Consider the following 57671-nt stretch of genomic DNA (forward strand, 5'->3'; position numbering starts at 1 on the left):
TGCAAGAAGTTAATTAATTTACATTTATTTTCATTATAAAAAGTGAATTAAAGAAATAAAAAGAACTTAGTTCTTTTTATTTCTTTTTTTGACTAGAATTGTGTTATAAGGAAGGATAGACTTATAATTACAATAAGTTAATAATCAAATGGGGGCTTTAATATGGATATAATTGATAAACAAATAGTAGAAAGTATTCTTAATGAACATAATAAGTTTTTTATTTCAGGAGAAACAAGGAATATAGAATATAGAATATCTGCACTTAAGAAGCTTAAAAGTGTAATAAAAAAATATGAGAAAGAGATAATAAACGCATTGTATAGGGATTTAGGAAAAAGTGAATTTGAAGCTTATGGTACCGAGATTGGTTTCGTTTTGGATAGTATAGGTAATTTTACAAAACATTTAAAGAAGTGGGCTAAGACCAAAAGAGTGAAGACACCTATACATCAGTTTCCATCTAAGGGGTATATTATGTATGAACCCTATGGAACAGTTCTTATTATAGGACCATTTAATTATCCTTTTCAGCTTTTAATTGAACCATTAGTAGGGGCTATAGCTGCTGGAAATTGTGCTGTTTTAAAACCATCTGAAAATACACCTACTGTTTCAGGTTTAGTAAAAAAAATAATTGAAGAAACTTTTGAAAAAAACTATATACGAGTTATTGAAGGGGAAAAAGAAACTACTTCTGCCCTCATTAATTCATCATTTGATTACATATTCTTTACAGGTAGCGTGTCAGTTGGGAGAATAGTGATGAGGGCAGCTGCGGAAAATCTCGTCCCTATAACACTTGAACTAGGTGGAAAAAGTCCAGTAATAGTAGATAAAACTGCAAATTTAGAAATAGCAGCTAAGAGGATATTATGGGGCAAACTTGTAAATTCAGGACAAACTTGTATAGCTCCAGATTATATATTTGTGCACAAAGATATAAAAGAAAATTTTATAGAAAAGTTAAAAAGCACAGCTATAAGTTTTTATGGTGAGGATGCTTCTAAAAGCATTGACTACGGCAGAATTGTTAGCAGTAGTCAGTTTGAAAGATTAGCTTCAATAATTGAGAAAGATAAGAATAAAATTATTTATGGTGGACATTCAAATGAAGGTGCTTTGTACATTGAACCAACAATTATTGATAATGTAGATTTTCAGGATGCAGTTATGCAAGATGAGATATTTGGGCCAATTATGCCAATACTAGAATATGAGAACTTAGAAGAAGTTATTGAAATGATAAATAATAGACCTAAGCCATTAGCGTTATATGTTTTCACGGAAGATAAAAAAGTGGAGACCTCTGTCTTGGATAGAATTTCTTTTGGTGGAGGGTGCGTGAATGATACTATATCTCACGTTGCAGGTTCAAATATGCCTTTTGGCGGAGTTGGAAATTCTGGAATGGGTGCGTATCATGGAAGAGATAGTTTTGAAACTTTCTCTCATAGAAAAAGTATATTAAAGAAAAGCACTTCTATAGATATAAAACTTATTTTCCCTCCGTATGGAAATAGAATAAAACTTATAAAAAAAATATTAAAATAATGTAGATTAGATAAATATAAGATATAATGTATATAAGATATATTAAAATAAGTAAAAAAAAATAAATAAGAGGTGATTTTATGAGTAAGAAAAAAAAGGTTATTCTATCTTCTATAATTATAATTATCTTGGCATGCTTATTTTTTGTAGGTAATATAGCGCAAGTAATTATTAATATTGAGTGGTTTAATACAATGGGTTACCTTTCAGTATACTTCACAAAAATACTTACGGTGTTAAAGCTTATGGTACCTGTGTTTATCCTTAGTTATATTGGTATATTATTATACTATAAGGGTATAAAAAAGAGCATTGCACATATGAAAAAAGTAGTAGAGGTAAATACAAAAAAAGATGTTATTGAAAATAAGATTTTTACAGCAAGTAATTTATTTGTTTCACTCCTATTTTCTTTTGCTTTTTCATCCACATATTGGTATATGCTTCTTCAATTCATAAATGCAGTTAGTTTTAATGTGAAAGACCCTATTTTTAATTTGGATGTGTCTTTTTATATTTTTAAACTTCCTTTAATTCAATCATTATATAGTTTTATAATGACATTATTAGTACTTTTAATTATTATAAAAGTAATGGTATTCTTTGTATTTAAAACAAAAAGTACATTTAGCGCAGGTAAAAGAGCAAATCCTTTTGAAGACATTAAATCAACATTTAAGGAACTTAGTGTATTTGCAGGAAAACAAATTGCAATAATAGCCTCACTAATAGCATTTTTTCTTTCGCTTGGATATTTATTAAATTCATTTAATTTGGTGTATAGCCCTAGTGGAGTTGCATATGGTGCAAGCTACACAGATATTCATGTAACACTACTATTTTATAAAATACTGATTGTGACTTGCATTGTTGCTGCAGTTGTAATATTTATAAATGTTTTAAAATCAAAGGTTAAGCCCATAATAATTTCAGCTGCCGCCATAGTTTTAATAAGTTTTGTACAAGTAATATCAGCAGTTGTAGTTCAAAGCAGTATTGTAAAACCAAATCAAAAGGAACTTGAAAAACCATATATTCAAAATAATATTGATTTTACAAAGAAAGCATTTAATATAGAAAATATTACTACAACACCTTTTAATATAAAAAATGATTTGAAACAAGAGGATATTTCAAGTAATAAGAAGACAATAGATAACATTAAATTAAATTCATCTACGCAGGCACTTGAATTTTATAACCAAGTTCAAATATTAAGGTATTACTATACTTTTACCGATATAGATGTAGATAGATATAAAATAAACAATAAATATAGTCAAGTATTGGTTGCGGCAAGAGAAATAGATTCAAAATCATTAGATCCAATTACTTGGCAGAATACTCATATGATTTATACACATGGGTATGGGGTTGTAATGAGTAAGGTAAATGCTGTTACGACAGAGGGTCAACCTGATTTTGTAATAAAGGATATGCCAATAGCAAATAGTACAGATGTTAAACTAACTAATCCAAGAATTTATTTTGGAGAAAAAACAAATGACTATGCATTAGTAAATACTAAGGTAAGTGAGTTTGATTATCCTCAAGGTGGAGCCGACAAAATAACAAATTATGTTGGAGAAGCTGGAATTAAAATGAGTTTAGGTAATAAACTTTTGTTTGCAATAAATAAGGGAGAGTTAAACTTCCTATTATCAAGGGATATTAAGAGTACAAGTAAAATACTTATTAACAGAAATGTAGTTGAAAGGGCAAAGAGTATAGCTCCATTTTTAACTTATGACAAGGATCCCTATGTTGTTGTAAGTGGTGGGAAAATATACTATATAATTGATGCATACACAACATCATCTAAATACCCCTACTCACAACCACAAAATGGGGTAAACTATATTAGAAATTCAGTTAAGGTTGTAATTGATGCTTATGATGGAAGTACAAATTTTTATGTATCAGATTCAACTGATCCAATTGTACAAACTTATGCAAAAACATTCCCGAAACTGTTTAAGGATATGTCGAATGTTCCAGCTGACATTAAAGCACATTTTAGGTATCCATCTGATATATTTAGCATTCAAAGTGCAGTACTCAGTAAATATCATGTAACTAATGCTGGAGTGTTTTATAATGGGGAAGATTTTTGGGATGTTTCTAAGAATGCAACTGCTGTAGGTGCTGATGTTAAAACAACTATTCCGCCATACCTTGTAGAAAAATTACCAGGAATGGATAGTGAAGAGATGATACTTCAACAATATTTTAATGTAAAGGGAAAATATAATATGACAGCAATTTTAGGGGCTAGAATGGATGGTGAAAATTATGGTAAACTGTTCCTAAATAAATTTCCAGCATCGGAAACAACGGTTTATAGTCCGTTCCAATTTAAGCAAAGGATAAGTCAGGATACTACAATTTCAGCACAGCTTTCTTTATGGAATACAGGAGGATCTCAAGTACAATATGGAGACACTGTTATTTTGCCAATAAAGAATTCGTTACTTTATATTGAACCGGTCTACTTAAGAGCTAGTGGAAAAAACAGTATTCCTGAAATGAAAAAAATAATAATTTCATACGACAGTAAGTTACTTATGGTCGATAATATTGAAAGTGGACTAGAACAAATATTTAATTATAAGGCACCAAATGCAGTAGTTAAAACTGAAACAGGGGCTAAGACGACTGTTCCATTAACCCAAACTGAGACTAAATTAATTAAGCAGGCTAATGATTTATATACTAAAGCACTTGATGCTCAAAAAAGTTTGGATTGGGCAAAGTATGGAGAATATATTAAGCAACTTGGTACTTTGTTAAAACAACTAAATAAATAGTAAATTAAAAACAGATGCTAAATTGCATCTGTTTTTTTATTATATCTAAAATTTCAAGTGAGGTAAGTGGTCAACATGGGAAACTAGTTCAGGAAGCTTAAATTATTTATATAACATTTTCATTGATTCTCTCTAAACTTAGCTCATGCTTATTCATACTCTTTATATCTGCTACTATTATTATAATTGTTATTATAAAAGCGATAAAGTCAGATGCTGGACCAGCCATCCAAATTCCATCTAATTTAAAGAAATGTGGCATCAAAAGTATTAATGGAAAAAGTACTATAATTTGCCTTAAAAGACTTAAAAAAATAGAAATCTTAGCTTTTCCTACTGCCTGAAAATAATTTGTAAATACAACTTGTGAACCTATTAAAGGAAGCATTATAAGAAATATTCTTATTCCTCTAGAACCAAGATCTATAAGCTCTTTATCAGTGTTATTAAATATACTTATGATTTGAACTGAGAAAAGCTGAACAATTACAAATCCTACAACGGACATAAGGGTAGCTATAATAGCTGCATATTTTAAGGCTAATTTAACCCTCTTGTAACTTTTAGCACCGTAGTTATAACCTATAATTGGTTGTGCTCCTTGATTTAATCCAAAAATTGGCATCATAATCAACATATTTATGCTATTTATTAATGAAAAAGCACCTATTGCTAAATCACCACCATATTTTTTTAAGCTCTTATTAAATGTTACAGTAATAAGACCGGCAGCCATTTGCATAGCAAATGGAGACATTCCTATTTCTAATATTTCTTTCACAATTTTCATTTGCAACTTCATATTTTTTCTTCTTAATTTTAAAACGCTTTTTCCTCGTAAAAAATATAAAAGAACCCAAATAGAACACACAGCTTGAGAAATTATAGTAGCTAGTGCTGAACCAACCACTCCCATATGAAGACCGAAAATAAATATAGGATTTAATATAAAATTCAGTATAGCACCGATAAGCATTGTAACCATTGCCATAAGTGCATTACCTTCTGAACGAATAAATGGATTCATACCAAAACCTAAATTTTGAAGTATAACCCCTAGTAATATTATGAATCCGAATTGTTTAGCATAAGGCATTGTATCTGTGCTAGCTCCCAAAAGTACTAGTATTGGTTCTAGAAATATAAGGCCTATTATACTTACGACTATAGACATTATAACTACAAGTACAAAGGCATTTCCAAGTATCTTTTCTGCATCTTCTTTTTTATTCTGTCCCAGTTTAATAGAAACTACAGCTGCTCCACCTATTCCAACAAGCATTCCAAAGGCCATTATAACATTTGTAATTGGAAAAGTTATAGCGACTCCAGATAGAGCAAGTGGATCAGGAACACCCCTACCAATAAAAATTCTATCTACCACACTGTACAAAGCATTTACAAGCATTCCTATTATTGCAGGAATCGAAAATTTCCAAAGAAGGGATCCAACCTTCTCAGTCGCTAATTCATTTGAATTATCCATATAAAATACCACCTTTTAATTAATATTCTTTAGTTTCCTAACTATTTTAAATTACTTTTTATATCATTTTTACATATGTTTTTATGCATTTTCTTTGTCCAAGCTATAAAGATTTTTATTTCATCGCAAGTGAAACCGTCAGATATTGTTTTCTCTATTTCATTAATGATGCCGTGACATAGTTTTTCTAGTTTAGCACCTTCGAGAGTTAGGTATATTCTATTAACTCTTGAATCTATTTCATCGTGTTTTCTAACTATAAAACCTTTATTTGCAAGGGTATCTAGAATTCCAGAAACTGAAGCTGGGGTTAGTCCTAGGTTTTCTTGAAGTTGCTTTTGAGTCTTTCCATCTTCGCCCCAGAGTTTTTGAAGTACTGCTACTTGTGAAGAGGTAAGATCATATTTTTGTAATTTATTATCATGAAATTTATTTAAAAGTCTTACTGATTTTGTTAACCAATAGCCGATCCACATTTCCTCATTACCCATAATTATATTTAGCCTCCTAAATGTTCCAAATGATATATTAGCATAAGAGTGAAGATAAATCAACTTATGTTTAATAAATAGACTTCCTTGCCCTTTTTTCTGTATTCATAAAATATTAATAATAATTGGTTTATATTGGTTGGTTATTGCATAAACTGAAATGTAGATTTAAAAAGGTCAATAATAAATTATTTTGTTATTTAAAGGGGCGGATGTTATGGAAACAAAAGTAGAAAAATCAACATTAGGATTAATAAAAAAGCATAAGAATATTGTTGTGGGTATTATAATTTCTATTTTAACTTTACTTGTTATATATTTTGGAATGGTAATATTTTTCATGAATCATTTTTATTTTGGTTCAGTAATAAACTGTATTAATGTTTCATGTGAAAGTGTGGAGGATGTAAATAAACAAATGACAACTGAGATTAATACATATAAGATAAATATAAAGGAACGAGGAGGTAAAAATGAACAAATTAAAGCAGGTGAAGTTGGTTTAAAGTATAATTCGGATGGTAAATTTAATGAACTAAAAGATAGACAGAATCCTTATAAATGGATTTCATCATTCTTTAATATAGAAGATTCTAAAATGATTGAAGGAGTTAAATATGACAAGAACCTATTAAAGAAGCGAGTGGATAAGCTTACTTGTTTTAATAGCGATTATATAATTGAACCTAAAAATCCAAGTCTTAAGTATACAGGTAATGGTTATGTAATTGTAGGTGAAGTGAGTGGTAACAAGGTTAATAAAGACATTTTATATGATAATGTGACAGGTGCAATACTTAATGAAAAAAATACAATAAACCTTGAGTCAATCAATTGTTATGTTAAGCCGTCATATACTTTAAATTCTCCAAAAGTTATTGAAGCTAAAAATAAACTTAATAAATATGTATTTTCAAAAATTACATATACATTTGGAGGAAATAAGGAACTTTTAGATGGTTCTGAAATAAATAAGTGGCTTACAGTTGATAAGAAGTTTGAGGTCACATTTAATGAAAAAGAAGTCGAAAAATATATAGATGTACTTTCCCAAAATTACAGTACAATTGGCAAGGATAGAAATTTTGTTACATCATCAGGAAACGCAATAAAAATAGGTGGGGGTGATTATGGCTGGTCTATTAATAATGTTAAAGAAACGCAAGCTTTGATTTCAATAATAAAGGAAGGAAAAACTATATCTAAAGAACCCACATATATTCAAACTGCTTTAGCTCATGGCAAAAATGATATCGGCAATACCTATGTAGAAATAGATCTGAAAGCGCAGCACTTATGGTTTTATAAAAATGGGTCTCTGATAGTTCAAGGTGATATTGTTACAGGTAATATAGGTTCTAATCATGGAACACCCGATGGTATTTATAGGTTAAAATACAAAGAAAAAAATGCTACTCTTGTAGGTCAAGGATATGCTTCCCCTGTTGATTTTTGGATGCCATTTAACGGAGGTATAGGAATTCACGATGCAAGCTGGCGAAGTGTGTTTGGAGGAAAGATATATAAGTCAAATGGGTCACATGGGTGCATAAACTCGCCATATTATTTAGCAAAAGCTATATTTGACAACATTGATACAGGTAGTCCCGTTGTCTGTTATAGTTAGTAGGAAGAATTAAATAATAAAATAGGATCGCAATATATATTGCGATCCAGCTTATAATTTGGTAACATAGTGGACAGTTTTGTATACTAAACAAAAGCAATAATCGCCCACATGAGTATAAAGCTTATTATAATTGTCAAGTTATTTACAGTTCCTACAAACCTAGTATCGTAGTCAAATTCTACTGAGTAAGGAATAACTGTAAAACTTATTGGTAATATAAGACCAATTAGCATGGTTTTTTTAAACATTGGATCTAAGGGTACTAAATTATAAATGAGTATACCCACTCCAAATCCAATTATGTATCTTAAAGCAATTATCTTGGCCATGTTTTTCAAATATGTCTTTTTAAAGGAGAAGCTTAGGTATAACCCAAGTGCTAGTAATGCGAGAGGCATATTTGCTTTGGATAAAATTCCTGTAATTTGTATAATGGGTTTCGGAATGCTAAGTCCTAAAAGATTAATAGCTAAGGTAATAATGTATGTAAGAAAAGGTATTGAGTGCATAGTTTTCGCGAAAATATTTTTGTAACTCACTTCACCTTTACTACTTGAATAAATGCTTGCAATGATATAACAAACAGCGAAAACAATGAAAGAATTACCCATATCAAACATACCAAAGTATTTGAGCCCTGACCTTCCCCATATTGACTCTACTATAGGATATGCGAAAAGACCAACATTAAAGGAAGGTACTAGCATTGTTAACATTCCTTTTTCTCGCCTTGATTCTCCTTTGAATACAATGAGGGCAACTGCTGCCATAATTAATCCAAATACAAAACTAATTACAGGGACAAGCAGTAGGCTTTTGTCTATAGTCATTGTACTAAAAACATTTATTACAATGGAGGGAAGCGTAACATTAAAAATCAATCTGGAAATAACTTCTCCATCGCTTTCCTTTAAAATGTTTACTTTCTTTAGAAAATATCCGAGTAAAATAATACTTAATGACATAACAAACTGTGAGTTAATAGTATTCATGTGTTGTCTCCTCGTGATGATATTTCATTAATCAAATAGGGAAAGCTGAGTGTTTCCATATCCATGTCTGTACCCTTCTATAATGTCTTTCATTTTATAAAGCAAACCTAATTTATCACATTCCTTTTGGAAAAATTGTTTTAGTTCGAAGGCTTTGGCCGAGTTGCATTCATAATTATTATTATACTGATTAATATACTTCTGTTTAAGAGTAGGGAACAGCTCATCGAGTTTTTTATAATACCAAGTCCTCTGGTTTTGCCTAAGGGTTACACCAAAACTTGGGTATATAAATTTTGCTCCGCTCTCGTATGCAAGGCGTATTATGCTTCCTATATTTTCTTCATTATCTTCTAAAAATGGCAATACTGGCGTAAGAAGTATACCTGCAAATATTCCATTAGTGGTGAGATCTTTAACTGCAGCAAACCGCTTTGATGATAGGGGTGCATTTGGTTCTATTTTTTTGCATAGTTCGTCATCACAGGTGGTAATGGTAATATTAATTATAACGGGAGAGTGAGTTTGTATTTTACTTAGAATATCTATATCGCGTCTAATTAAATTACTTTTCGTATAAATGGAGACGCCAAAGCCATAAATGTTAATAAGTTCTAGAGCACCTCTTGTCAACTTGTATTCTTTTTCTAGTGGATTGTAGGGATCGCTCATTGCACCTGTAGCAATCACACCAGTTTTACGTTTTGATTTAAGATCATGATTTATTAAAGCAAGAGCATTTTCTTTTGCGCGCACCTCATCAAAATTGTCTATATGATAACAGTCACTGCGACTATCACAATATATGCATCCATGACAACACCCTTTATAAATATTCATATTATAGTTGTTTCCAAACCAATTATTGTTAGTATCAGAGTAACCAGATACGATTGTTTTTGCAGAGATGAATTTCATTATACTACTCTTAACTTCAACCTTATATAATTCTTTATAGTCTTTTCTATATTCTAATTTAGTCATTCTTATACCTCATTTCATTATATATTGAAATAAGTATATCACTTATAAACTGACATCAGTGTGTCATATTATAGATAGTTTTTAAAATAATCTTATGAAATGTAAAAAAAACATATACAGTATAATCATAATAATTCAATGTCTTCATGTTTAGCAAATTCATCTAGAATACCTTCAACTAAGGCATGTTGTAAGTTTCTAAAATTTCTTGCCTTGCAAATAAGCCTTAAGTTTAAACAAACACTTCCGGATTCCATGGAAGTATAGACTGTGTGTGAAAGATTTTCGTAATAAATAGGAAGAGTTTTTGATGCTATGTTTAGTGAATCTTTTGCTTCTCGCTCTATATCTCCTACTTTATCATCAGCAATAGACATTAATATAGTTTTAGCTTCTCTCCAATTACTTGTAAGTGTAAGGCTTATTTTAAGCTCATTCCAAGTAAAAGGGAATGCGTTAGTTTCATTGATAAGGTCTTCAGTGAGTATTTGTATATTTGGTATATGAGTAATTCTTCCAGTACTTTGTCCGTATGTTTTATTGTCATTTTCCATAACCTCAATAATAGTAGTATAAAACCAATCTATAGCTACGACGTCTCCAAGACTCTCTCCAATCTTTATTCTATCACCAAGTTTAAAGGGCTTATGAGTATTAATTATAAGCCATCCCAAAAAACTTGCTACAAGATCACGAAAGGCAAAGGCAAGTCCAGCAGAGAATATCCCTAAAAATGTGAATATATCCTTAGACTCATACATCCATATTGGTATAATAGTTACAGCAGTTAAGATATTTGCGGATAGTGTAGACGTTTTTTTATATTTTATTGTATTAAGTGAATCAAAATTTGATTTATTAATAAATGAACATATACTTTTCTTTAAAAAATGAAATATCATTATTATAAATATTGTTATTATGATTTTTATCAATACACCGACGTCTTCAAATTTTAAACCTAGATCTAACAGAAATTTAATCACTTATTTTATACCCCTTTATATACTATTTAAATTATATGTATTAGCATATAGTTTAAATAGTATAGAGCAAAATTAAACATATGTCAATGACATTATTTGAAAGATGTGATATAATATTAGCTTATACGCCAAAATATTGTCTTGTAAAATGATATACAACAAACTGTTTTTTATAATAAGTTTGTAATAAATAAAAGTAATGGAGAGATGAAAGTTGAAAAACAAAAGATTTTTTATTCTGATTATATTATTTCTAGTATCTTCTATGAGTTTAAATGTTTTTGCTGCGACTGTTAGCGAGAACACTACAAATGTACCAACAATATATGGGAAAGCAGCTATCACTGTTGATGTTGCAACTGGCGAGATAATTTATGCGAAAGATGTGGACAAGCAAATGTATCCAGCAAGTACGACAAAGCTAATAACTGCACTATTGCTCGCTGAGAACAGGGTAAAGACGGATAAAATAAAATATACACAAAGTGCAAAAATTCAGCCAGCAGATTCATTAAATGTTAATTTACATCCAATCGCACTTAATGAGACCATGTCAAGTGCAGATGTAATGGATGGTTTATTAATGTACTCAGCAAATGACACGGCATACATGATTGCAGATAATGTTGCAGGAAATCCAACAAACTTTATGAAAATGATGAATGATAAGGCAGCCAAATTAAAGATGACTAAAACTCATTTTGTAACTCCTAATGGTCTTCATGATCCGGATCATTATACTACGCCTTATGATATGAGCATATTGGCTAGAGCTGCATTTTCAAATCCATGGGTAAAAGAGTCAATGAATAAAAAGCAAAAGTCTATATCAACCTCAAAAGGTACAATATTTAAAATTGAAAACACCAATAAACTTCTTGGACTCAATGGCTGTATTGGTGGAAAAACTGGGTATACTTCAAAGGCGGGGAGATGTCTTGTAGCTTTTTATGAAAGAAATGGTAGAGAAATTATGGGGGTTGTTATGGGATCAGAGATTTACCCAAATGACACCTATGTTTTTAATGATATGGAAAAAATAATTAACTATAGCTATACTTTGAAAAGGACGGTGTTATACGTAAACAATTCTGTTGTGAAAACAGAAATATTAAAATATAAACCGCTTAAATTTTTTGGTCCAGATAAAACTGTTAGTGTACCATTAGTAGTTAAAGAGGATGTTAGTTATTACAAAAACTATGCAAATGAAAAAGATTTGAAGGAAAATATAAATTTATCTGATATCAGTATTTCTAGTCTTAAAGGAAACGAGAGCATTGGAACATTGAGATTAACGCAAAAGGGAAAAGTGAAAACTTATAAGCTTTATTCAGCGGCTTCTAGCGGAGCTTTAGTAAAGAATGATATGCCTATATATCTTATGGCGGGTGGCATATTAGTTTTAGTTTTAGTAGGAATAGTGCTTATAATAAGAGCAAATAATTTAAATAAGAGAAAAAGAAGGAGAAGGAAATATTAACAATATTTTAGGAGGATAAGAATGAAGAAATTGGGTTGGCGTTTTAAATTTTCCGTACTATTGATATTTTTATCAATAGTATTATATTCTTTTCACTATTATCTTTTTAGAGATACACATCTTATTTTGTTGTATTTTCTAGGTGATTTGGCGTTTATACCTATTCAAGTTTTATTGGTATCTTTAGTTATTGATAGAGTTATTAAGCAAAGAGAGACGGAAAGCTTAATAGAAAAGCTAAATTTAATAATAGGTGTGTTTTTTAATGAAGTTGGAACTAGCACATTAAAATATTGTGTGGCAATTGATTCAAACGTTAATGAGATTGCAAATTTTCTTATAGTTGATTCAAGTTGGGAAGATAGAGATTTCAAAAAAGCATTAGAAAAATGTAAAAATTATGATTATGAAATTGAATTCTACAAAGTTGACTTAGAAGAAATGAATAAATTTCTTTTAAGTAAAAGAGGGTTTTTATTGAGATTATTAGAAAATCCAAATTTATTGGAACATGAAACTTTTACTCATTTATTAACAGCAGTTTTTCATTTGCAAGATGAGTTATCTTCAAGAAATTTATTAGAGCTACGCGAAGATGAAAAAGAACATATAAAAAATGATATAAAAAGGGTCTATCGAGCAAGTGTAAGCCAATGGATTATGTATATTAAGCATTTGAAAAACACTTTTCCATACTTATTTGTTACAGCGATGTCAAATAATCCTTTTGATAATTGAGGTATGCACACTAATGATTTTATATAAAGAAAGAACTGTTGAAATTTAATGTGTACCCCTTGTCAAGGACAATTTTAAAAAAAGTCTATGCTGATTTGAGAAGATGATTTCTGTATTGAACAGGAGTCATCTTTTTTAGACCCCATTGATATCTAAATTTATTATAGTAGATCATATATTGCTTAATCTCTTGCTTTAGTTGTTCTAATGTTTCACATGATTTTATGTATGCCTCATCTTTGAAATGGCCAAAGAATGATTCTTGTGGAGCATTATCCCAGCAGTTTCCACGTCTTGACATTGATTGTCCTAAACCAGATTTTTTTACTAGCTTTTGAAATGTCGGATTCGTATAATGAAATCCTTGATCTGAGTGTATAAATGCATCTTTAGGCAATTTAATTTTTCTATTCTTTTTCAGATTATGTATAGTGTCTGTTACGATATCTAATCTCAAATTATCAGTCACATTGTATGCCAAAATCTCATTTGTAGATCCATCCTTAATCGTAGATAAATATGCCTTCTTACTTTTTCCGTAAAATAGATAAGTTATATCTGTAAGCAATACTTTTCCAGGTATATTCTGTTTGAAATTTCTATTTAATAGATTTTTTAAAACAGTATGCTCCTTTGTAGCTTTCATCATACGTTTATATGGATTCGCTTTTCTAATGGGGCAAATGATACCATACTTTTTCATTATTCTTCTAATACGTTTTAAATTGTATACGATTACAAATTCGCCTTCTAATGTCATTTTTATTTGTCTAGCTCCTTTTTTACGATTTTTAAAGTTATATGCATTTAGTACAATTTCACCTACTGCTTCATCCAACCTATCGCGTTGGCGCCTACGGCTGAGAGCTTTAGTAGAGAAATAATTGTAATATCCAGAACGAGATACACCCGTAATTTTGCATAAATGGGTAAGCATATTTTTGAGCTTATATTTTTCGATTTGTGAATTTATAAGAATAAATTTTTCCTGTGCTACTAAGATTATTTCTTGCTTATCAGCCTTCTTTCTAGGATGTCGATTTTTTTTAACAATTCATTCTCAGCTTTCAGCAAGTTAATTTGGGCTTTAAGGCGCTCGCATCTTTCGTCTGCGGAAAGTTCTCTCACTCTTGGTCTTCCAGTATTCGCATTTCTTGCATCATTTAGTCCACATATACCTTCATTTCTATATGCAGCTCTCCAGCGAGATCCTGATGATTTAGCACGTTTAATCCCAACTATATCTATATCAAACCCATTTTCTTCAAATATCTCCCTTGGAAATTTTCCTTTTTCGTTCTCTATTATAAAAATGCGTTTAAATTCATCTGTATATGTAATTCCCTTCATACTTACTGCTTTAACATTTTTGTTTTTAGCTAGTATTGCTACATCTTTTTCTGTAAATGTTTTGTTGCTCATTTAAATTTCCACCATCCTTGTATATATCTAATTTAAATTATTATACTTTTCTTTATTATACATAAAAATACCCTACCGGGTAGACTTTTTTAAATCCGTCTGCCCTATAGGGTACATTATAATTTCAACAGTTCTTTTTTTATATCAAATTTATAGGTATTACGTCACTAAGGCTTAATGCAAGCGTAATTAGTTCCCAAGTATAAGTAACTGTGCATTTTATATAGTTAAATATTAACTACTAAATTGTTTTAAAAAATGCGGTAAAGGTAAAAGAATGTTGTACGATATATAAAAGTAGGGGATTATAATCTTTAATAGTTAATTTAATGCAAAATATAATTAAAAAAGATTAGTTTGACGAATAATTGGGTTTAGTAAGTTATTTTAACCTATGAAATAAGTTTTTAAATTTTCAATTTAATATGAGGGGGAAAGATACATATGAAAAGTATAAAATCAAAGATAACATTATTAACGTGTTTAGTCTGTGTTTTAAGTTTACTAATATCAGCTGCAATTACTTGTTTTATATCATATAATTCAATAATGAGTGAAACTAAGAGCAAAATCTCTACATATTCAGATAAGGAAGCAGAAACTATTAATGGTTGGCTTGATGGTCAAGGGAAAATAATTAGTGAGGTTGGCAGTTATATAGAAAGTATGGATACTGTAGATAATAAAAAAATAATGAAATACTTTCAAAAGGAGTTAAAGAGTAACCCGTATGCTTCAGATGTATATTTAGGATTCACAAATAAAAAGATTCTTGTTGGAAGTGGTTGGGTTGCGCCAGCAGATTATGATAGCACCCAAAAAGTTTGGTACAAAACCGCTATTCAAAAAAATGGATTGATTTATTCAACACCATTTTTAGATGCTAAGACAAAAGAAATGATGATATCAGTAGCTAAACCTGTAATAAGAGATGGTAAAATAATCGGAGTTGTAGGTTTTGATGTTAATACAGGATCAATTACCAAAATGCTTGATAAAGCAAAGCCTATGGAGGACAGTTATGCTTTTCTAATAGACGATAGTAATAATTTTATTATTCATCCTAATAAAGAGTTTAAACCTACAGATAAAGGGCTTCAAAATGTTGATAAGGTTATGAATGGTGAATATTCTAAAGCTTTAAGTAGTAATTTCGTTAGTATAAAAGATTATGATGGTAGAGATAAATATTTTGTAACATCTAAAATAAACGTAAGCAACTGGAAAGTTGGTTTTTCAGTGCCTGTAGATGTTATGATGAAGCCAATTAAAGCATTAGTATTATCTTTTATATTTGTGTTACTTGCTTTGTTAATAGTTACTATTATAGTTTCTATATATTTCGGTAAGAAGATAGGAGATCCAATATTGTCTTTATCAAAAATGATGGATAAGTTAGCTAAATTTGATTTAACTTATGATAACAAGTATGATTCATTATTAAGGAATAAAGATGAAGTAGGACAGCTTGCTAATTCAGTTTTTATAATGCAAAAGGAACTTACTGGATTGATTACAGGTATATTAGCTAATTCTCAGGGGATGAGTGTATCTAGTGAAGAACTTTCGTCTATGGTGATAGAGCTTAAAGTTAAAGCAGAAAATATTGAAAAAGCAGTAAATAATATAACAAATGATGTACAGGAAACAAGCGCATCAACAGAAGAAATAAGTGCTTCCATACAAGAAGTGGACTCAAGCATTAATATATTATCAAGTAAGGCCATGGAAGGAAGTAATAATGCAAGTAAATCTAAAGACAGGGCTATAGAGGTTCAGAAAAAAGGAAAATTATCTATTGACGAAACAACAAGGGTATATGATGAAAAGAAAAAGAGTGGAGTAAAAGCAATTGAAGATGGTAAGGTAGTAGGAGAGATAAAGGTAATGGCGGACACCATTGCAAGTATATCAGAACAAACTAATTTGCTTGCACTTAATGCTGCTATAGAGGCAGCAAGGGCTGGAGAACAGGGGAAAGGATTTGCAGTAGTAGCTGATGAAGTAAGGAAGCTTGCAGAAGAATCATCACAAGCAGTAGCTAGTATACAAGAAACGATTTTAAAGGTTCAGAAAGCATTTGAAAACCTTTCTGGTAACAGCAAAGATATATTAGATTTTATAAATGATAATGTACACCCTCAGTTCGAAATTATGAAAAATATGGGTGAACAGTATTATAACGATTCAGAGTTTGTAACTAGTATGTCTGATGAAATAGCTTCTATGTCGGAAGAACTTACAGCTACAATAAATCAGGTAAATGAGGCGGTACAAAACACAGCACAAACAGCGCAAAGATCATCTGAAAGTGCAGAAACAATAAAAGATAGTATGGAGGAAACAACAAAAGCTGTAGAACGAGTGGCAGTAACAGCACAGAGTCAAGCAAAACATGCTGAAGAACTTAAAGAAATGATACAAAAATTTAAAATTTAATTATGTTTTGTGTTCCCTCAGGCCATGTCCTGAGGGAACTTTTTAATTGATTTTTTTAAAAAGAAGATTTATAATTTAAGCCTATAGATACTGAGACTACAGTTACGATTAAAAACCAACCTAGAAAAAATATGGCAAAAATCATCAAAATATCTAAGTGTATACATAAAAAGAACTGTTGAAATTTCAACAGTTCTTTTAAAGATTTATATTAAATTTATATTAATTAAAGGGGGACTCTAATTAAAAAATTAATTACTATCTATGATATATATAATAACAATTATATGTGTCATTATAGTGACATAATTAAGAATTAATTGTAAATTTAAAAAAAGAATATATTAATATATGATAGGGGAGAGTGTATTATGAAATACTTAATAATTGGTACGGGTGGTACAGGTGGTTGTATAGGAGGATATTTAACAGGTGGTGGAAAAGATGTTACATTTATAGCAAGAGGTGATCATTTAAAGGCTATAAAGGAAAATGGGCTTATTATTCACTCAACACTAAAGGGTGAAATGAATCTGAAAAACGTTAAAGCATTTGATGGTGGCGAGGAACTTGGTAAGTTTGATGTGATTTTTTTGTGTGTTAAAGGATACTCATTAAATGAGACTATTTCTATTATAAAGAAGGCTTCCAACGAAAAAACCATTGTTGTTCCAATTTTAAATGCATTAAATGCTGGAGAAAAGCTATCAGAGGCTTTGACTGGTATAACTGTTCTTGATGGTTGTATTTATGTTGGTGGTTACATATCGGCTCCTGGGGAAATTACTCAAACTATGGAAACCTTTAGAGTTGTTTTCGGCGCAAGAGAAAATGCAAAGGTGGATATGAATTTGTTACATAAAATACAATTAGATCTTGAGGAATCAGGAATAGAGGGAATTATTTCAGATAACATAAGACGCGGTATATTTAAAAAAATCTCATTTACATCTGCATTTGCAGCTACTGGTGCATATTATGATGCTGCTGCTGGCGAATTCCAAAAGGATGGAGAATGCAGAAGGATGTTTATATTGTTACTTAAGGAATTACAAAAGATTGCAATTGCATTAAATATTAACTTGGACAATGATTTTATAGATGAAAACCTTGTTTTTTTAAGTGGATTTAGTTCAGATACAACAGCTTCAATGCAAAAGGATATTAAGACAGGTAAAAGCAGCGAAAAGGATGAACTTATCTTTAATATTGTAAATATTGCAGAAAAGTATGGTATTGGTGTTCCGAATTACAAGAAAATAGCAAAGTATTTTGGGTATAGTAAAAGTTCTAGGATGTTTATACAAAGAAAAGAACTGATGTAATTACATCAGTTCTTTTAAAGTTTTATATTAAATTTATATTAATTAAAGGGGGACTCTAATTAAAAAAATCAATTACTTACTTTCTATATCTTTATTATAACAACTATTTGTGTCATTATAGTGACGAAACTAAGAACTAATTGTAAATTTAATAGAAAATAAACATGAAAACGGATAAAAATCCAAAGTTTTCTAAAAAAAATTGTATTTGAGCAGTAATATCATAAAAAACATGGTGAACCTGATTAATAATTCTTGCCTTGTTTTTTATAGAAGTTTTTTAGCAAATTCCATATTATCAAATTTATGTTCTTTTATATGATTTAGTGAATCAGTTAAATAAGTCCTGTGATGTTCTATGGTTTTCGAGAAAGTTTGGATAAATTCAACTATATCTTCTTTGTTATCCTGGTCATTATATAGATATCTTCCAACTAAATAAAACCTAATAAATGAAGATCTTACTAAAAGCATAATATATCCATCAAACATTGATTCCGATTCATTAAATGGAAACATATAGTTATACATAAAATTCACCAAATAATTTTCAAAAATATAGCTATTATTATTCATAAAATTTTCAGTATAATCTTCAAATGCTTTTGTGTAAAGATCAGAATGTTTACTAATGTATTCGTAGTTATCAAATTTGAATCCAGCTATAATTTGCTTAGTATATTCCTTAAAAGAAAGACTGTCCACTTCTTTAGAGACATTTAAAAAACCTAGCATTGTTTTGAAAAAATCTATCTGAAATGTGTAACTTGATCCATTTTTTTTATAAGAATCGTTAACTGAATTTATATTATATTGTTTAATAAATGTTGGTACATTATTATACTTATGTTTAAGTTCTTTTTCTAATGTAGTTATAAAATCGCCTAATATATAAAGTCTTTGACCTAGATCAAATTTCCTATTTTGAATTATTTTAATACTAAGGTCTCTAATTTCTTTAAAATACTTAATAGGTGAGTTACTATATTCTGTAGAGGTAGTTTCAATGTCACTTGATATTATATGTTTTCCTAAAGTTTCTTCACTTTCCTTAAATTTAATTCCTTCCTCTTTTAATAAAAGAATTCTTGCAGCTTCCGGACAAGCTACATCAAGGGACATTTCGTAATAACCATCTACCATATTTGTTATTCTAGGAAAAGATGTGCAAACATTTGAAAGATATTTCTCTCCAATTCTCGAATAAATTATACAATAATTTTCTTCGTCCAAAAATGCACACCTTTTCCCACTTTTTAATTTTACTTTTCCATAATCTACATCAGGGCTTAAGTAATACTCATTATTATGTACATTTTTCTGAAACATGCGCTTCATTTCTTTATCCTCAACTTTATAATACTGCCGAAAGGTGGTCTTATCAATATCTATATCCCAACCAATACAACAACTGTCTTTACATTTTCCACCAATACATTCAAATTCTTTAAGATATGTCGGATACCTCAGTTTTATAGTTTTCTCCATTGTCTACTTCCTTTGCATATAAATTACTTTAAGTTTTATATTCTATATTCATTTTACTATAGTATCTTAAGTTTGTCAGATGTCTATTCATAAGAACTTATGTATAAATGATTTTTATAGGGATTTATAATAAAATTCTTTAAAATTACGTTACTATATTCTTATAGTTACTTTGCCCCTACTGACACGTTTGCTGATAGTACCACAAAAAGTTTAAAATGCATCTTGACACATAATACAACGTATTGTATAGTATAATGTATAAGGAGGCTTGAGAATGTGTATAAATATTTATCTTCTTTCAAACTTAGAAAATGAGACTGATGGAGTTAATAATAGAAGTTCAGAAAAAAGGACTCAGAAAATTTTAATTAAGTTATTTAAAATGATACTGAAATAGAAAAAGTGATTATAAGTGATTGTATTTATGATTTAGGAGGACATTCATTTAATGATGTTGATAAATTATATAGAGAAAAAAATAAAGATGTTCCACCTGCACTACCTCTAGAATAATCCTTATAAAGATAATATAGAGTTTAATAATGGGTTAGGAGAGATGATAATGAACATACAATTAAAAAAAGGACTACTAGAAATATGTATTCTTGCTGTATTAAAAAAGGGTGACTCATATGGCTACCAAATCATAAAAGATATTTCTGAATGTATAGAAATATCTGAATCTACATTATATCCAATTTTAAAAAGGCTAGAAGCAAATGGTTATAATGAGACATATTCAAAAGAGCATAACAGTAGATTAAGAAAATATTATCATATAACTCCTAGTGGGGAAAATCATATAGAAGAATTTTTCTTATATGATTGGAAAAAAATCATGGATATATATTTTTTTATAGGAGGTAAGAGTATTGAATAAGAAAGAATTTCTAAGCAATTTGACGAAACAGCTATCATCTTTGGGAGAAACTGAATGCAATAAATTTACGACATATTACAGTGAGATGATTGATGATTATATAGAAGATGGATACACTGAAAGTCAAGCCATAGATAAGATCGGTGACCACAAGAGTATTGCTAAAAATATTATAGAAGATCAAGGAAATATTATATTAAGAGAATCATCTGTTGGAAGAAAGGTCCTTCAGATAGTACTGCTGATTCTTGGATTTCCATTATGGGGATCTATACTTTGCGCAATAATCTTATTAGTATTATGTGGATGCGTAATATTTTTGTGTATACCTTTGGTTACAGGAGTGATAGCACTTACAGGTTTGTGTGGAGGATTATGGAGTATAGCGGGTTCTTTTTTTTGCCTAAAGCAGGGAGTCCATATTGTTGTTACTCAAATAGGATTTGGATTTTTATTGTTAGGTATAGGTGTTTTATGTGCATTGATAACACAATTTACATTTGTAAAATATTTAAATGTTACGAAATTATTTATACAAAAAATCTCTTATACATTTAGAAAGAAGATGGTGAGAATATGAAAATCATAAATGTAAAAATATGTTTAAAGGTAAGTTTTATTCTAATACTTACGGGACTGATTATATCCTTTATAGGATTTGGAATGTCAGGTTTTGATAGAAGTGCATATAAAACAGCTGGAGAAAACCACTGGTATAGAACCATCAATTTATAGGATAAATGTGTATACTAATTTCAAAGAAAAAAATAATTAAGTCCAAACTAATTATCGTAATGATTTTTTGTTTTTGTAATATTATGATTGCAATTTTCATCATTAATGTTCTCTTATTTTAGTTCAATCTTATTTTAAAGTGTATAAGAAAGTGAATGTTTTACAAAATCAAAACAAACGGGGGAAATTAGAATGGAAGATTTAAAACCAATAAAAGAAAACAGAAAGACGTCATGGGATTAACCAAAAGAAGAACTGATTATGTTATATCAGTTCTTCTTTTGTTATGTTAAATTTATATTTAATTAAAGGGGGCTCTAATTAAAAAAATTAATTACTTTCTATGTACTTATAATAACAATTGAATGTGTCATTATAGTGGCAAGAGTAAGAATTAATTGTAAATAGTTTAATCTATATTTTGTACTACTAATAAAGAAAACTGTATGTTTTTTAGACACTTTTGTAAGTATGATTGTAGACAACTATTTAAATTGGATTTATATTGTAATTGTGGGAGGTGCTTAACTTGGTAAATGAAAAATTGACCAAGGAATATAACTTAAAAATAACTTTTTAAATGGAGGGGGTTAAAATGAAATTCAATTTTGATCAAACTATCGATGTAGAAAAAATGAATGCTTATATGGTTGGTGCTCGACTTGCATCACTGACTGCTGCAATATTTTTAATTAGAGATGGTAATTTTCCAGGAAAAAATATTCATATATATGAACAATTAGGTGTTATAGGTTGAAGCATGTTAATGTTAAAGAAATAATTTTGAACCATAAAATATAGGGAGGTATCAATAATGAATAGTTTTATAAAGGATCCAAATGATATTAAAAAATATTGTAGTAAACCAACAACTTTTTACAATGCGCAGATGCTTACTGCTTATTGGGAAACAAAGCCTGAAATTATTGCACGGTTACTCCCAGCACCTCTGAAGCCAGCTAAAAGACCTTTAGTAAGTGCTTTTGTAGCAAATTATCCTAGAACAAATTTTTGCGCTGCATATAAGGAAACAGCTTTACTTATATTAGCAGATTACAATGGTCAAATTGGAACCTATTGTATTTCAATGCAGGTAAGTGATGGCATGGCTATGGCACTTGGAAGAGAAATTTATGGTTTTCCAAAGAAACTGGCAGAAATTAAATTTAAGAGAGAAGGAGATACGGTTAATGGAAGTGTATCTCGAAATGGAATAGAATTCTTTAGTTTAAAAGCAAATCTTAATGAAAAATTCAATGACATAGACGGTAAGAAAATAATTGGTGATAATTATGGAAATATATTACCTATATACAACTACAAATATTCTAAGTCGCCAGATGGCAGTGGATTCGACTTAAAACCACGACTTATAGAGCAAGGGGAAACCATGGATACCACACTGTTTAAAAATGGAGAAGTTGAGATGAATCTTAAGGATTCACCACATGACCCTTGGGCAGAATTAGAGGTTGTGAAGATGTTAGGTTGCACATACACCGAAGGGACAACAGTACTTTTAAGGGGTAAAGTATTGGAAGAAGTAGATCCAATGGCATTTATACCTTATTCAAATACAAGATGGGACTGGTGGGAAGACACTTTATAATATAAAATCAAGTCATTATTATTCCAAAGAGGTTAAAATACTGGTTATGTTTAAGGAGGATTTGTATTATGAAGGACTTTAAAGGCAAGGTAGCAGTTATTACAGGTGGGGCAAATGGAATAGGCCTTGCAATCGCTAAGGAATGTGCGAAAAGATCAATTAAGATAGTTATAGCAGATATTGATGGAAGTGACTTAAAAAGAGCGGAAAAGCAACTTAAGGCAGAAGGTGCAGATGTACTAGCCGTCGAAATGGATGTCATGAAATTTGAAGACATGGAGATGCTTGCCAAGATAGCTCTTGAAAAATTTCATCATATAGATCTATTATTTAATAATGCGGGTGTTGTAGTTGCAGGACCAGCTTGGTTACTATCTTTAAACGACTGGGAATGGATTATGAAAGCTAATGTTTGGGGCGCTATACATGGTGAAAAAGTATTCATTCCAATAATGCTAAAACAGGATACAGAGTGCTATATTGTTAATACTTCTTCTGTAGCTGGGCTTTTGGATCTGAATGGAATGTCAGCATACCATACTTCGAAATTTGCAACAGTTGGGCTTTCTGAATCTACTTATTTAGATCTTCAGTGTCAAACAGATAAAATAAAAATGTCTGTGTTCTGTCCAGGATTTATCCAGACAGATCTTGATAATTGTGAAAGACACAGACCAAAGAAATATGCAAATGACATGAGTCAGCTTTATTATCAAAGTGATTTGTATAAAGCAGAAGAGGGTCAGAAACATAAGGTTATCAAAGGTGGAATTCCAATTGACACAATTGGAGATACTATATTTAAGGCAATTGAGGAAGAAAAATTTTATATTCTAACACACCCAGAGTTAAATCCACTTATAGGTCTTAGAGTTAAAAATATGTTTGAAGGTGGAAGGCCATCTATGGATGTGATAAAAGGCGTTAAGTAATTTTAAAACAATAATATGATATGAAATAGGTACTGGGATATAATTCCTGGTACCTATTTTAAGTATGCACGAAACTAAAATATATATTAGTTAATAGGCATAACTCAAAGCGCTGTTTTTAGGGTATAATAATTATAAAATAATAAAACATACCTTCAAAATATTAATTACTAATATTAATTAGAAGGTAGCGGTTAGTTTTTTAATGAAAATTTTATAAAAAATAAAAAAAAGAAGGTAAAAAATATGAAAAATGATGTAAATAAAAACATGGAAATAATGAAAAAAATTATTGAAGAAAAGAAAGCAAAATCTTCACAGCAAAAAAACACTAGGAGACCACCAATATACGGACCACAAAGCTCAGGAGCAGGAAATGGTGGAGGTTTGGTTGGTAAATAATTTATAAGTAAGTTAACTTAATAGAATACACTAATGAAAAAATACCGTTAATAGTAGGATAATAAAACTACGATTAGGGGTATTTTTATTTCTTTTTTTTGAAAAGGATTAACTTATAATTTATGGGAATATGATGAATAAATAAAGTCGAATCATGAAATCTTAACACAATCTTTATACGTTTGGGCGTATCTTTATACTAATTTAGCATAAAATATATATTGAATTTGATATAATGTTTTAACTATCAAGTTTGTGAATAATATAATGAGATTATAGTTAGTAATTATTAAGATTAGTAAGGAAGTACGAGTGGTTAATAAGTAAGCTTATAATAAGGGGTGTGATTTTTTTATGGACAAGGTTTTAAATGCAATTCGTGAGTTTTATAAAGAAAATGGATATGATTATGTAAAGCCAATATATATAAATAGTTTAGTTGAAATTACAAAAGATGAAATATTAGAAATAGTGGAAGAACTTAAAGCTAAGGGTTATATAGTTGAGATAAGCTGGAAAGATGGAAACAAATGTGAATTTTATTTAAATGATCTTGGTAAACAAAAAATATTAAATATTTAATAGAATTATAAGAGAAATATAAAGAAATGCTATATAATAAATAAGAATTCAAGAATAAATTATATAATAGAGGTGTATATATGTTTTCAAAATTGAGAGAACTACTAATAGGAAAGACATTAAAAACAGAGGAATTAGAAGGAGAGAAATTAAATATTTTTTGGGGATTACCTATATTATCTAGTGACGCAGTTTCCTCCGTTGCATATGCAGGTGAGGAAATTTTAATCGTGTTAATTGGAGTTATGGGTTTTATGGCATATAGGTATATGTTTTATGCTGCATTGGGTATTGTTTTGTTATTAATTTTACTTGTGTTGTCTTATCGGCAGACAATTGACGCCTATCCAAATGGTGGTGGGTCATATATAGTTGCACATGATAATCTTGGCACAACTGCTGGACTTACTGCTGGAGCGTCACTTACTGTTGATTATATACTTACAGTTGCTGTTAGTATATGTGCTGGAACCGCTGCAATAACTTCAGCTATCCCATCACTTCTTAATCATAAAGTAGCTATAGCTCTTGTAATGCTAGTAATTTTAACAATTGGTAATTTAAGAGGAACGAAGGAATCATCTAAAATATTTGGAGTTCCAACATACTTGTTTATTGTTTCTTGTATAGTTCTTATCATAACCGGGGTTATAAGGCATTTTATTTTTGGATATTCACCAGTACCATTGTATTCAATTCCAAAGCAAATAGGTGACATTACATTATTCCTGTTTCTTAGAGCGTTTGCTTCAGGTTGTACTGCATTATCAGGTGTTGAAGCGGTAAGTAACGGGATTCCTAATTTTAAAGAACCATCACAGAAAAATGCAAAAGCTGTTTTAGCTTTACTTGCTTGTTTAGTTCTTTTTATTTTTGGTGGGTTATCCTTCTTATCAACAATTTATCAGCCAGTACCGGTTGCGAATATGACTGTGTTTGCTCAAATTGCTCAGCAAGTTTTTGGAAAAGGTATAATGTTTTATATTATTCAAGTCACCACTGCATTTGTTTTAGTAATGGCTGCAAATACAGCTTATGCAGGTCTACCATTGCTACTTTCTTTAATGGCACAAGATGGATATGTTCCAAGGCAATTTTCACAAAGAGGAAAGAGACTCAGTTTTTCAAATGGAATAATAGTACTTGCAGCAGCAGCTGGCATATTAATTATTGTGTTTAGAGGCGATACTCATTTGCTTTTGCCATTATATGCAGTAGGTGTATTTTTATCTTTTACACTCTCGCAAGTTGGAATGTTCCTCAAATGGACAAGGGGCAAAGAAGAAGGGTGGAAACATAAGGCAGTTATAAATGGATTAGGTGGTATTGTAACTTTTATTACAGTAATACTTATAGGTATAACAAAATTTGTACATGGGGCTTGGTTAGTTTTTATTATAATTCCGTTACTTGTGTATGTTATGTTAAAGATAAAAGATCATTATAATAAAGTAGTAAAAGAAATTAAATTATCTAATGATGAAAGACCTAATATTGGAATAAAGACAAATAACGATCAACATGTAATAATACTTTTAGGTACTTTGAATAAAACTTTTTTAAAGTCATTAAATTGTGCTAGATGCTTATCTAACAATGTAGTTGCCTTTCATGTATCGACTGATCCCGCAGCTACTGAAAAACTAAAAGTAAAATGGAAAGAATATAATCCGGGAATTCCATTAATAATCGAACACTCCGCATATAGAGACATTATAGAACCATTAATGAACTTTATAGAATCTGAGGATCGTGCATCAAAACATGGAGAAACAGTAACAGTAGTAATATCGCAATTTGTTATTACTAAGTGGTGGCACAATTTACTCCATAACCAAACAGGATATTTTCTAAAAAGCATGTTATATAAAAACAGAAATGTTGCAGTCCTCACTGTACCGTATATAATAAAAGAGTAGATACTCAAAAATCCTTAGTTTAGGCTAAGGATTTTTTAAAGTAAAGGCATTAAATATATTGGGAGAGGGATGGAAGAGTTGAAAAAAGGTGAATTTGACGAGAAGGTTTTCAAAGCTTTTAGTGAACATAAATATAATGGGTATGAAGAAATTAAACGCATATTTACCAATGCACTTGAAACCATCGTAATTATGACTTTATTCACTATGTTATCTCTGATATTTAGAAAAATTGGATTTCATGAATCAAATGTAATAATAGTATTTATTTTAGGGGTACTGTTTGTAGCAAGAAACACTGAGGGATATGTTTATGGTGTTTTGGCTGCAATAATTGGAGTGTTAGCATTTAATTATTTCTTTACTATACCGTATTATAGTTTTTTAGTTTACAGATCAGACTACCCAGTAACTTTTGTCGTTATGTTGATAGCCGCAATTATTACAAGCACTCTAACTACAAGGGTTAAAACACAAGTTAAGATATCTTTTGTACGTGAAAACAGGATGCGGATTTTATATAAAATCAACAATTTATTGCTTACGGGAAAAGATAAAAGACAAGTAGTGGAATCGTGTGGTAACAATTTAATTGATATGTTTAACAGAACTATTATGATAGCCATTGTAGATAATAAAAACGTTTTACAAAAATCAAACATTTATCTGTTTAATGATAAATATAATAAAGATATATTTGAGTCAGGTATTGAGATAGAAGGAGTACAAAGATGTTTTAAAACAGGTAAATCAGTAGGGATTGAAGCTGAAATTCCAATAGCTAGCGTTGGATATTATCATCCAATTACTGGACAAAACAAAATACTTGGAGTTATTGGGATAGCATGTTTTGAAAAAAATGCTTTATCAGAAAATGAAAAAATTCTTCTACAGTCTGTTTCTACACAAATGGCCTTAGCTATTGAAAGAGAAGATTTATATGAAAAGAAAAGACAGATAAATGTAGAAAAGGATAGAGAAAGGCTTCGCGGCAATCTTTTGAGGTCAATATCACATGATCTAAGAACTCCACTCGCTGGAATATTAGGATCTGTTTCTACCATTAGTGATAATTATGACGTGCTTGATAATGATACAAAAAAAGAACTTATACAAAACATTTATGAAGATACAAGCTGGCTAGTACATTCAGTTGAAAATATATTAAGTATGACGAGACTCGATGAAGGTAGGCTTGAAATTAAGAAAGATGTGGAGATTGTTGAAGAAATTATTTCAGAATCTATATCTAAAGTTACTAAGTTTTCAGGAAAGCATAATATTAAGACTGATTTACCAGAAAAAATGATTATATTATTTGTAGATGGATTATTAATAGAACAGGTGTTAATTAATTTAATTGATAATGCTATAAAATATACACAAAGTGATTCTATTATAGAAATCAAGGTTACACAAAAGGAAGAAGATGTATTATTTGAAGTATCGGACAATGGAAAAGGGATACCAAAAGAAGACATAGAATATATATTTGATAGATTTTATACCAAAACTAATGGTATTTCCTTGAAAAAACGGGGTATAGGACTAGGGCTTGCTATTTGTAAATCTATTATAGAAGCACATAACGGCCATATGGAAGCATTTAACAACTCAGTCGGTGGAGCAACTTTTAAATTTAGTTTACCTATAATAAGGAGTGATGGTAATGAATATAAAGCCTTTGATCTTAATAGTTGAAGACGATAAACCTATTCAAAAATTTATGAAAATTTCCCTTGAGGCACAGGGATATAAGTGTATGGAAACTGAGTCTGGGAATACGGCTATAACACTTATTTTTTCGCATAACCCAGATATAATAGTTTTGGACTTAGGGCTACCGGATATTGATGGACTCGATGTTATAGAGAAGGTAAGGGAATTTACAAAAGCTAAAATTATAGTCGTTTCAGCTCGTGGACATGAAAGAGAAAAGGTTGAGGTCTTAGATAGAGGGGCAGATGATTATTTGACTAAGCCATTTAGTGTAGCAGAATTTTTAGCTAGAATTAGAGTGGCATTAAGACATTTTAATCAAAATATTAATTTACAAGGAAATGAGTTATCTGTATTTGTGGTTAAGAATCTAAAGATAGATTTTGAAAAACGCAGAGTTACAATTTTAGATAAAGAAATACATTTAACGCCAATGGAGTATAAATTAATTGAGTTAATGTCAAAACATTCAGGACGGGTTTTAACTCATAGGTTCATAGTTGATGAGATTTGGGGGAATTATTTTGAAAATGATACACATTCGCTTAGAGTATTCATGGCCAATATAAGAAGAAAAATAGAAAGTGATCCTGCGCAGCCACAATATATATTAACGGAGGTTGGAGTAGGGTATCGTTTAATTGATGAATAATAATTTTTTAAGTATGTAACAAAGTTCATTCTACACCCTAACTTACTATTTTATTAATAAATTATGGAGAAAGAAGTTTAAAAGCCAATAATTGCTAATTATAGCTCTGTGTGTTATTATGTTCAGATGATAAAAACTTATAAACATAATATATAAATAGAATGTTATGTAGGGGGAATGGAGAATTGAATAAAAAATTAAATTCAGTTATGATGGCACTTGTAGTAATCATGTGTTTTAGTTTTACTAGCGTATATGCGGATTCCACGTCAGATAAGGCAAATATTCAGCAGGTTAAGGTTCAAAGAAGAAATCTTGAAAGTAAAGTAGAGATAATGAATAGTCAGCTTAAAACAATTATGGCTAAAATCAATAAGAATGAAACAAATATAACTATAGCGCAAAAAGATATTAAGCAAACAAAAGTGAAGCTTGTAAAAGCAGAGGTTGATATCAAAGCAGAACAGATCATTTTTGATAAAAGAATGAGAGCAATGTATATGAATGGCTCAGCAAGTTACATAGACATTATGCTAGGTGCAGATGGTATAGATGATTTCATATCTAGATTAGAAAATATCAAAACAATAGTAAACTTTGATCAAAAGGCTATTGGTGATATGAAAACAAAAGAGGCGTCAATTAATTTAAAGAAGGTAGCGCTAGAAAAAGGGAATACAAAGTTGCTTTCTTTAAGAGCTGATAACAAAGAGGATTTGGCTATTTTAACAAAACAAAAATCTGACCAAAATCTATTGGCGTTAAAACTAGATGCTCTGGAAAACAAGTATGGTGCACAATTAGTAATAGATGAGGCAATTGTAGCGAGACAAGCTTTAGAAGCTAAACAAGTGGGCAAAAGTGTCAAGGCGAGTAGTTCTAATACAGTACAAGATAGTAATATAGTAATCAAAAATGCAGCAATTAAATACACAGCAAGTGATTTGGACTTGCTAGCTAGGTTAATAACTGCAGAAGCTGGAGGAGAATCTTATAATGCTCAGGTTGCTGTTGGTGCAGTAGTTATAAATAGGGTTAGAAGTGGCAGTTTTCCAAACTCTATAAGTGCTGTTATCAATGATAAGGCAAATGGAGTATATCAATTTACACCAGTACTTAATGGTAACATTAATAGAACTGCACAGGCGGGGACCATGAAGGCTGCTATTGAAGCACTTAGCGGAACTGATCCGACTAATAATTCAATGTACTTTTATAGTGGAAGTACTCCTCCGGGTTCACCAAAATCAGCTTCTATAAGAATAGATCATTTAACATTTCTTGGCATGTAGTAAAACTGCATATAAAATATAGATAGTATATGCCCAAAAGGGAGTTCACTTTGTGAACTCCCTTTTAAAAGTCGAATGAAATTTTATTCGCAAAGATATATTCAATATCTTTATTGATTTTAAAAAAAATGAAAGTACATTAAAAATTTTAAATAGGGAAGTATAACTATAATATTAAGATTTTTTAGTATAAGTAATTATTTAATATCGAAAAGATATAAAGGGAGGAATATTCATGAATTGCTCAAAAATAAAAGAAATTAATGGAATAGATCATGTTGGAGATGTCCCAAGTGCGAAGAAAGGTATAATTGATTTTCTTTCTGGTGAGGACAGATTTAAAGATTCAGTACCAAAAGAGACACTTAATTCATACAAAAAAGGTCGCGAAATAGCAGTAGAAATTGAAAATATATTAAATGGTGATCAAAGAGCTTATTAAATTTTAATATTTTATAAAAATAGGTACAGAATTTTAATTCTGTACCTATTTTTATACAGCTAATCTACAATATTATTTTATTAAAACTTTTGAACGTTAGATGCTTGAGGTCCTTTTAGACCATCGACTACATCAAATTGAACTTCCTCACCCTCATGTAAATCTTTTCTTGGTCCTTCTTCTTTTATGGATAAATGGTGAACAAATACATCTTCACCGTCTTGAGCAGATATAAATCCATAACCTCTGTTAGCATCATACCATTTTACAATACCTGTTATCATAAATTTCATCCCCCTTGTTATTTATTATGTGATAATTTAGAACGTTTAGTAAATCTGTCATTATTTGCGTCTATTTTCTCACCATTTTCAATTCCAATGTCACCTCCATCATGTGGGAACATCTTTCTTAGTTCAGCATTACTTTTCTTATCAGATTTTAAGTGACTTTTATTGTTGTCCATAAATAGACCTCCTTTATTTTCTTATACAATATTAATATTTCCCTAATATTATAAAAATATATGTTCAAAAAAAATTATTAAAAATTGTATCGGATTCAAAAGCATATAAAATATTTTTGAAAAAATTATCTAAGGGTAGAGCCACTCTTACACAACCATCATATTATGAATTACAGATGAAGGCATGTATTTCAAGTTATTTCAAAAATGCTACATCTATGTATAAACTAATATATTGTTTTTAATATAGAACAAAATTAAACAAACAGGAGAGATGATAAAATGAGTGTTAGACATTATGTACTTGCTGCTACTGACGGTTTTATAGAACTTCCTACATCGCCCGAGCTACCACCTGTAGAGACAGAGCGTAGGAAAGTGTATGTATTTGGTTTTGTTGGTGGTCTATTTAAGATTAATAATAAAGTGGTTAATGAGGACCTTGATTGGACAAACCCATCTAACTTTCCCAAATTTAAAGAATTAATAGGAACTGCCACGATACCCTCACCTATGGTCTGTGGAAAAATTGGTGACAAAGTGTATATAACTTTAATAAATTTAGGAATGCCAACTGCAGGTATCATGGATACTCACACTGTTCATATGCATGGGGCTCATGTAGCCACTCAGGTGGATGGCTTTCCAGAAACATCTTTTGGAGTTCCAATGTGGATGGATTTTGATAGAAAACCACCTGTAGCGACTTATCTTTTCGATACTCAGCATGCAGGAACCTATATGTATCATTGCCATGTTGAAGCATCTGAGCATATCCAAATGGGCATGTATGGAGGCCTTGTTGTATACCCATCCATGAAAAGTCTTGCATTAGCAGGCATAACAAAATCACCAGGATGTGGATGGCTATATAAAGGAAAACTACAAGAGCATATTTCTAAAACTGCTACAAATAGAAATTTTGCATACAATGATATACGTTCATATTTTGATAAGGAATATGTAATGTTACTTTCAGATATAGATACCAGATGGCATGATAGCGTTGAGGCAGGTGGTAATTTTAATCCTGTAGATTTTAAACCTGACTTTTGGCTTGTAAATGGTCGTGCTTTTCCAGATACGTTACTTCCACACCCACTAACTTCAAAAGTTGGAAGTGGCAAAAAGGTTTCTCCGATTAACTATGAATCCTATGTGCATGTAAAAACAGGAGAGATGTTCCTGCTTAGAATGATTAATATGGGGTATCAGGTTGTACCGTGGCATATACACGGATGGCATTTTACAGTAGTAGGCAAGGATGCTGAACCAAGTCCATTTTTAATAATATCTGAAAAACTAGAATTACATGGACATGAGGGACTTGAAAGAGGTTTTACAGCTACAATAGGTTCAGGAGAAACATTTGACCTATTAATAGAGGCTGAAGATAAAAGACCAGAATATAGAAACTATATTGTAAATGGACAAGATTGTATAGCTTCAGTGTGCAAACAAATGCGTAAAATTAATATTATAGATCCTAATGCAATAGCGGACATTCCTACCCAGCCAGTAAACATTAATAATATACAAACAGTTAATTATGTAGAGATATGTAATGAACCTTCATGTGATAATGATAATTTTTTTCCTCAATTTTATCCTATGCACAATCATGATGACTATAAAGTTACTAACAATGGAGTCTATCCAGGAGGGCAATTGACCTATATTCAAACGGATGCTCCTGATAAGAAGCCTTGTCATACCAATGAGTAAATTTTAAATTAATAATGTATTAAAAACTTAAGTTAATTATTCTTTGCTCTACCTCATTAATAAGTACTAGTACTTATTAATGAGGTAGAGATTTTGTTTTATATTAATAGTGAAATCCTTATAGAATCCTTATAATTTCTTAGTATTATAAAACTATAGTAAACGAAAGGAAGATGATTAAGATTATGAATAATTATATTTTACAAACAAAAAATCTTTGCAAGACTTTTAAAAAACAGCGTGCAGTAAACAACATTTCACTGTCCATTGAGAAAAATTCTGTCTATGGATTGCTAGGACCAAATGGGGCTGGAAAATCAACTTTACTAAAAATGATTACAGGAATGCTTCATCCAACATCAGGAGAAATTATTTTTGAGGATCATGCTTGGAGCAGGAATGATCTTTCTAATATAGGAGTTTTGATTGAATCTCCACCTCTTTATGAAAATCTTACGGCGATAGAAAACCTCAAAGTACGAACTATTCTTTTAGGACTTCCAGATTCTCGTATTAAAGAAGTATTAGAAACGGTTGATTTGAAAAACACAAATAAAAAGCAAGCAGGACAGTTTTCTATGGGAATGAAGCAGAGACTTGGAATTGCAATTGCACTCCTGAATAAACCTAAATTGCTAATTTTGGATGAGCCTACAAACGGTCTAGATCCTCTCGGAATACAAGATTTACGTGAGTTAATACGTTCTTTCCCAGCGCAGGGAATGACAGTCATCCTCTCCAGTCATATATTGTCCGAGGTTGAACTTATTGCAGACCATATCGGCATTATAAGCAATGGGGTAGTCGGATATAACGGCAAAATCAACCCCGGCGAAGATTTGGAAGTACTTTTCACAGAGGTTGTGAAAAAGAATAGGAAGGAGGATTTATAATGCTTAAATATTTACAGGCTGAAAATTTGAAGTACAAGGGAACATTTCTAAAAAAACTGATTCTTATCGCACCTATAGTTACTTTGTTATTCGGAGCTTCATCTGGACAATGGTTTCAAGCCAATAGCTTCAATTGGTGGTACATGATGATACTACCGGGATATATTTCAATAATGGCAGTAATGACTAACGAAAAGGAGCAAAAAAAGTTGCGCTATAGGGCTGTATTTGGTCTACCAATTTCTTTGAAAAAAGTATGGATTTCAAAAGTTCTGGTAAATTGTATTTATATGACTCTCTCATGCATGATTTTGTCAGTTGGAATTATTTTAGGTGGCTACTATTTCTCTATTATAATCCCCTTTTCTCGAGTAATTGTCGCAGTAGTTTTGATCTCAGTTACATCTTTATGGCAAATTCCACTTTGTATGTTTTTAGCGAAGAAACTTGGAATGATAGGGGCTGTTTTGATAAATGTAGGGAGCTTGTTTGTATTAGGTGATTTGACTGTATTAACATCAATGTGGTGGATTTGTCCTTATAGCTGGACATCACGTATTATGTGTCCCGTTCTTGGATATCTTCCAAATGGACTTAAGGCAGAAATGGGATCGTCACTACTAAATCCGAGTGTGATTCCAATTGGAATTATTCTGTCCCTTATTCTGTTTACCTTATTATTAATTGTTACTGCTAATTGGTTTGGAAAACAGGAGGTTAATTAATATGATTGCTTTAATTAGGTGTATAAAATCGGATTTTTATAAATTAGGACATACTTCTATTCCGTGGATTCATTTACTTATTCCACTAGCAGGAGCGCTTATATTTTTATTATATTACCATACGACATCAAAGAACTCAATTACTGATATAGAAGGGTATCTGGAGGTACTTGCCATTGCTTTTCCTTTGCTCATAGGATTAATAAGTGGGATAGTAATTGAGAAGGAAGAGCAAGCTGGAGGGTTTCAAGTTATGCTATGTACTTCAAAATCAAAATGTACTATGTATTTAAGCAAGTTAATTCTTTTGCTTTTATTGGGAACTTTTTCTATTGCACTTGCTGTAGGAGTATTTGCACTTGGATTTCACGTATTGCCCTACTTATTTTATTTAAAAGCAGGTGTAGCATTAATTATAGGAAACATATTTCTTTATATCTTGCATGTGTTCATTAGTATTCAATTTGGAAAAGGAGCTTCCACAGGGCTTGGAGTTGCAGGAAGTCTGATTTCTGCTCTGATGCTTACTGGTCTTGGTGATTATATATGGTACTTTGTTCCATGGGCATGGAGCGTGAGGTTTTGCCATCGTATGTTTGAAAAGTTGAACTCTCCTGCTTTCAGTGCTGAAATAGTACTTGATATTCAAAAGGGATTATTTGTCATGTTATTTGCCATATGTATAGCCTTTGCTATTAGTTTATTTTGGTTCAAAAAATGGGAAGGAAGAAAGTCATATGAATAAGAAGGAATTGTTATGAAGATAAAAAAATATTGATCTCTTTGCTTGCAGTTTTGTTTTGAAATTTATGGATAATAGAAGTTGATTTGAAAATATTTTGACGTTATACTATTTATATAAAAGATAAAGGGGGTGGTAGCATGGCAAAAATTCTGGTTATCGATGATGAACCTGATATTTTGGCTTTAATTAAAAATATTCTTCATAAAGACAATCATTTGGTGACTACAGTTGAAAATCCTGAAAAAATTTTAACTAGTGAATTTTCAAATTTTGATATGATTTTACTTGATATCATGATGCCGGGTATGGATGGGTTTACCTTTTGCAAGGAAAATCGTGGCATTGTGGATTGCCCCATTATTTTTCTTACAGCAAAAACTATGGAAGCAGATATTATGTACGGACTAGGACTTGGTGCAGATGATTACATTACAAAACCCTTTGGAATGGGGGAACTTAGAGCTAGAGTAAATGCTTACTTAAGGCGAGAAAATCGTGAAAAGCATAGTTCACTTTGTATATCGGGAGTAAAGTTTAATTTATCAGGTAAAGAAATTTTAGTAGATGATAAAAAAATTCCATTTACTAAAAGTGAATACAACATCTGCGAATTTCTTGCAAGAAATCAAGGTCAGGTTTTTTCAAAGGATAAAATATATGAAGGTGTTTATGGGTATGGTGGTGAAAGTGATAGCTCAGCTATTACGGAGCATGTTAAAAATATACGGGCAAAGCTCGCTGTTTTTAACATGCTTCCGATTGAGACAGTATGGGGGATAGGATACAAATGGAAGTAAAGAAAAAAATTTTTACGCTAAAGGTAGTCTTTTTTAAGTATTTATTAACTTTAGGACTTGCATTTATTGTTTTCGCCGGACTATATTTGGGAGTTTTTTTTCTTGGAGAAAATAATGATATGTTTTTTATACCAAGTTATAGCGAGAATTTGGCTAGAGGGGCTAAATCATTGCTTGCATCCGCACCTGAAATTACAGAGAATATGATACCATATGGATGTAAATTTGCTGTTTTTGATAAAAAATATAAAGTTATAAAAACAAATTTAGATGGTAAGGACTTACTGACTGCAATAGAATATGCTAAGGGTACTTACTCAAAAGATGGAAGCAAAAAGAACTACTATTTCATTGAAAGGCAAGAAGGGTCTTGTGTTTTGCAGTACTATATTCAAATGAGTTATCAATCTGAGTTTTTAAATAAACATTTACCAGATCCAGAAAATACTATGGTTATAATTTTTGCTATAATATATTTTTTTATTGTTTTTATTATTACTGCAATATATGCAAAAAAACTAAATAAACATTTAAGTCCTCTATTGCAGGCTACTGAAAAAATCAAGAAGCAGGATTTGGACTTTGACATAAAATATTCAGGAATAAAAGAATTTAATGATGTGCTTTTATCAATATCGGACATGAAAACGGAATTAAGAAAGTCATTGGAGGAGCAATGGAATATTGAAAGAGCAAAGAAGGAACAGATCTCCGCTCTTGCACATGACCTTAAAACTCCATTAACAATTATTAAAGGAAATGCTGAACTATTGTCTGATTCAACAATAAGTAAGGAGCAGCAAGAATACGTTAATTATATTTCGAAAAACAGTATACAGATTGAGAAGTATATTAAAATCTTAATTGAGATTTCAAATTCAGAAAAACCTCTTTTTTTACAACTTGAAGAAATAGATTCTATAAATTTTATTAATACAATTAAGGATCAGCTTGAAGCAATTGCAAATACAAAGGGACTCAAAGTTAAATTCATTAAAACTTTGATACCTAAGTCGATTATGATTGATAAGTCATTACTTTACCGAGCAATTATGAATGTTATATCAAATGCAGTTAATTATTGCCCAAATAATGGAGAAATTTGTTTTGAGGTAAAGTCAGAAGATAACAAAATAAGATTTATTACAACAGACAGTGGTAATGGTTTTTCTGGCGAAGATATTAAATCCGCCACAAAACAATTTTATATGGGTGATTCTAGCCGGGCATCAAAAATTCATTTTGGAATAGGATTATATATTACTGAATCATTTGTAAATTTGCATGGTGGGAGGCTTTATATAGCTAACTCACTTATCACTGGTGGAGCACAGGTGACAATAGAAATTCCAATTTGTTAAAATGAAATATGTAGAGCATATTGTTGATTATTTAATAAATTTGATTATAGAATTGAATGAAAAATTAAAATATTCTTCCAATTGACTGAATTTGTGATATAATTCATTAATATAACAAATTGAATTAAAAAAACTCTTGTAATTTTAGCTTAACAAAATAATAAATAAGCAAAGTGAGGAAAAAGTGATATGAATATTAAGTACATAAAAAAAATGCCTACTGAAAAGGAAATTATGGAAGAAATGCCTCTACCCAATAATATTAAAGAAATTAAAAAAAACAGAGATGCTGAAATAAGGAAAGTTTTTGAGAATGAATCTGATAAGTTTCTCCTTATAGTTGGACCATGCTCGGCTGATAACGAAGACTCGGTGTGCGAATATATAGGAAAGCTTGCAGAAGTTCAGGAAAAGGTAAAAGATTCTATCATTATTATACCTAGAATTTATACAAATAAACCTCGAACTACTGGTGAAGGGTATAAAGGTATGGCATCTCAACCAGATCCAAGTAAGGAACCTGATATGGATGCAGGATTAAGAGCTATTAGAAAACTTCATATAAAAGCATTAAGTGAATATCACATGCCTGCTGCAGATGAAATGTTATATCCAGAAAATTATACATATCTATCAGATTTGTTAGGGTACATTGCTGTTGGAGCTCGCTCAGTAGAAAATCAGCAACATAGATTTACAGTAAGTGGTGTTGATATGCCTGTAGGTATGAAGAACCCAACTGGTGGAGATCTGAGTGTAATGCTAAATTCAATTAAAGCAGCACAAGATGGTCATACATTTATATATAGTGGATGGCAGGTTGAAACATCAGGAAACTCACTTGCGCATGCTGTTTTAAGGGGGGCCGTGGATTCTTATGGTAAAAATATTCCAAACTATCATTATGAAGACTTGATAAATATTGCTAAAGAATATGAAAAACAGAAATTTGCAAATCCTTCTATAATTGTAGATACTAATCATGCAAATTCAATGAAGCTTTATAAAGAACAACCAAGAATAGCTAGAGAAGTATTAATGAGTAGGAAAGATGACTCTCTACTTAAAAAAATGATAAAAGGATTTATGATTGAAAGTTATATTGTAGAAGGTAAACAAGATGTGGGGCGAGGCACCTATGGTAAATCCATAACAGATGCATGTTTAGGATGGGAAGAGACTGAAAAATTAATTTATAATATTGCTGAAAATTTATAGAAGTTTTATCTAACATTAGAAGTCTATTTTGTAGAGAAATCTATGGGACAGGCTTTTTTATTTAGAATATTAAAATTTATAAATAGTCTCTGGATAGCTAGTTATAGGGAAAAAGAGCGGATTATTAAAAAATCCACAACGAGTGATTAAATTTGTGATATAATTCATTAACAAAATAAATTGCGGCCACAATTTGTTAGAAGCTAGCGGAAGAAATCTTTTGATTAGTAAGGAGTAAAAAAAATTATACGAATTTTAGTTGAACAAAATAATAGATAAGCAAAGTGAGGGAAAAGTGAAATGAATATTAAATATATAAAAAAGATGACTACTTCAAAGGAAATTATGGAAGAAATGCCTCTATCAAATAAAATTAAAGAAATTAAAAAAAACAGAGATGCTGAAATAAGGAAAGTTTTTGAGAATAAATCTGATAAGTTTCTACTTATAGTTGGACCATGCTCGGCTGATAACGAAGACTCGGTGTGTGAATACATAGGAAAGCTTGCAAAAGTTCAGGAAAAAGTAAAAGATTCTATAATTATTATACCTAGAATTTACACAAACAAACCTAGAACTACTGGTGAAGGATATAAAGGCATGGCTTCTCAACCAGACCCAAGTAAAGAACCTGATATGGATGCAGGATTAAGAGCTATTAGAAAACTTCATTTAAAAGCATTAAGTGAATATCATATGCCTGCTGCAGACGAAATGTTATATCCAGAAAATTATACATATCTATCAGATTTGTTAAGTTATCATGCAGTTGGGGCTCGCTCTGTAGAAAATCAGCAACATAGATTTACTGTAAGTGGTATTGATATGCCTGTAGGTATGAAGAATCCAACTGGTGGAGATCTAACTGTAATGCTAAATTCAATTAAAGCAGCACAGGGTGCTCATACTTTTATATATAGCGGATGGCAGGTTGAAACATCAGGAAACCCACTTGCACATGCTGTTTTAAGAGGGGCTGTGGATTCTTATGGTAAAAATATTCCAAACTATCATTATGAAGATTTAATAAATATAGCTAAAGAATATGAAAAACAGAAATTTGAAAATCCTTCTATTATTGTAGATACTAATCATGCAAATTCAATGAAGCATTATGAAGAGCAACCAAGAATAGCAAGAGAAGTGTTAATGAGTAGAAAATATGATTCTTTACTTAAAAAAATGATAAAAGGATTTATGATTGAAAGCTACCTTGTAGAAGGTAAACAAGATGTAAGTTGTGGAACTTATGGTAAATCCATAACAGACGCATGTTTAGGATGGGAAGAAACTGAAAAATTAATTTATAATATTGCTGAAAATTTATAGAATTTTTTATAGTAAAAACTCTGAGTTAAAGTCCTCAGAGTTTTTATTTTTGTATAGATTTTAAATAATTTAATTATATATGATTTGCAACTTCATAAGCATCCCAAATACCATACATGATATTAGAAACTTTACGTGCATCTCCTAAAAGATAAATTTCAGGAACTTCAAATTCTAATTCTTTATATAAAGAATTTTCCTCTTTATATCCTACTGAAAGTATTACTGAATCACATTTAATCTTCTCAATTCCATTTTCTGTTTCCATTTCAAGTAATCCATCTTTATATGCTTTAACCTTTGAATTTGTTTTTACAGCAATCTTATTGAATGGAATTAATTTCTCAAGCATTTCACTATTTGCAGAACATAAAGGTCCATTTAATGCAAGTATTTTGTTTAATGCCTCTACTATAGTTACATTTTTGCCTTCTTTAGCAAGATGAAGTGCAAGTTCACATCCAACCAATCCTCCGCCAACTATAACTGTTGTATCTTTGCAGTCTTTCTTTCCTAGTAAAACATCTGCGGCTGTAAATACCTTTGCGTCATCTCCAAGTGGAAATACTTTTGGAGTAGAGCCTGTAGCAATTATTACACTATCAAAATCAGATTTTAAAATTTGATCTTTTGTAACTTCAGCATTTAAATTAACCTGAACCTTTAATTCTTTTAATGTATGTTCAAACCAATTAGCTAAAGCTATATCGTCTTCTTTAAAGTCTGGAACTCCACCTGGTATAAGATTTCCACCTAATCTATCATTCTTTTCAAAAATAATTGCCTCATGACCTCTAAGAGTTAAAACTCTTGCAGCTTCACATCCAGCTACGCCACCTCCAACTATTAAAACTTTTTTCTTCTTTAATATTGGTGTAAGTGCATTATCTTTTTCTTTACATGCCTGAGGATTTACAGCACAGTTAAGCATTGAATAATGTTGTATACGTCCCATACAACCTTCTTGACATGATATGCAAGGCCTAATTGATTTAAGATTGTTGCTTCTTAATTTATTTACATAATCAGGATCTGCAAGAAGTGGTCTACCAAGACTTATAATATCACATGTTCCATTTTCGATAGCATCTAGTGCCATATCTGGATTATCCATTCTTCCGGCACACATAATAGGTACATCTACAGTTTCTTTCATTAATTTAGCGTATGGTCTGTATAATCCCTTATCTTGATACATTGGGGGATGACTCCACCACCATGAATCGTAAGATCCAACGTCTGTGTCTAATGAATCATATCCATAGGATACAAGTAGCTTCGCAGCCTTAATTCCTTCTTCAAGATCTCTACCCTTTTCAGTAAATTCTTCTCCTGGAAGTGCTCCGTCTCTGAGATCTTTAATAAAGCTCTTTGGTGAATATCTAAGAACTACAGGATAATCTTCTCCACATCTATCTTTGATTTCTTCAACTATTTCACGAGCAAAACGAAGTCTATTATCTAAGCTTCCACCATACTCATCTGTTCTATGGTTAAATAATGACATAGCAAATTGGTCTATAAGATAGCCTTCATGAACAGCATGAATTTCTATTCCGTCAAAACCAGCTCTCTTTGCATTATAAGCTCCATCTCCAAATTTTTTAACTATAGACTTAATTTCATCTATTGTAATTTCACGGCAAGTTTTATCGAGCCATCTGTGTTGAATTGGCGATGGTGCAACTGGTGGAAAATCTCCAAGGTTAGTAGGAATAGTAACTCTACCAAATCCCCCTGACATTTGAAGAAACACCTTTGCGTTATATGCATGTATTCTTTCGGTTAGTTCTTTACCTGTTCTAACAAATTGAACTGGATTATATGTAGAGCATGGACAATTTGGCATACCATGTTCTTCAACTTCATTATCTACAAAAGTAACTCCTGTAATAATTAACCCTGTGCCACCTTTTGCTCTTTCGGTATAATAATCAATTCCTCTTTGATTAAAGCCACCTTCACTATCAGCTAGTCCGAGTGGTCCCATTGGTGCTAATGCAAAACGATTTTTAATTTCACATTTACCGATTTTAATTGGTTCAAACAATTTTTTATACTTGTTCATATACACCCTCCTAAATTATCTATAGTAAGACAATTATGTAATGCCTTTATATATATTATGCACTTTTATATTTAGGTATGTCAATACTAACATGTTATTTATATTATGTTGTACTTTACATTTAGATTAATTATGGTAAAATAATAAGAAAGAATGAGGTGTTGTTATATGAGAACTTTAAAATATGCAATTTTAGGATTGATAAATAGAAAACCATTAACTGGATATGATATAACGAAAGAATTTAATAGTGGGTTAGTGGAGTTTTGGTATGCTAATCATAGTCAAATCTATCCTGAATTAAAGAAACTAACTGATGAATGTCTAATTTCATATGAAATAATTATCCAAGGTGAAAAACTTGAAAAAAAATTATATACCATAACTGAAGAGGGAAAGGTATGCTTACAAAAATGGCTAAAGAAAGATGAACCTTTACAACACACTCCTAAAGATGTTTTTAGACTTAAAGCATTTTTTTGTGATGAAATATCTAATGAAGATTTAATAAAACAATTCCAAAGTGCATTAAACAAACATTCTAAGAGATTAGAATATCTGGGAAATACTATGGAAGAGCTTTTAAAGATAAACGATATATCAAAAGTATCTTCTCCACGATTCGGAGATTATATTGTTTTAAATGGTGCAATTATGAGAGAAAAAGCCTACATAGACTGGGTTCAAGATTGTATAAAAAAGATCTCAATATAAATGATTTAGGTTAATGAAATACAAGGAAGATGCCTTTCGGAAAGCTCCCTTGTATAGAATATAAAATGAATATTAATATATTTTGTTAATCATTGCATTTGCAATTATTTTTAATCCTTTCTTCTCAAAAGCAAAAAGCCATCCTTCCTGAAGTTAAAAGTTCTGGTGTTTCTGGATTTGATAGAAACACTAAGAAGTTACCACCTTCACCAATAATTATTTTACCATTTTCACTTTCAACCAATGTTGTAACTTTTTTGTAACTCATTCTACATTGTTATCATGTATTCTTTTAATTAAGCTAAAGCTAAAGAAATAGTATATGATATATAAATAGTAAATTAAATGATAGCAAAAAATGGAGGTTTACATATTTATGATGAAATACAAAGCATGGATAATGATTATATTTATTTCTATGGGAGTTGTTTTAGCTGGTTGTGGGAATGTTTCTGATGCAAATAACTTAACTAAGGCTCCACAAGCTGAAAGTATAAAGCAAGAAAAAATCAAGAAAGTCTTAGATGAAATTTTGCCTCCTGGCTCAGAATATGTGGTTCCTAAGAAATCAGAGCAAAAAAAGTCCATTTTTATAGAAGATATTAATAAAGATGGTAAACAAGAAACTGTAGTCTTATATATCGATATGAGAGAAAACAGGCAAGTTCATATATTAACTCTCAAAGAAAGTAACGAAACTTGGAATAAAGTGTCTGATATAGCGACAGGTGACAACTACCTTGATCATTTTAACCTTGAAGATATAAACAATGATGGGAAAAAGGAAGTCATTATTGGTACTTCCATATCTGATTCTAAATCAAAAAAGCATTTAGATATATATGAATGGGAGGAAAAAGGGTTAGTAAAGAGAGTGAATCTCAGCTATGAAGATGTAGATATAGCTGATTATAATGATGATGGAAAACTTGATATTCTTATAATTAATGGCGAAATAAAAAAATCACAGTATGCGAAGATGTTTAGTTATGAAAAAGGAAAGTTACAATTACGTTCCATAGTGAAACTAGATTCTGATGCTTATCATGAGAATACTGTCAGTGGAAAACTAGCAGATGGAAGAAAAGCATTGTATATTGACAGTGACCTTGGGGCTCATTCTATGCTGACAGAAATTGTTGCTTATGATAAAGGAAAATTAATTAAAGTGGGAAAGGAAAATGATCCGATTTTATTTAAAGCATACCCTCTTTACAGTAAGGATATTAACAATGATGGTATTATAGAAGTTGCAGGAATGTATATTCCTAAAGGGTTTGAAGAAGCAGCAATGGCTGAAATTCCTTTTATTCATGAATATGTGGATTATCGTATAGATGGTACAAAACAAACAATCCAGGAGAGATACGTGGATGGAGGACAGCATTTTTATATAACAATCCCAGTTAAATGGGATCATAAGTTAACTATTAAGAGGATTGATAAAGGTGTTAGATTGATATCAAATACAGATAAAAAAATATTATTTGAAGTAAAGTGGACAAAAAAAGATTCCTATATTAGTTCTAAAGAAAAACTCGGTGAAACAAAGGATACAATCTTTTACAGCGATGTGAAAGAAGATGTTACTTTTTTATATAATAATTTTCATTTGCTTAAGGATGATTTTTAGTGGAGGTGAAATAAATATGCAAACAATTCTTATTGTTGAAGACGAGCTTTCAATACGTAGTTTTGTCAGCCTTAATTTAAAAAGAAAAGGATATGAGGTTATAGAAGCTCAGACAGGAGAAGAAGCACTAGTACTTTTTAAGGAGAAAAGAATTGATATCATATTACTAGATTTAATGCTTCCTGGCATTGATGGATTTGAGGTTTGCCAGGAGGTTAGGATTATAAGTTCATCAGTTGGAATCATTATGCTTACGGCCCGAACACAGGAAAAAGATAAAGTCGATGGACTAATACTCGGAGCAGATGATTATTTGTCGAAGCCATTTAGTATGGTAGAGCTAGAGGCAAGAATTATATCCTTATTACGCAGGATGAACAATGAAGCATATAAGAAGGAAAGTTCATTACTTAAATCGGGTCCATTTTCACTCCATTTAAATAATAAGAAAGTCTCATTATCAGGTGTAGAAATAAAAGTAACTCCAACCGAATATTCAGTTCTAAAATGTCTAATTAGTAATAAAAATCAAGTTTTTACAAGAGATAAGTTGTTAGATGTTGTATGGGGCATAAACTATATGGGTGATGCAAAAGTGGTTGATGTTAATATCAGGCGAATACGAACAAAAATTGAATGTGATCCAAAAGCTCCGGAGTATTTATGTACAGATTGGGGATACGGCTACTTATGGAAGGAGTAAAACAATGAAGCAAAAAATTATTGCCTATTTCATGATCATTATTTTTCTTACCTTAAGCCTTGTTATGTCTGGATTTGGCGTGGCGGCTACATATTATTATTACCAGAGTATTGCTAATACATTTCAGCAGCAAGCAGAGAGTGTGAGTCCAGTGTGGACAAGAGGAACTGATTTTTCCAGTATTAAATTAAGGGACTATAGCGATGATATTATTAAACAATATGAGGTTAAAGGATCTCAGCTGCAACTATTAAAAAGGGATGGCAAACTAATTCAATCCTCAACAGGTTTTAATGAAGGTACGACTTACTACGTTGATCCTTCTGTACTGTCCCTAAAAACCACTTACAAAACTGAAAAAAATAAATATTCAGGTGAGAAAATTATGGCTGTTTATACTCCACTTATCTTTGAAGGCCAGACGGTTGGTGTTTTACGATATGTGGTATCACTTACAAAAATTGATAGTTTAATTATGCATCTTATAGGCATTGGGATAATTATTTGTGTTGTTGTTGCTGTTATTGTTTTGCTTGTCAGTTTAAAGCTTGGAAATTCCATAGTAAGGCCATTAAATGATATTATTGAGTTCACACAAAAAATGCCAGAGGATAAATATAGGAAAAGGATAAAAGAAATTTATCCGAATGAGCTTGGAGAAATGGCGAAAATGCTTAATTACATGGCAGATGAAATATTAAAAATGGACAGACTAAAGAGTGATTTTATATCTTCTGTAACACATGAACTAAGAACACCCCTAACTGGCATCAAGGGCTGGATTGAAACAATTCAAGCACCTCATGATTTGTCTGATGAGGAACTTAAATTTGGGTTAGGAATTATCAGTGATGAATCGGAGAGACTTATCGTTTTAGTAGAGGATCTTCTAGATTTTTCAAAATACCAATCTAATCGGATAGAGTTAGTTACATCATCAGTTAAGGTGGACAAAATCATTAATGAGGTAATATTTACGCTTAAGCAAAAGTCAGAAAAAAAAGGTATACGTTTAGTGGCGAATACAATTCCTGTAACTATTACAGCAGATGGTAACAAGCTAAAACAAGTTGTTTTTAATATACTAGATAATGCTATAAATTTTTCATATAAAGACAGCGCTATTAATATTATACAAACAATTAACCAGGATTCTGTTTTAATTCAAATAATAAATATAGGAATTGGAATTAAGAAAGAGAACCTGGAACATATCATGGAATCCTTTTATAAAATTGATCCTAAATCTGTTGGTACAGGTCTTGGACTAGCGATTTCTAGAAGCATTGTTGATAATCATGGTGGAACTCTTCAAATTGAAAGTGAGTATGGTAAAGGTACAACTGTTAACATCTCATTGCCCTTAGAGGGGGTAGGTATACTACATTAGGCTTCGGGGTAGTATATATATTACATTAACAATGGGGGTATTAGCTTGAAGAAAAAGCGGCGTAGAAAATTCAATAAAAAAATAGCAATCAAAAATTTATTAGTACTACTTATTTGCATAAGTTTATCCTTAATTACTATAAAAACTATTTCATCATCATTCAAAAAGCCCAATGAAAATCATAATACTAATAATGTTATAAAACCTGCCGTTTCTCCGAAAGTAGAAAACACAAACACAGAAGTATTGCTATCTGCAGTAGGGGACTGTACCATAGGCACTGATAGTAAATTTAATTATGCTAGTAGTCTTCCGGCGATGGCGCAGAATCAAAACAATGGGTTTGCCTATTATTTTAAAAATGTACGTAGTATCCTTAGTAAGGATGATGTCACAATAGCTAATTTAGAAACAACCTTTACAGATTCTAATGACAAAGCAGATAAACAGTTTAATTTCAAAGCCAGTAGCGATTATGCTAAAAGTTTAACACTTGGTTCAATAGAAGGTGTAAATATTTCTAATAATCATATATATGATTATAAAGAAAAAGGGTTTCTTGATACAAAAAATGCCCTAGAAAAAGAAAAAGTTAATTATTTTGGAGAAGGATCTAAATGGACTACAAAAATAAAAGGACAGTCCTTTGGATTTTTAGGTTATAGAGGGTGGTCTTTAGATAAAAGGTTTCTTGATAAATTAAAAGAGGATATATCACAATTAAAAAAGACTAACTCAGTTGTAATTATAAACTTCCACTGGGGAGCCGAAAATGCGTATTATCCAGTAGCTGCACAAAAGGACCTTGCTCACTTTGCTATAGATAACGGTGCAGATATAATACTTGGACATCACCCCCACGTAATTGAAGGCATTGAACAATATAAAAATAAAATTATCGCCTATAGTTTAGGAAATTTCTGTTTTGGTGGTAACTCTAATCCAAGTGATAAAACAACTTTTATTTTTCAAAGTAATTTAAAGTTTGTAAATAATAATTTAACATCTATTGGTGTACGAGTTATTCCTTGTAGTATATCTTCAGTAAATTATACTAATGATTATTGTCCGACTCTTCTCGCTAGTAATGCTAAGGTAAACTTATTAAGTAACTTAAATAGACTTTCTGATAATGCAGGCTTCGAAATAAGTGATAAGTTCTTTTATATAAATACTAAAAAAACATCTATAAATTAATATAGATGCTTTTTTTTATATATTCTTAAATGATGAGTAGGTGCTGTTAATTTATTTTCGAGCCCATGTAGCAATAGCTTTAATATCGTCGGGAGTTGTTCGACAGCAACCACCAATTAGCTGAGCGCCTTTGTCAAACCAGCCTTTGGCACTACGACTATAAATTTCACTAGAGGAATTACCATGCCAAGTTTTAGAGCAGGCATCATATTCTTCTCCTGAGTTTGGATAAACTACTATAGGTTTTTTACAATTGTTTTTGATTTCTTCAATCAACGATTGTATATGATCAGGTGCGCTGCAATTTATTCCTATGGCAGCCACTTGAGTAAAGGAATCTAAATATTTGGCACAATCAGAAATTAATGTACCATCGCTTATCTGAAAATCATTTTTAGCACTAAAGCTCATCCAACAATATACATTGGGAAATTCTTTAAGTAGTTTAGTAATAGCTTTAGCTTCTATAAGACTAGGTATTGTTTCACAAGCAAGAATATCTACACCTGCATCTACTAAGATTTTTACTCTTGGTCTATGAAATTCAATTAGTTCTTCTTCACCAATTTTATAATCTCCAAGGTATTCAGAACCATCTGCAAGATAAGCACCGTAGGGGCCTACAGAGCCTGCAACTAAGGGAATTGGTCTATTTATTCTATGTAGTGGATTCTTCCAAAAATCATCCCTAGCTTTTATAGCAATAGTAGCAGATTTCTTAATAAGGGATATTGCTTCGAGTTTAGTGAAACCTTTTTCTACATATCCTTCAATAGTAGCTTGATAACTTGAGGTAATTGCACAGTCAGCTCCAGAAGCGAAATAGTCATAGTGTACTTTCTCTATTATTTCAGGATTCTGAGCAAGTATTTTTGCTGACCAGAGAGAATCATTAATGTCGCACCCTAATCGTTCAAGTTCTGTAGCTAAGGCACCGTCTAAAATAATTAATGGAAAATCTTTTAAAATATTGGTTATTGGATTCATAATAACTCTCCTTCTTTTTATAGATTAATTTTTATTCCGTTTCTTGATATTCTTTATGTTCAAAATCACATTCCATAAGAGGAACTATCTTGGTTTTCTTTATAAACTTATAACCAAAATAGAAAATTGCAAATAATGGAATAGTCATATAATTTGTTATAAAACTAAACCAATCGAATTTGGGTTCTTGAAATATCCATATGTTTGAGCCAAATATAACAATAGTACAAAGTATCATAGCCATAATTGGGCCGAATGGGAACCACTTAGCTCGATACTTTAAATCTTCAAGTTTTCTTCCTTGTGCAATATATGCTTTTCTGAATCTGTAGTGGCATATGGCTATACCTAACCATGCAAAGAAAGCTGTAATACCAGAAATGTTAACTAGTGCATAGTATATTTTACCATCACCAACGAGAGATGCAAAAAAAGCTGAACAAGCAACAAGAGTTGTAAGGTAAAGTGCATTCATTGGAACACCCCTCTTATTTACTTTCCCAAAAAGTTTAGGTGCCTTTCCTTCCTTTGCCATTGAATAAAGCATACGTGATGAAGCATATAATCCAGAGTTTCCTGCTGAAAGCACAGCTGTAAGAATAACTGCATTCATAAGGCTTGCAGCAAATGCTAAGCCTGACCTTTCAAACACCATAGTGAAAGGACTAAATGCTATTTGGTCTGTACCACTTTTTAAAAGGTTTGGATCATTAAAAGGAACTAGGAACCCAATTACTATTATTGCACCAAGATAAAATAAAAGGATACGCCAGAATACCATCTTGATGGCTTTTGGAACATTAACTTGTGGATTTTCACACTCACCTGCAGCAAGGCCTACAAGTTCAGTACCAGAGAAAGAAAAGCCTGCGAGTAGAAATACATTTACCATCCCGAATATGCCGCCTATGAAGGGGCCCTTATTGCCATTAACATCAGATAGTGTAAAGTTAGAGAAACCTGGCGAGTGTCCACCCATTATACCAAATATCATTAGAGTACCTACTATTATGAATGCAATTATTGTAATAACTTTAATACTGGAAAACCAATATTCACCTTCTCCATAGGCTCTTGCTGATGTAAGATTAAGTATAAATAGAACAACTAAGAATAATATACTCCACAAAGTTGCATTAGTACTCGGAAGCCAGAACTTTATAATTATGGATCCTGCCACTAATTCACAAGCAACGCATGTGGCCCAGCAAAACCAATAATTCCAACCTAAAGCAAATCCAAATGCAGGATCTACAAACCTTGTAGCATATGTTTCAAAGGAACCCGAAACTGGTAATAGTGTTGCCATCTCTCCAAGAGATGTCATTAAAAAATATACTAAAATACCCATAACACAATATGCGACAATTGCGCCACCTGGACCCGCTTTGCTTATCGTGCCACCACTAAGTAAAAATAGCCCAGTACCAATTGCACCACCAATTGCAATCATATTTAAATGCCTGGCTTGTAAACTCCTTTTGAGTTCACCATGGTGCTCCACTTCATTCTCTGTCTTTATTTCGACTTTTGTGCTCATTTGAAACCTCCTTGTTTTAAATGTTTATAAATTCTGAACATTTAACTATACTGATAAGTTTACCATTAATATGTAATGATGCAATACATATAATGCATATATGCTTAATACTTTTAAAAAAAATAATATATGATTCATAAAATAGCTTGTCCAATATATTAGCGAATCATGTAATGAAGTTAGATATAGTTGTCGTAATTTATAGAAATATAGCTAGGTGATAAATATTTATCACCTAGCTATATTTTATTTATACTATTGTCTCAATATTAACGAGCTTAGGTTCAGTACCAGAAGGTGTTGCAGAAACATATATTTTTACTAGTCCAGTTTTAGGTGGTAATGTTACAGTAGTAGACTTAGCTATAAATACATAGTTAACTCCATTTACAACTTGAGTAGCAACTACTATAGGTTCAAAAGTAGAACCTACGAAGCCTTTTAGAGCAATACCAAGTACTTTTTTATTTTCTTTACTAACAGGTTCTTGAATTGTCCATCCCCCACAAACTTTCATCTCATTCCCTCCTTATTATTTTACTTGAATGTACCTAAATAATTATATATCTTTGATAGGTTTTCTATATACAAACAATATATGGATTTTGTTGTTTAAGTGTGATTGGATAAAATTAAAAATACTTACTTTATAATACAATATTAAACGATATTAAACGATATATAAAGTATATTTCAAATCCTTATAAAATCCTTATAATTGCTTGGTATTATAAAACTATAGTAAAGGAAAGGGTGATAAATATGGATTCTTATATTTTGAAAACAGAAAAATTGTGTAAAAAGTTTGGGAAACAACAGGTAGTTAACAATATTTCACTAATGGTTGAAAGGAATTCTATCTATGGGTTACTTGGTCCTAATGGTGCAGGAAAATCAACAACATTAAAAATGATAACAGGGCTTTTACGTCCAACCTCAGGTAATATAATATTTGATGGACATCCATGGGATAGAAAAGATTTAAAAGATATTGGAGCATTGATTGAATCTCCGGCACTCTATGGAAATCTCACTGCGAAGGAAAATCTTAAAGTACACACTAAATTGTTAGATTTGCCTGATTCCGAGGCACGTGAGGTACTTGAAATTGTGGATTTAAAAAATACGGGTAAGAAAAGAGCATCACAGTTTTCAATGGGTATGAAACAGCGTTTGGGAATCGCCATTGCACTTTTAACTCATCCGAAACTTCTAATTTTAGATGAACCCACCAATGGACTTGATCCCATTGGAATACAGGAACTTCGGGAATTGATTCGTTCTTTTCCGTCTCAGGGTATTACGGTAATCCTGTCAAGTCATATGCTTTCAGAAGTAGAGCAAGTTGCGCAGCACATTGGTATTGTTAGTAATGGGATATTAGGCTATCAGAATGAAATTCATAAAGATGATGATTTAGAAAAACTATTTATGAAAATTGTGAAAGAAAGTAGAAAAGAAGGTGAAGCATCTAATGATTAATTATTTGCAATCTGAAAATTTAAAATACAAGCGAACATTTTCTCGAAAGATTATTGTCATGGCTCCATTATTTTTTATATTATATGCATTACTTACTATGGCAAATATGGGGACTGAAAATAATTATTTTATTATTATGGTTTTTAACTGGTGGCCACTTATATTTATGCCTATTGGTTCTGCACTACTTTGTTCTCTTTCTGATGCTAAAGAAAGAAAAGCTGGAAATTATAGAGGATTACGTTCACATAATGTAAGGAGCATAAGATTGTGGCTTAGTAAAAATGCTATTATTGCTTTCTATATGTTTTTATCATCCATAATTCTCATGGCCGTTGTCTTTCTATATAGTTTTTTAAAATCAGGAAATATGGCTTCAGTTTTGAAAATTTGTGAAGCAAGCATGGTAATTTGGATTACATCGGTTGGTTTGATTCCAATTTATTTGTTCCTAGCAACATGGTTAGGTATGGTTGCTTCAATTGGATGTGCTTTAATTGGACTTGCAGCAGGTGCTATGATGGCTCCTGAGCCATCATGGATATTGATGCCATGGAGCTGGCCATTGCGTTTAATGTGTCCTATTGCTCATGTACACCCAAGTGGTGTTCCTCTTCAGAATGGGGATATATTAATGAATCCATCTGTGATTCTTATTTGTATTATTGTATCGATTGTGTTTTTAATTATAACATTTTTACTCACCTCAATATGGTTTTCTAAAAGGGAGGTGCGTTAACTTTGAATATATTTAAATGTATCTCTGCCGATTGGATGAAAACAAAGCGGACTGCAATTAGACTTATTTTTATTTCCATATCCATTGCTTATTCTATTTTAATGTTATTATATTTTTCAAACAATAAAATACAATATGTAATGTATGATGGATTTTTTAAGGTGATTTCAGTTTTTCTCCCCCTTTTGGTAAGTTTAATTTCAGGGTTTATTGGTATGCAGGAGGAAGGTGCAGGAAATTTTAGCATAATTCTAAGTTCAACTGTTCCAAGAACAACAAGTTATCTTAGCAAACTTTTTCTACTTGAGATTATGACCACTATTTCCATTTTTCTTTCTACTTCTATGTTTTTACTTGGAATGAAGTTTATTTTGCATATAGAAAACATACAATATAGTTTATTTTTTCAAGGTTCATTTCTAACGGTTATTGGTTGTTTATTTTTGTATGTATTTTATCTGTTTTTAAGTTTTGCATTTGGAATGGGAGTTTCAATTGCATTAGGTGGCGCAGGATTTTTAATTGCTGCAATTATGGGCGCAACTGTAGTAGGTGATAAAATATGGAAGTTTATTCCTTGGACATGGCCAGCGCGCCTTTCAATCATCCCAGAAAGCCTTATGCCTGGGATACAACTTCCTATAGGGTTAGCTCCATCACAAGTTCTTACGTGGCTCTATGGAAGATACCTTCCATTGGTATTCCTAGTCACAATTATGCTGATAATTGCTAGCCTTATCTGGTTTAATGGGTGGGAAGGTAGAAAGTCCTATGAATAATAATTTTTCGAAATTTTTGTTTATTTGTTTAAAGGGTGAGAGTATAATGCAGATATCCTAATATAAATTGATTCCTGTTGCAACATTTTTTTATCTTTTGTATATGCACTTATTCCACCTATTTTAAACAAATCATCTATTGAACTTTTTGCAGATGAGTACTCTTTTATAAAATTACTATATGCAATTGATTTTGCATCATCTACTTTTTCTATAGATTTTTGCACTGGATTTAATATTCTTTCTTCAATTATAGAAGGATTCTTAAGTAAAGTTGATACACTAACATTGTTTGAAAAGTGCTTATCATTGTTTGTTTTGTCTGTATTATTTGGTTTAGTGTCATCTAATTTTCCAAAATCTAGTGTTATATTAAGACTCTTAGACAATATAACACTAGTTTTACCATCAGATCCAGTTAGCGTAATTGTCTTATCTCCTAATACATTATTTTCTTCTTTTTGATTCATAAGACTGCCTAAATTATTTAATAATTCCTCTGCTTGTTTTTCAATTTTTGACTTATCATTTTCACTCAAATCAGAACTTGCATATTGTTTTGATAGCTCTTTGAGTTGGTTGCCTATATCTTTTATATTGTCTAACCCTACCTCTTTTTCTTGTAAAGCTGACATTCCAATTTCTATTTGTTGTTCTGAATTTTGACTAAGTGCAAATTGAGTATTCATATTCCTTATTTTCTGTTTCATAATTTCTTCGGAACTTAAATTTTTGTTATTGGTAATAATATTTTTGTTACTTACTACCTTTTGAAGTTGTTGGTTACTAATATTATTTATATATGGATTTTTTATATTTCCAATAATCATTTTATATTTTCCCCCTTTAATAAGATCTAAAAAAACAAATCATATTATAGTTATCGAAATTAAAAGATCAAACATTAGGTTTAAGAAAGAAATTTTTGAATAAAATAACTTATAATTGAAATTATGATATAATATAGTGTAAAAAGAAACTACAATTTAGAAAACATTTGTAGATTATGGTGCTGTAATATAGTTATGATATATTTGATAAATATATTTTAAAGGAGTAATAATTATGATTAGTTTAAAAAAACATAAAAAATGCATATTATTTCTTATATGTTTAATTTCTCTATCTATATTAATGGTTGTATATAATAATCAAAAACAAAACCAGAACCCAAATAAACAACATAATAAATTTGGTCACATTGATAAAAAAAATATCACCAGTTTTAAAGTAAGAAATATGAAAGGCGAGGAAAAAGAAATTAAAAATCAATCAGATAGAGATAATCTAATTGATTTAATTAATAGTTTAAAAATTACCAAGTCAGGTGTGGAACTACGGGATGGAATAGGTTTTGGTGTTATAATAATATATTCAAATGGGGAGAAGTTCTCAGCCAGTTTTTTGGCTTCAAGTATGGTTTATTTAATTGATGACAAGAGTATTTGTTGTGACATAGACAAAAACATTGTTGACAATTTAAGAAATTGTTATGATAAAAATTAGGGTAAAATCTTTTTTATTTACTATCTTTTGCATTTGAAAATATGTTAATTTTCAATGACCCAAGTACTGTAACCATCAAAACTAATGCCACGAAACCACAACCGAAAAATCCTAAATTAGGTCCGAATTTTTCTGTAATGGTGCCTGCAAAAAGATTCCCAAGAGGAGTGGTTCCATTATTAGCCAAGGAATAAACACTCATTACTCGACCTCTATAATCATCACTTGTGTTTAACTGAATTGTTGAATTTACTGAAGTTGAAAAAGCTACGGTGAAAAATCCAACTAATGCGAGCATTAGCGAAGACATTAGGTAAGAATGTGTAAATAGCAAAACAGTTTGAGACAAACAAACTAATATTGAACTACCATAGAGTAACTTCTTATTTGGACCTTTTCTAGTAGTAGTTATAACGGTTAAAGCTGCGATAAGAGAACCTACTCCCATGACTGATAAAAGAGTACTATATCCACCAGCTCCTTGATGAAGAACTATTGTAGAAAAGACAGGAATAATAACATCAGAATTCATAGAGAAGGTTCCAACTGCAAACATGGATAACACTGCTGCTAAAATTGTTTTATTTGATATAATATACTTTAAACCCTCATTTATACCTAAAAACATGTTACCACTTTGTTTTCTTATATATGAACGAGTTGGTTTAATCAAAACGATACCTATAATTACAGCTATAAAGCTTAAACCATTAAAAAAGAAGCATAGTGCGGTTCCAAAACGTACCATTAAATAGCCAGCAATTGCTGGTCCTATAATTCTTGCCACATTAAACACAGAGGAATTTAGTCCAATGGCATTTATTATGTTTTTCTTTTCAACCAATTCCGGTATAAAAGATTGTCTTGTAGGCATATCTAGCGTATTTACAAAACCCATTATGATTGCAATAACAAGTACGTGCCAATAGTGTACTTTACCACTCCATACTAGAAAGGATAGTGTAAAGGCTAACATCATCAAAATGCTTTGAGTAAATATAAGCACTTTTTTCTTGTTAAATCTATCTATAAACACACCTGCAAATAGAGAGAAGAAAAGAACTGGGGTAAATTGGGCCACACCTAAAAGTCCTAATAATAATGGGGATTTTGTAATGCTATATACTAACCATTGCTGAGCTGTTCGCTGCATCCAAGTGCCGAGTAAAGATATACACTGTCCGGTCCAAAAATACATAAAGTTTTTTTCCTTAAGTGCTGGAAAAGTATTACCTAAATTTCTTCTAACTACAGATAAGCTACTCATTAATATCTCCCTTTTTAGATGAAAACTTTTTTTATTAACAGTTCAGATTCATAATCATAATATGCTTTGGTTTTAATAAATTCAATTTTACATTTGACAACATATTATTAATATAACTAATATTAATAATAGTACTGGCATTAATATTAGTCAATTGATTGAAAATTATAAATTGTAATTATAAAACATATATGGTCTATATATTAATATAAAGAAATTATTCATATAAAAAGGAGATTAGAAAATGTCAGAAAAAATATTAAATCAAACTATTTGTTTAAAACAATACATATCAGAAAGGGAGTATAAAGAAATAAATAAACTAGAAGTACTTTGTAGTTTGAAAGACAAAACCAATTTAAAATTAGAATTAGATTATAAAGTAAGTGTAACCAAAAATGATTATATAGGTTTAAAGGAAATTAATGAATATTTATATTATGTAGAAGATGTTTTAGTGGCCTACCTTGGTATTTCAAGCTTTGGAGGCAATAATGGTGAAATTAATGGTATGACTCATCCAGACTATCGTAGAAAAGGCTTATTTACAAAGCTTTTTAAACTTGCAACAGAGGAGTGCCAGAAAAGAAACTTTAATAATATATTTCTATTATCAGATGGTAAATCAACATCGGGGACCTTTTTTATAAAGGCTGTATGTGGAAAATATGATTTTTCAGAGTATAGAATGAAGCTACTTAACAAAACTTTTTTAGAAAACATAAATTCAATCACTTTAAGAAAAGCTGAGAAAGCAGACAAAAGGGAAATAGCTAAACAAAATGCAATGTTTTTCTATGGTTCAGAAGAGGGTGAAAGTTTTCCAGAGGAAGAGGAAATCATAAATATGACAACATATATGATTGAATTAAATAAAGCTATTATAGGAAAAATTAGGATAGAATATAGCGATAATTCTGCATTTATATGTGGCTTTGGAATATTGCCAAATTTTAGAGGTAAAGGGTATGGAAACAAGCTTTAAAGGAAGTATTACGTATAATTAATGAAGAAAACATAAATGATGTAGGGTTGGATGTGGAATCTAAAAACAACACTGCACTTAATTTATACAAAGTTTGTGGCTTTGAGGAAATGTCTGTAATGAATTATTATAGGTTTAGCATATAATAGTTTCAGATATTTCATGACAAATTTATAAAAAATCGTATAATAATGATTTGAAAATGTAGAGGAGAGAATTAATTTGAAAACAATTGGTTTAATAGGTGGAATGAGCTGGGAATCATCACTTGAATATTACAGAATTATAAATGAAACTGTCAAATTAGAATTAGGAGGACTTCATTCGGCACAATGCTTAATGTATTCAGTAGATTTCGAAGAAATAGAAGTATTGCAGCATGAAAATAAGTGGGATGAATTAACTAATATTATGCTCAATGCTGCGGAAA

Annotated in this window: 57 protein-coding genes (2 of these 57 running past the window's edge); 41 read left to right on the forward strand and 16 right to left on the reverse strand. The window is 30.8% G+C overall.

Features of this window, described 5'->3' with window-relative positions; all coding sequences use genetic code 11:
* The 3 genes from ftsH to A7L45_RS02810 form a co-directional block, all read left to right on the forward strand.
* Positions 1–13, forward strand: the 3' end of a protein-coding gene (gene ftsH, locus A7L45_RS02800; protein ID WP_071611364.1) for an ATP-dependent zinc metalloprotease FtsH. 1787 nt of this gene lie to the left of the window's left edge; 13 of the gene's 1800 nt are visible here — the last part of the coding sequence; its start codon lies off the left edge, out of view; the stop codon is at positions 11–13.
* Between the two features lie 149 nt (positions 14–162).
* Entirely contained in the window at positions 163–1554 is a 1392-nt protein-coding gene (locus tag A7L45_RS02805) for an aldehyde dehydrogenase (protein ID WP_207647755.1), read from the forward strand.
* A gap of 80 nt (positions 1555–1634) precedes the next feature.
* Positions 1635–4361 carry a UPF0182 family protein gene (locus A7L45_RS02810; RefSeq protein ID WP_071611365.1) on the forward strand — a complete coding sequence of 909 codons (2727 nt, stop codon included), beginning with the start codon at positions 1635–1637 and terminating at the stop codon, positions 4359–4361.
* Between the two features lie 106 nt (positions 4362–4467).
* Here the strand turns inward: A7L45_RS02810 and A7L45_RS02815 are convergent, their stop codons facing one another.
* Together A7L45_RS02815 and A7L45_RS02820 are read right to left on the reverse strand one after the other, a co-directional pair.
* Positions 4468–5847 carry an MATE family efflux transporter gene (locus tag A7L45_RS02815; RefSeq protein ID WP_071611366.1) on the reverse strand — a complete coding sequence of 460 codons (1380 nt, stop codon included), beginning with the start codon at positions 5845–5847 and terminating at the stop codon, positions 4468–4470.
* Between the two features lie 41 nt (positions 5848–5888).
* Positions 5889–6338, reverse strand: coding sequence for a MarR family winged helix-turn-helix transcriptional regulator (locus A7L45_RS02820; protein ID WP_084647326.1), 450 nt, complete (start codon positions 6336–6338; stop codon positions 5889–5891).
* 217 nt (positions 6339–6555) lie between these two features.
* Here A7L45_RS02820 and A7L45_RS02825 point away from each other — a divergent pair, with 217 nt between their 5' ends.
* Positions 6556–7965: a L,D-transpeptidase family protein gene (locus A7L45_RS02825; protein WP_071611367.1), complete on the forward strand. Its 1410-nt coding sequence runs from the start codon at positions 6556–6558 to the stop codon at positions 7963–7965.
* An 86-nt stretch (positions 7966–8051) separates the two neighbouring features.
* Here the strand turns inward: A7L45_RS02825 and A7L45_RS02830 are convergent, their stop codons facing one another.
* The 3 genes from A7L45_RS02830 to A7L45_RS02840 all read right to left on the reverse strand — a co-directional run bounded on the left by A7L45_RS02830 (position 8052) and on the right by A7L45_RS02840 (position 10930).
* On the reverse strand, positions 8052–8960 hold the full coding sequence (locus tag A7L45_RS02830) for an AEC family transporter (RefSeq protein ID WP_071611368.1): 909 nt from the start codon (positions 8958–8960) through the stop codon (positions 8052–8054).
* 27 nt (positions 8961–8987) lie between these two features.
* On the reverse strand, positions 8988–9878 hold the full coding sequence (locus A7L45_RS02835; protein WP_071614834.1) for an SPL family radical SAM protein: 891 nt from the start codon (positions 9876–9878) through the stop codon (positions 8988–8990).
* A gap of 191 nt (positions 9879–10069) precedes the next feature.
* Positions 10070–10930 (reverse strand): mechanosensitive ion channel domain-containing protein, encoded by an 861-nt coding sequence (locus A7L45_RS02840; protein WP_071611369.1) that lies wholly within the window; start codon positions 10928–10930, stop codon positions 10070–10072.
* A 214-nt stretch (positions 10931–11144) separates the two neighbouring features.
* Between A7L45_RS02840 and A7L45_RS02845 the strand changes: the two genes are divergently transcribed.
* Together A7L45_RS02845 and A7L45_RS02850 are read left to right on the forward strand one after the other, a co-directional pair.
* Positions 11145–12413, forward strand: a complete 1269-nt coding sequence (locus A7L45_RS02845; protein ID WP_071611370.1) for a D-alanyl-D-alanine carboxypeptidase family protein — start codon at positions 11145–11147, stop codon at positions 12411–12413.
* 21 nt (positions 12414–12434) lie between these two features.
* Positions 12435–13151, forward strand: coding sequence for a hypothetical protein (locus tag A7L45_RS02850; protein ID WP_071611371.1), 717 nt, complete (start codon positions 12435–12437; stop codon positions 13149–13151).
* An 85-nt stretch (positions 13152–13236) separates the two neighbouring features.
* Here A7L45_RS02850 and A7L45_RS22490 read toward each other — a convergent pair.
* Positions 13237–14573 (reverse strand): IS3 family transposase gene (locus A7L45_RS22490; protein WP_152025078.1). Its coding sequence is split into 2 segments (ribosomal slippage): positions 13237–14192 and positions 14192–14573, totalling 1338 coding nucleotides; the frame shifts between segments, so codons are not numbered across the junction.
* A 444-nt stretch (positions 14574–15017) separates the two neighbouring features.
* Between A7L45_RS22490 and A7L45_RS02865 the strand changes: the two genes are divergently transcribed.
* Complete coding sequence (locus A7L45_RS02865) at positions 15018–17012, forward strand: methyl-accepting chemotaxis protein (protein WP_071611373.1); 1995 nt, start codon at positions 15018–15020, stop codon at positions 17010–17012.
* 371 nt (positions 17013–17383) lie between these two features.
* Positions 17384–18337, forward strand: a complete 954-nt coding sequence (locus tag A7L45_RS02870; RefSeq protein ID WP_071611374.1) for a ketopantoate reductase family protein — start codon at positions 17384–17386, stop codon at positions 18335–18337.
* A 267-nt stretch (positions 18338–18604) separates the two neighbouring features.
* On the opposite strand, the gene fliB is transcribed toward A7L45_RS02870, so the two are convergent.
* Positions 18605–19825, reverse strand: a complete 1221-nt coding sequence (fliB, locus tag A7L45_RS02875) for a flagellin lysine-N-methylase (protein WP_071611375.1) — start codon at positions 19823–19825, stop codon at positions 18605–18607.
* Positions 19826–20102: 277 nt separating this feature from the next.
* Between fliB and A7L45_RS24020 the strand changes: the two genes are divergently transcribed.
* From A7L45_RS24020 to A7L45_RS02930, 14 genes are all read left to right on the forward strand, one after another.
* Positions 20103–20225 carry a hypothetical protein gene (locus tag A7L45_RS24020; protein ID WP_257786561.1) on the forward strand — a complete coding sequence of 41 codons (123 nt, stop codon included), beginning with the start codon at positions 20103–20105 and terminating at the stop codon, positions 20223–20225.
* A gap of 165 nt (positions 20226–20390) precedes the next feature.
* On the forward strand, positions 20391–20708 hold the full coding sequence (locus A7L45_RS02880; protein ID WP_071611376.1) for a PadR family transcriptional regulator: 318 nt from the start codon (positions 20391–20393) through the stop codon (positions 20706–20708).
* Positions 20701–21288, forward strand: a complete 588-nt coding sequence (locus A7L45_RS02885) for a DUF1700 domain-containing protein (RefSeq protein WP_071611377.1) — start codon at positions 20701–20703, stop codon at positions 21286–21288. Before A7L45_RS02880 ends, A7L45_RS02885 begins: the two co-directional genes overlap by 8 nt.
* Positions 21285–21443, forward strand: coding sequence for a hypothetical protein (locus A7L45_RS23045; RefSeq protein ID WP_169829553.1), 159 nt, complete (start codon positions 21285–21287; stop codon positions 21441–21443). The genes A7L45_RS02885 and A7L45_RS23045 overlap by 4 nt, the downstream gene beginning before the upstream one ends.
* 595 nt (positions 21444–22038) lie before the next feature.
* Positions 22039–22200: an oleate hydratase gene (locus A7L45_RS22495; protein ID WP_169829554.1), complete on the forward strand. Its 162-nt coding sequence runs from the start codon at positions 22039–22041 to the stop codon at positions 22198–22200.
* Positions 22201–22257: 57 nt separating this feature from the next.
* A complete protein-coding gene (locus tag A7L45_RS02895; RefSeq protein WP_084647328.1) occupies positions 22258–23052 on the forward strand; it encodes an acetoacetate decarboxylase family protein in 795 nt (264 codons plus the stop codon).
* A gap of 68 nt (positions 23053–23120) precedes the next feature.
* Positions 23121–23984 carry an SDR family NAD(P)-dependent oxidoreductase gene (locus tag A7L45_RS02900; protein ID WP_071611378.1) on the forward strand — a complete coding sequence of 288 codons (864 nt, stop codon included), beginning with the start codon at positions 23121–23123 and terminating at the stop codon, positions 23982–23984.
* 246 nt (positions 23985–24230) lie between these two features.
* Entirely contained in the window at positions 24231–24386 is a 156-nt protein-coding gene (locus tag A7L45_RS23050) for a hypothetical protein (protein WP_162855514.1), read from the forward strand.
* A 354-nt stretch (positions 24387–24740) separates the two neighbouring features.
* Positions 24741–24968 carry a hypothetical protein gene (locus tag A7L45_RS02905; RefSeq protein WP_071611379.1) on the forward strand — a complete coding sequence of 76 codons (228 nt, stop codon included), beginning with the start codon at positions 24741–24743 and terminating at the stop codon, positions 24966–24968.
* 80 nt (positions 24969–25048) lie between these two features.
* On the forward strand, positions 25049–26887 hold the full coding sequence (locus A7L45_RS02910) for an APC family permease (protein WP_071611380.1): 1839 nt from the start codon (positions 25049–25051) through the stop codon (positions 26885–26887).
* 69 nt (positions 26888–26956) lie between these two features.
* The gene (locus tag A7L45_RS02915; RefSeq protein WP_071611381.1) at positions 26957–28588 is read left to right on the forward strand and encodes an ATP-binding protein; all 1632 of its coding nucleotides are present in this window, start codon (positions 26957–26959) and stop codon (positions 28586–28588) included.
* Complete coding sequence (locus A7L45_RS02920) at positions 28557–29258, forward strand: response regulator (protein ID WP_071611382.1); 702 nt, start codon at positions 28557–28559, stop codon at positions 29256–29258. The genes A7L45_RS02915 and A7L45_RS02920 overlap by 32 nt, the downstream gene beginning before the upstream one ends.
* 185 nt (positions 29259–29443) lie before the next feature.
* Positions 29444–30550, forward strand: a complete 1107-nt coding sequence (locus A7L45_RS23665) for a cell wall hydrolase (protein WP_071611383.1) — start codon at positions 29444–29446, stop codon at positions 30548–30550.
* Positions 30551–30785: 235 nt separating this feature from the next.
* A complete protein-coding gene (locus tag A7L45_RS02930; RefSeq protein ID WP_071611384.1) occupies positions 30786–30992 on the forward strand; it encodes a hypothetical protein in 207 nt (68 codons plus the stop codon).
* Positions 30993–31072: 80 nt separating this feature from the next.
* Here A7L45_RS02930 and A7L45_RS02935 read toward each other — a convergent pair whose 3' ends face one another.
* Both A7L45_RS02935 and A7L45_RS23055 read right to left on the reverse strand, forming a co-directional pair.
* On the reverse strand, positions 31073–31276 hold the full coding sequence (locus tag A7L45_RS02935; RefSeq protein ID WP_071611385.1) for a cold-shock protein: 204 nt from the start codon (positions 31274–31276) through the stop codon (positions 31073–31075).
* Positions 31277–31293: 17 nt separating this feature from the next.
* A complete protein-coding gene (locus tag A7L45_RS23055; RefSeq protein WP_169829555.1) occupies positions 31294–31458 on the reverse strand; it encodes a hypothetical protein in 165 nt (54 codons plus the stop codon).
* Between the two features lie 282 nt (positions 31459–31740).
* Between A7L45_RS23055 and A7L45_RS02940 the strand changes: the two genes are divergently transcribed.
* The 8 genes from A7L45_RS02940 to A7L45_RS02975 all read left to right on the forward strand — a co-directional run bounded on the left by A7L45_RS02940 (position 31741) and on the right by A7L45_RS02975 (position 40251).
* Entirely contained in the window at positions 31741–33183 is a 1443-nt protein-coding gene (locus A7L45_RS02940) for a multicopper oxidase domain-containing protein (RefSeq protein WP_071611386.1), read from the forward strand.
* 185 nt (positions 33184–33368) lie between these two features.
* Positions 33369–34076, forward strand: coding sequence for a lantibiotic protection ABC transporter ATP-binding protein (locus A7L45_RS02945; protein WP_071611387.1), 708 nt, complete (start codon positions 33369–33371; stop codon positions 34074–34076).
* The gene (locus A7L45_RS02950) at positions 34076–34801 is read left to right on the forward strand and encodes a lantibiotic immunity ABC transporter MutE/EpiE family permease subunit (RefSeq protein ID WP_071611388.1); all 726 of its coding nucleotides are present in this window, start codon (positions 34076–34078) and stop codon (positions 34799–34801) included. The genes A7L45_RS02945 and A7L45_RS02950 overlap by 1 nt, the downstream gene beginning before the upstream one ends.
* A 1-nt stretch (position 34802) precedes the next feature.
* Positions 34803–35546, forward strand: coding sequence for a lantibiotic immunity ABC transporter MutG family permease subunit (locus A7L45_RS02955; RefSeq protein WP_071611389.1), 744 nt, complete (start codon positions 34803–34805; stop codon positions 35544–35546).
* Positions 35547–35683: 137 nt separating this feature from the next.
* The gene (locus A7L45_RS02960) at positions 35684–36343 is read left to right on the forward strand and encodes a response regulator transcription factor (RefSeq protein ID WP_071611390.1); all 660 of its coding nucleotides are present in this window, start codon (positions 35684–35686) and stop codon (positions 36341–36343) included.
* Positions 36334–37704, forward strand: coding sequence for a sensor histidine kinase (locus A7L45_RS02965; RefSeq protein ID WP_071611391.1), 1371 nt, complete (start codon positions 36334–36336; stop codon positions 37702–37704). The genes A7L45_RS02960 and A7L45_RS02965 overlap by 10 nt, the downstream gene beginning before the upstream one ends.
* Positions 37705–37893: 189 nt before the next feature.
* Entirely contained in the window at positions 37894–38922 is a 1029-nt protein-coding gene (locus tag A7L45_RS02970; RefSeq protein WP_071611392.1) for a 3-deoxy-7-phosphoheptulonate synthase, read from the forward strand.
* A 300-nt stretch (positions 38923–39222) separates the two neighbouring features.
* On the forward strand, positions 39223–40251 hold the full coding sequence (locus tag A7L45_RS02975) for a 3-deoxy-7-phosphoheptulonate synthase (protein ID WP_071611393.1): 1029 nt from the start codon (positions 39223–39225) through the stop codon (positions 40249–40251).
* A gap of 73 nt (positions 40252–40324) precedes the next feature.
* Here A7L45_RS02975 and A7L45_RS02980 read toward each other — a convergent pair whose 3' ends face one another.
* Positions 40325–42319, reverse strand: a complete 1995-nt coding sequence (locus tag A7L45_RS02980; protein WP_071611394.1) for an oxidoreductase — start codon at positions 42317–42319, stop codon at positions 40325–40327.
* A gap of 168 nt (positions 42320–42487) precedes the next feature.
* Here A7L45_RS02980 and A7L45_RS02985 point away from each other — a divergent pair, with 168 nt between their 5' ends.
* Complete coding sequence (locus tag A7L45_RS02985; protein ID WP_071611395.1) at positions 42488–43033, forward strand: PadR family transcriptional regulator; 546 nt, start codon at positions 42488–42490, stop codon at positions 43031–43033.
* A gap of 124 nt (positions 43034–43157) precedes the next feature.
* Here the strand turns inward: A7L45_RS02985 and A7L45_RS23060 are convergent, their stop codons facing one another.
* Positions 43158–43301: a hypothetical protein gene (locus A7L45_RS23060; protein ID WP_169829556.1), complete on the reverse strand. Its 144-nt coding sequence runs from the start codon at positions 43299–43301 to the stop codon at positions 43158–43160.
* A 108-nt stretch (positions 43302–43409) separates the two neighbouring features.
* Between A7L45_RS23060 and A7L45_RS02990 the strand changes: the two genes are divergently transcribed.
* Genes A7L45_RS02990 through A7L45_RS03005 form a run of 4 tightly spaced genes read left to right on the forward strand, consistent with a single transcriptional unit; the run spans position 43410 to position 47956 of the window.
* Positions 43410–44666 (forward strand): FG-GAP repeat domain-containing protein, encoded by a 1257-nt coding sequence (locus A7L45_RS02990; protein WP_071611396.1) that lies wholly within the window; start codon positions 43410–43412, stop codon positions 44664–44666.
* Positions 44667–44682: 16 nt separating this feature from the next.
* A complete protein-coding gene (locus A7L45_RS02995; RefSeq protein ID WP_071614836.1) occupies positions 44683–45369 on the forward strand; it encodes a response regulator transcription factor in 687 nt (228 codons plus the stop codon).
* A gap of 4 nt (positions 45370–45373) precedes the next feature.
* Positions 45374–46759, forward strand: coding sequence for a HAMP domain-containing sensor histidine kinase (locus A7L45_RS03000; RefSeq protein ID WP_071611397.1), 1386 nt, complete (start codon positions 45374–45376; stop codon positions 46757–46759).
* A gap of 45 nt (positions 46760–46804) precedes the next feature.
* Positions 46805–47956, forward strand: a complete 1152-nt coding sequence (locus A7L45_RS03005) for a CapA family protein (RefSeq protein WP_224616794.1) — start codon at positions 46805–46807, stop codon at positions 47954–47956.
* A gap of 51 nt (positions 47957–48007) precedes the next feature.
* Here the strand turns inward: A7L45_RS03005 and mmuM are convergent, their stop codons facing one another.
* The 3 genes from mmuM to A7L45_RS03020 form a co-directional block, all read right to left on the reverse strand.
* Positions 48008–48943, reverse strand: a complete 936-nt coding sequence (mmuM, locus tag A7L45_RS03010) for a homocysteine S-methyltransferase (RefSeq protein ID WP_071611399.1) — start codon at positions 48941–48943, stop codon at positions 48008–48010.
* A 31-nt stretch (positions 48944–48974) separates the two neighbouring features.
* Positions 48975–50483, reverse strand: coding sequence for an amino acid permease (locus A7L45_RS03015; protein WP_071611400.1), 1509 nt, complete (start codon positions 50481–50483; stop codon positions 48975–48977).
* 250 nt (positions 50484–50733) lie between these two features.
* On the reverse strand, positions 50734–51000 hold the full coding sequence (locus A7L45_RS03020; protein ID WP_071611401.1) for a hypothetical protein: 267 nt from the start codon (positions 50998–51000) through the stop codon (positions 50734–50736).
* A 245-nt stretch (positions 51001–51245) separates the two neighbouring features.
* Here A7L45_RS03020 and A7L45_RS03025 point away from each other — a divergent pair, with 245 nt between their 5' ends.
* Genes A7L45_RS03025 through A7L45_RS03035 form a run of 3 tightly spaced genes read left to right on the forward strand, consistent with a single transcriptional unit; the run spans position 51246 to position 53483 of the window.
* Complete coding sequence (locus tag A7L45_RS03025; RefSeq protein ID WP_071611402.1) at positions 51246–51965, forward strand: lantibiotic protection ABC transporter ATP-binding protein; 720 nt, start codon at positions 51246–51248, stop codon at positions 51963–51965.
* Positions 51958–52704 carry a lantibiotic immunity ABC transporter MutE/EpiE family permease subunit gene (locus A7L45_RS03030; protein WP_071611403.1) on the forward strand — a complete coding sequence of 249 codons (747 nt, stop codon included), beginning with the start codon at positions 51958–51960 and terminating at the stop codon, positions 52702–52704. Before A7L45_RS03025 ends, A7L45_RS03030 begins: the two co-directional genes overlap by 8 nt.
* A 2-nt stretch (positions 52705–52706) precedes the next feature.
* Positions 52707–53483, forward strand: a complete 777-nt coding sequence (locus A7L45_RS03035) for a lantibiotic immunity ABC transporter MutG family permease subunit (RefSeq protein WP_071611404.1) — start codon at positions 52707–52709, stop codon at positions 53481–53483.
* A gap of 20 nt (positions 53484–53503) precedes the next feature.
* On the opposite strand, the gene A7L45_RS03040 is transcribed toward A7L45_RS03035, so the two are convergent.
* Positions 53504–54313 carry a hypothetical protein gene (locus A7L45_RS03040; protein WP_071611405.1) on the reverse strand — a complete coding sequence of 270 codons (810 nt, stop codon included), beginning with the start codon at positions 54311–54313 and terminating at the stop codon, positions 53504–53506.
* A gap of 235 nt (positions 54314–54548) precedes the next feature.
* On the opposite strand from A7L45_RS03040, the gene A7L45_RS03045 reads away from it, so the two are divergent.
* On the forward strand, positions 54549–54989 hold the full coding sequence (locus tag A7L45_RS03045) for a hypothetical protein (protein ID WP_071611406.1): 441 nt from the start codon (positions 54549–54551) through the stop codon (positions 54987–54989).
* Between the two features lie 13 nt (positions 54990–55002).
* Here A7L45_RS03045 and A7L45_RS03050 read toward each other — a convergent pair whose 3' ends face one another.
* A complete protein-coding gene (locus tag A7L45_RS03050; protein ID WP_071611407.1) occupies positions 55003–56256 on the reverse strand; it encodes an MFS transporter in 1254 nt (417 codons plus the stop codon).
* A 244-nt stretch (positions 56257–56500) separates the two neighbouring features.
* Here A7L45_RS03050 and A7L45_RS03055 point away from each other — a divergent pair, with 244 nt between their 5' ends.
* Together A7L45_RS03055 and A7L45_RS03060 are read left to right on the forward strand one after the other, a co-directional pair.
* Positions 56501–57241, forward strand: coding sequence for a GNAT family N-acetyltransferase (locus A7L45_RS03055; protein WP_224616792.1), 741 nt, complete (start codon positions 56501–56503; stop codon positions 57239–57241).
* Positions 57242–57463: 222 nt separating this feature from the next.
* A protein-coding gene (locus A7L45_RS03060; protein WP_071611408.1) for an aspartate/glutamate racemase family protein crosses the window boundary here: on the forward strand, positions 57464–57671 show its beginning. The gene runs 488 nt beyond the window's last position; only the first 208 of its 696 coding nucleotides appear in the window; it begins with the start codon at positions 57464–57466; its stop codon lies beyond the right edge, outside the window.

Origin of the sequence: Clostridium estertheticum subsp. estertheticum, assembly GCF_001877035.1 — a bacterium.
GTDB lineage: Bacteria > Bacillota > Clostridia > Clostridiales > Clostridiaceae > Clostridium_AD > Clostridium_AD estertheticum.

Bases quoted from the DNA above. Each gene is read 5' to 3' on its own strand.
- A7L45_RS02805 (WP_207647755.1), top strand. From the start codon at position 163: ATGGATATAATTGATAAACAAATAGTAGAAAGTATTCTTAATGAACAT.
- A7L45_RS02810 (WP_071611365.1), top strand. From the start codon at position 1,635: ATGAGTAAGAAAAAAAAGGTTATTCTATCTTCTATAATTATAATTATC.
- A7L45_RS02815 (WP_071611366.1), bottom strand. From the start codon at position 5,847: ATGGATAATTCAAATGAATTAGCGACTGAGAAGGTTGGATCCCTTCTT.
- A7L45_RS02820 (WP_084647326.1), bottom strand. From the start codon at position 6,338: ATGGGTAATGAGGAAATGTGGATCGGCTATTGGTTAACAAAATCAGTA.
- A7L45_RS02825 (WP_071611367.1), top strand. From the start codon at position 6,556: ATGGAAACAAAAGTAGAAAAATCAACATTAGGATTAATAAAAAAGCAT.
- A7L45_RS02830 (WP_071611368.1), bottom strand. From the start codon at position 8,960: ATGAATACTATTAACTCACAGTTTGTTATGTCATTAAGTATTATTTTA.
- A7L45_RS02835 (WP_071614834.1), bottom strand. From the start codon at position 9,878: ATGAAATTCATCTCTGCAAAAACAATCGTATCTGGTTACTCTGATACT.
- A7L45_RS02850 (WP_071611371.1), top strand. From the start codon at position 12,435: ATGAAGAAATTGGGTTGGCGTTTTAAATTTTCCGTACTATTGATATTT.
- A7L45_RS02865 (WP_071611373.1), top strand. From the start codon at position 15,018: ATGAAAAGTATAAAATCAAAGATAACATTATTAACGTGTTTAGTCTGT.
- A7L45_RS02870 (WP_071611374.1), top strand. From the start codon at position 17,384: ATGAAATACTTAATAATTGGTACGGGTGGTACAGGTGGTTGTATAGGA.
- fliB (WP_071611375.1), bottom strand. From the start codon at position 19,825: ATGGAGAAAACTATAAAACTGAGGTATCCGACATATCTTAAAGAATTT.
- A7L45_RS24020 (WP_257786561.1), top strand. From the start codon at position 20,103: ATGTGTATAAATATTTATCTTCTTTCAAACTTAGAAAATGAGACTGAT.
- A7L45_RS02880 (WP_071611376.1), top strand. From the start codon at position 20,391: ATGAACATACAATTAAAAAAAGGACTACTAGAAATATGTATTCTTGCT.
- A7L45_RS23045 (WP_169829553.1), top strand. From the start codon at position 21,285: ATGAAAATCATAAATGTAAAAATATGTTTAAAGGTAAGTTTTATTCTA.
- A7L45_RS22495 (WP_169829554.1), top strand. From the start codon at position 22,039: ATGAAATTCAATTTTGATCAAACTATCGATGTAGAAAAAATGAATGCT.
- A7L45_RS02895 (WP_084647328.1), top strand. From the start codon at position 22,258: ATGAATAGTTTTATAAAGGATCCAAATGATATTAAAAAATATTGTAGT.
- A7L45_RS02900 (WP_071611378.1), top strand. From the start codon at position 23,121: ATGAAGGACTTTAAAGGCAAGGTAGCAGTTATTACAGGTGGGGCAAAT.
- A7L45_RS23050 (WP_162855514.1), top strand. From the start codon at position 24,231: ATGAAAAATGATGTAAATAAAAACATGGAAATAATGAAAAAAATTATT.
- A7L45_RS02905 (WP_071611379.1), top strand. From the start codon at position 24,741: ATGGACAAGGTTTTAAATGCAATTCGTGAGTTTTATAAAGAAAATGGA.
- A7L45_RS02910 (WP_071611380.1), top strand. From the start codon at position 25,049: ATGTTTTCAAAATTGAGAGAACTACTAATAGGAAAGACATTAAAAACA.
- A7L45_RS02915 (WP_071611381.1), top strand. From the start codon at position 26,957: ATGGAAGAGTTGAAAAAAGGTGAATTTGACGAGAAGGTTTTCAAAGCT.
- A7L45_RS02920 (WP_071611382.1), top strand. From the start codon at position 28,557: ATGAATATAAAGCCTTTGATCTTAATAGTTGAAGACGATAAACCTATT.
- A7L45_RS02930 (WP_071611384.1), top strand. From the start codon at position 30,786: ATGAATTGCTCAAAAATAAAAGAAATTAATGGAATAGATCATGTTGGA.
- A7L45_RS02935 (WP_071611385.1), bottom strand. From the start codon at position 31,276: ATGATAACAGGTATTGTAAAATGGTATGATGCTAACAGAGGTTATGGA.
- A7L45_RS23055 (WP_169829555.1), bottom strand. From the start codon at position 31,458: ATGGACAACAATAAAAGTCACTTAAAATCTGATAAGAAAAGTAATGCT.
- A7L45_RS02940 (WP_071611386.1), top strand. From the start codon at position 31,741: ATGAGTGTTAGACATTATGTACTTGCTGCTACTGACGGTTTTATAGAA.
- A7L45_RS02945 (WP_071611387.1), top strand. From the start codon at position 33,369: ATGAATAATTATATTTTACAAACAAAAAATCTTTGCAAGACTTTTAAA.
- A7L45_RS02950 (WP_071611388.1), top strand. From the start codon at position 34,076: ATGCTTAAATATTTACAGGCTGAAAATTTGAAGTACAAGGGAACATTT.
- A7L45_RS02955 (WP_071611389.1), top strand. From the start codon at position 34,803: ATGATTGCTTTAATTAGGTGTATAAAATCGGATTTTTATAAATTAGGA.
- A7L45_RS02960 (WP_071611390.1), top strand. From the start codon at position 35,684: ATGGCAAAAATTCTGGTTATCGATGATGAACCTGATATTTTGGCTTTA.
- A7L45_RS02965 (WP_071611391.1), top strand. From the start codon at position 36,334: ATGGAAGTAAAGAAAAAAATTTTTACGCTAAAGGTAGTCTTTTTTAAG.
- A7L45_RS02970 (WP_071611392.1), top strand. From the start codon at position 37,894: ATGAATATTAAGTACATAAAAAAAATGCCTACTGAAAAGGAAATTATG.
- A7L45_RS02975 (WP_071611393.1), top strand. From the start codon at position 39,223: ATGAATATTAAATATATAAAAAAGATGACTACTTCAAAGGAAATTATG.
- A7L45_RS02980 (WP_071611394.1), bottom strand. From the start codon at position 42,319: ATGAACAAGTATAAAAAATTGTTTGAACCAATTAAAATCGGTAAATGT.
- A7L45_RS02985 (WP_071611395.1), top strand. From the start codon at position 42,488: ATGAGAACTTTAAAATATGCAATTTTAGGATTGATAAATAGAAAACCA.
- A7L45_RS23060 (WP_169829556.1), bottom strand. From the start codon at position 43,301: ATGAGTTACAAAAAAGTTACAACATTGGTTGAAAGTGAAAATGGTAAA.
- A7L45_RS02990 (WP_071611396.1), top strand. From the start codon at position 43,410: ATGATGAAATACAAAGCATGGATAATGATTATATTTATTTCTATGGGA.
- A7L45_RS02995 (WP_071614836.1), top strand. From the start codon at position 44,683: ATGCAAACAATTCTTATTGTTGAAGACGAGCTTTCAATACGTAGTTTT.
- A7L45_RS03000 (WP_071611397.1), top strand. From the start codon at position 45,374: ATGAAGCAAAAAATTATTGCCTATTTCATGATCATTATTTTTCTTACC.
- mmuM (WP_071611399.1), bottom strand. From the start codon at position 48,943: ATGAATCCAATAACCAATATTTTAAAAGATTTTCCATTAATTATTTTA.
- A7L45_RS03015 (WP_071611400.1), bottom strand. From the start codon at position 50,483: ATGAGCACAAAAGTCGAAATAAAGACAGAGAATGAAGTGGAGCACCAT.
- A7L45_RS03020 (WP_071611401.1), bottom strand. From the start codon at position 51,000: ATGAAAGTTTGTGGGGGATGGACAATTCAAGAACCTGTTAGTAAAGAA.
- A7L45_RS03025 (WP_071611402.1), top strand. From the start codon at position 51,246: ATGGATTCTTATATTTTGAAAACAGAAAAATTGTGTAAAAAGTTTGGG.
- A7L45_RS03030 (WP_071611403.1), top strand. From the start codon at position 51,958: ATGATTAATTATTTGCAATCTGAAAATTTAAAATACAAGCGAACATTT.
- A7L45_RS03040 (WP_071611405.1), bottom strand. From the start codon at position 54,313: ATGATTATTGGAAATATAAAAAATCCATATATAAATAATATTAGTAAC.
- A7L45_RS03045 (WP_071611406.1), top strand. From the start codon at position 54,549: ATGATTAGTTTAAAAAAACATAAAAAATGCATATTATTTCTTATATGT.
- A7L45_RS03050 (WP_071611407.1), bottom strand. From the start codon at position 56,256: ATGAGTAGCTTATCTGTAGTTAGAAGAAATTTAGGTAATACTTTTCCA.
- A7L45_RS03055 (WP_224616792.1), top strand. From the start codon at position 56,501: ATGTCAGAAAAAATATTAAATCAAACTATTTGTTTAAAACAATACATA.